At 63.2% G+C, this 43,576-nt stretch carries 31 protein-coding genes; 17 read left to right on the top strand and 14 right to left on the bottom strand.

Annotated features, from left to right (window positions below; all coding sequences use genetic code 11):
• A partial coding sequence (locus ACYVHT_RS21255) for a TonB-dependent receptor domain-containing protein (RefSeq protein WP_460557002.1) occupies window positions 1–2,593 on the bottom strand: 2,593 nt, incomplete at its 3' end.
• Window positions 2,594–2,908: 315 nt separating this feature from the next.
• Here ACYVHT_RS21255 and dxs point away from each other — a divergent pair.
• Both dxs and ACYVHT_RS21245 read left to right on the top strand, forming a co-directional pair.
• Window positions 2,909–4,858 (top strand): 1-deoxy-D-xylulose-5-phosphate synthase, encoded by a 1,950-nt coding sequence (dxs, locus tag ACYVHT_RS21250; protein ID WP_460556999.1) that lies wholly within the window; start codon window positions 2,909–2,911, stop codon window positions 4,856–4,858.
• Between the two features lie 495 nt (window positions 4,859–5,353).
• On the top strand, window positions 5,354–7,489 hold the full coding sequence (locus ACYVHT_RS21245; RefSeq protein ID WP_460556996.1) for an Ig-like domain-containing protein: 2,136 nt from the start codon (window positions 5,354–5,356) through the stop codon (window positions 7,487–7,489).
• Window positions 7,490–7,610: 121 nt separating this feature from the next.
• On the opposite strand, the gene ACYVHT_RS21240 is transcribed toward ACYVHT_RS21245, so the two are convergent.
• On the bottom strand, window positions 7,611–7,964 hold the full coding sequence (locus tag ACYVHT_RS21240; protein WP_460556994.1) for an ASCH/PUA domain-containing protein: 354 nt from the start codon (window positions 7,962–7,964) through the stop codon (window positions 7,611–7,613).
• A gap of 685 nt (window positions 7,965–8,649) precedes the next feature.
• Between ACYVHT_RS21240 and ACYVHT_RS21235 the strand changes: the two genes are divergently transcribed.
• From ACYVHT_RS21235 to ACYVHT_RS21215, 5 genes are all read left to right on the top strand, one after another.
• Entirely contained in the window at window positions 8,650–9,852 is a 1,203-nt protein-coding gene (locus tag ACYVHT_RS21235) for an aldose epimerase family protein (RefSeq protein ID WP_460556991.1), read from the top strand.
• Between the two features lie 109 nt (window positions 9,853–9,961).
• On the top strand, window positions 9,962–11,647 hold the full coding sequence (locus tag ACYVHT_RS21230) for a ribulokinase (RefSeq protein ID WP_460556988.1): 1,686 nt from the start codon (window positions 9,962–9,964) through the stop codon (window positions 11,645–11,647).
• Between the two features lie 93 nt (window positions 11,648–11,740).
• On the top strand, window positions 11,741–12,442 hold the full coding sequence (locus ACYVHT_RS21225; RefSeq protein WP_460556985.1) for an L-ribulose-5-phosphate 4-epimerase: 702 nt from the start codon (window positions 11,741–11,743) through the stop codon (window positions 12,440–12,442).
• A 99-nt stretch (window positions 12,443–12,541) separates the two neighbouring features.
• Complete coding sequence (gene araA / locus ACYVHT_RS21220) at window positions 12,542–14,032, top strand: L-arabinose isomerase (RefSeq protein WP_460556982.1); 1,491 nt, start codon at window positions 12,542–12,544, stop codon at window positions 14,030–14,032.
• 163 nt (window positions 14,033–14,195) lie between these two features.
• Window positions 14,196–16,226, top strand: coding sequence for an alpha-L-arabinofuranosidase C-terminal domain-containing protein (locus ACYVHT_RS21215; protein ID WP_460556979.1), 2,031 nt, complete (start codon window positions 14,196–14,198; stop codon window positions 16,224–16,226).
• A gap of 108 nt (window positions 16,227–16,334) precedes the next feature.
• Here ACYVHT_RS21215 and ACYVHT_RS21210 read toward each other — a convergent pair whose 3' ends face one another.
• Both ACYVHT_RS21210 and ACYVHT_RS21205 read right to left on the bottom strand, forming a co-directional pair.
• Window positions 16,335–17,585: an MFS transporter gene (locus ACYVHT_RS21210; protein WP_460556976.1), complete on the bottom strand. Its 1,251-nt coding sequence runs from the start codon at window positions 17,583–17,585 to the stop codon at window positions 16,335–16,337.
• Window positions 17,586–17,618: 33 nt separating this feature from the next.
• Complete coding sequence (locus tag ACYVHT_RS21205; RefSeq protein ID WP_460556973.1) at window positions 17,619–18,059, bottom strand: MarR family winged helix-turn-helix transcriptional regulator; 441 nt, start codon at window positions 18,057–18,059, stop codon at window positions 17,619–17,621.
• A gap of 145 nt (window positions 18,060–18,204) precedes the next feature.
• On the opposite strand from ACYVHT_RS21205, the gene ACYVHT_RS21200 reads away from it, so the two are divergent.
• Window positions 18,205–18,798, top strand: a complete 594-nt coding sequence (locus tag ACYVHT_RS21200) for a Crp/Fnr family transcriptional regulator (RefSeq protein ID WP_460556970.1) — start codon at window positions 18,205–18,207, stop codon at window positions 18,796–18,798.
• A gap of 88 nt (window positions 18,799–18,886) precedes the next feature.
• Window positions 18,887–19,639, top strand: coding sequence for an SDR family oxidoreductase (locus tag ACYVHT_RS21195; RefSeq protein ID WP_460556967.1), 753 nt, complete (start codon window positions 18,887–18,889; stop codon window positions 19,637–19,639).
• A gap of 70 nt (window positions 19,640–19,709) precedes the next feature.
• On the opposite strand, the gene ACYVHT_RS21190 is transcribed toward ACYVHT_RS21195, so the two are convergent.
• The 3 genes from ACYVHT_RS21190 to ACYVHT_RS21180 all read right to left on the bottom strand — a co-directional run bounded on the left by ACYVHT_RS21190 (window position 19,710) and on the right by ACYVHT_RS21180 (window position 24,592).
• Window positions 19,710–20,294, bottom strand: coding sequence for a hypothetical protein (locus ACYVHT_RS21190; protein WP_460556964.1), 585 nt, complete (start codon window positions 20,292–20,294; stop codon window positions 19,710–19,712).
• Window positions 20,291–21,502, bottom strand: coding sequence for an AAA family ATPase (locus ACYVHT_RS21185; protein ID WP_460556961.1), 1,212 nt, complete (start codon window positions 21,500–21,502; stop codon window positions 20,291–20,293). The genes ACYVHT_RS21190 and ACYVHT_RS21185 overlap by 4 nt, the downstream gene beginning before the upstream one ends.
• 264 nt (window positions 21,503–21,766) lie before the next feature.
• Window positions 21,767–24,592, bottom strand: a complete 2,826-nt coding sequence (locus tag ACYVHT_RS21180; protein WP_460556958.1) for a bifunctional transaldolase/phosoglucose isomerase — start codon at window positions 24,590–24,592, stop codon at window positions 21,767–21,769.
• Between the two features lie 187 nt (window positions 24,593–24,779).
• On the opposite strand from ACYVHT_RS21180, the gene ACYVHT_RS21175 reads away from it, so the two are divergent.
• On the top strand, window positions 24,780–25,841 hold the full coding sequence (locus tag ACYVHT_RS21175; protein ID WP_460556955.1) for a LacI family DNA-binding transcriptional regulator: 1,062 nt from the start codon (window positions 24,780–24,782) through the stop codon (window positions 25,839–25,841).
• Here the strand turns inward: ACYVHT_RS21175 and ACYVHT_RS21170 are convergent.
• Window positions 25,838–26,809: an SRPBCC family protein gene (locus ACYVHT_RS21170; protein ID WP_460556952.1), complete on the bottom strand. Its 972-nt coding sequence runs from the start codon at window positions 26,807–26,809 to the stop codon at window positions 25,838–25,840. The genes ACYVHT_RS21175 and ACYVHT_RS21170 overlap by 4 nt on opposite strands.
• A 96-nt stretch (window positions 26,810–26,905) precedes the next feature.
• Here ACYVHT_RS21170 and ACYVHT_RS21165 point away from each other — a divergent pair, with 96 nt between their 5' ends.
• Entirely contained in the window at window positions 26,906–27,673 is a 768-nt protein-coding gene (locus ACYVHT_RS21165) for an alpha/beta fold hydrolase (RefSeq protein ID WP_460556949.1), read from the top strand.
• A 9-nt stretch (window positions 27,674–27,682) separates the two neighbouring features.
• On the opposite strand, the gene ACYVHT_RS21160 is transcribed toward ACYVHT_RS21165, so the two are convergent.
• Window positions 27,683–28,492: an energy transducer TonB gene (locus ACYVHT_RS21160; RefSeq protein WP_460556946.1), complete on the bottom strand. Its 810-nt coding sequence runs from the start codon at window positions 28,490–28,492 to the stop codon at window positions 27,683–27,685.
• A gap of 204 nt (window positions 28,493–28,696) precedes the next feature.
• On the opposite strand from ACYVHT_RS21160, the gene ACYVHT_RS21155 reads away from it, so the two are divergent.
• Window positions 28,697–29,551: a hypothetical protein gene (locus ACYVHT_RS21155; RefSeq protein ID WP_460556943.1), complete on the top strand. Its 855-nt coding sequence runs from the start codon at window positions 28,697–28,699 to the stop codon at window positions 29,549–29,551.
• Between the two features lie 82 nt (window positions 29,552–29,633).
• On the opposite strand, the gene ACYVHT_RS21150 is transcribed toward ACYVHT_RS21155, so the two are convergent.
• The 3 genes from ACYVHT_RS21150 to ACYVHT_RS21140 form a co-directional block, all read right to left on the bottom strand.
• Window positions 29,634–30,851 carry a DUF1501 domain-containing protein gene (locus ACYVHT_RS21150; protein ID WP_460556940.1) on the bottom strand — a complete coding sequence of 406 codons (1,218 nt, stop codon included), beginning with the start codon at window positions 30,849–30,851 and terminating at the stop codon, window positions 29,634–29,636.
• A 110-nt stretch (window positions 30,852–30,961) separates the two neighbouring features.
• On the bottom strand, window positions 30,962–32,533 hold the full coding sequence (locus ACYVHT_RS21145; RefSeq protein ID WP_460556937.1) for a DUF1800 domain-containing protein: 1,572 nt from the start codon (window positions 32,531–32,533) through the stop codon (window positions 30,962–30,964).
• 180 nt (window positions 32,534–32,713) lie between these two features.
• Window positions 32,714–35,323: a lamin tail domain-containing protein gene (locus tag ACYVHT_RS21140; protein ID WP_460556934.1), complete on the bottom strand. Its 2,610-nt coding sequence runs from the start codon at window positions 35,321–35,323 to the stop codon at window positions 32,714–32,716.
• A 223-nt stretch (window positions 35,324–35,546) separates the two neighbouring features.
• Here ACYVHT_RS21140 and ACYVHT_RS21135 point away from each other — a divergent pair, with 223 nt between their 5' ends.
• The 4 genes from ACYVHT_RS21135 to ACYVHT_RS21120 all read left to right on the top strand — a co-directional run bounded on the left by ACYVHT_RS21135 (window position 35,547) and on the right by ACYVHT_RS21120 (window position 41,353).
• Window positions 35,547–36,548 (top strand): aspartate-semialdehyde dehydrogenase, encoded by a 1,002-nt coding sequence (locus ACYVHT_RS21135; protein ID WP_460556931.1) that lies wholly within the window; start codon window positions 35,547–35,549, stop codon window positions 36,546–36,548.
• A gap of 218 nt (window positions 36,549–36,766) precedes the next feature.
• Complete coding sequence (locus ACYVHT_RS21130) at window positions 36,767–38,743, top strand: carboxypeptidase-like regulatory domain-containing protein (RefSeq protein ID WP_460556928.1); 1,977 nt, start codon at window positions 36,767–36,769, stop codon at window positions 38,741–38,743.
• 33 nt (window positions 38,744–38,776) lie between these two features.
• On the top strand, window positions 38,777–40,738 hold the full coding sequence (locus tag ACYVHT_RS21125; RefSeq protein WP_460556925.1) for a carboxypeptidase-like regulatory domain-containing protein: 1,962 nt from the start codon (window positions 38,777–38,779) through the stop codon (window positions 40,736–40,738).
• A gap of 3 nt (window positions 40,739–40,741) precedes the next feature.
• On the top strand, window positions 40,742–41,353 hold the full coding sequence (locus ACYVHT_RS21120; protein WP_460556922.1) for a DNA-3-methyladenine glycosylase: 612 nt from the start codon (window positions 40,742–40,744) through the stop codon (window positions 41,351–41,353).
• 41 nt (window positions 41,354–41,394) lie between these two features.
• On the opposite strand, the gene ACYVHT_RS21115 is transcribed toward ACYVHT_RS21120, so the two are convergent.
• Complete coding sequence (locus tag ACYVHT_RS21115; RefSeq protein WP_460556919.1) at window positions 41,395–41,847, bottom strand: GNAT family N-acetyltransferase; 453 nt, start codon at window positions 41,845–41,847, stop codon at window positions 41,395–41,397.
• Between the two features lie 121 nt (window positions 41,848–41,968).
• Between ACYVHT_RS21115 and ACYVHT_RS21110 the strand changes: the two genes are divergently transcribed.
• Entirely contained in the window at window positions 41,969–43,372 is a 1,404-nt protein-coding gene (locus ACYVHT_RS21110; protein ID WP_460556916.1) for a PQQ-dependent sugar dehydrogenase, read from the top strand.
• 93 nt (window positions 43,373–43,465) lie between these two features.
• On the opposite strand, the gene ACYVHT_RS21105 is transcribed toward ACYVHT_RS21110, so the two are convergent.
• A partial coding sequence (locus ACYVHT_RS21105) for a T9SS type A sorting domain-containing protein (protein ID WP_460557005.1) occupies window positions 43,466–43,576 on the bottom strand: 111 nt, incomplete at its 5' end.

Raw genomic sequence — 43,576 nt, 5'->3', positions numbered from 1 at the left:
GGCGACCGCCGCCGCCGGCCGGTGCGCCACCGCCACCGCCCATCTGCCCGCCGCCGCCGCCAAGGTCGCCGCCGCCTTCGCCGCCGCCTTTCAGGTCGTCGTTGTTGATGCTCTTGCCGCGGCGCGTGGGCTGGGCCACCGAGAGCTTGCCGATGCGGTAGCTCACGTTCACCTTAAAGCTCATGTTGTGCAGCACGTTGCGGCTGGCCTGGTCGATGAGCGGCGACACCACGTTGTTGCGAATGGTGATGCTGGGCGTGAAGAAGTTCTCGGCCCCGAAGCCGATGCTGCCGCGCTTCTCGGCAAAGTCGCGCTTCACGCTCAGGCTATACACGCCGAAGCCGCTCTGGTCGCCCTGCAGCTGCACCTGCCGGCCGCGGTAGAAGGCAAAGGCCTGCAGGCCCCACACCGGCGTGAAGTTGTAGGAGCCAAACACCCGCCCGCTCATCACAAAGCCTTCGTTCGAGGCGTTGAAGTTGCGGTCGGGCACGTTGTTGGTGAGGGTGGCGTAGTAAAAATCCGTGCCCGCATTCAGGTTGAACTTGCCCGTATTCACGCTGGCAAAAATGCTGCCGCCGTAGGCGTTCTGCTGGCCGATGTTGCGGTAGGTGGTCGACACGGTATCAGCCCCCTGCACCGTGCGCAGGGCCTCAATGGAGCCCGTGGTGTTGCGGATGAAAGTGCTGAGGTTCAGGTTCACGCGCTTGTAGGCGGTGCTGTAGCCCAGCTCGTAGTTGTTGGTGTACTCAGGGGCCAGGTAGGGGTTGCCGTAGCTGATGTTCTTGGGGTTCTGCGCGTTCACGTTGGGGTTCAGGAACTGCAGCGAGGGGCGCTGAATGCGGCGGTTGTAGGCCAGCTTCAGCACGTTGCCGTTCGAGAGCTTGCGCGAGAGGTTCACGCTGGGCACCAGCACGCCGTAGTCGGGAATGTTGGCGGCCAGCGAGTTGGCAAAATCGGCGCTGATGGTGGTGTACTCGTAGCGCAGGCCCGGCTTCAGGGTGAAGCCTTTGGGCAGGCCCAGGGTGTAGGCCACGTAGCCCGCCGTCACGTTCTGGCGGTAGCTGAACACGTTGTTCGACGACAGCAGGCCCACCGAGGGCAGCACCTCGCCGCCGGCCCCGTAGTTGGTGGTGGTGTAGTCCGAATTCACCCGGCGCAGAATGTTCTTCGCGCCCATCTCCAGAATCTGGGTTTTGCTGATGGGGTTCTGATAATCAAGCTGAACGGTGTATTCCTCGTTGTAGCTCGGGTTGTCGTTCACGATGCTGACCGGGCTGCCGGGCAGCGTCGTTTTGTAGATGCTGTTGGTGTAGCTGTTGGTGCGGTCGTTGCGGCTGAACAGCGTCAGCAGGCTGATTTCGTGCTGCGGCTTCTCGAAGCTGTGCGTGTAGTTCAGGCTGGCATCCACGGTGCCCGAGAGGTCCTTGGAATAAGTGTCGCGCAGGTCGCTGCTGACCGGGGCGCCCGTGGCCGTGGTGCCCAGGTAGCTGGTGCGCAGCAGGCCGTCCTGGTAGTTGCGGCCGCTGCGGGTGCCGTAGGCCACCGAGGCCTGCAGCGAGTTAAACTTGTCGATGTCGTAGTCCCAGCCCAGCGTGTAGCGCCCGAAAATGTTCTGCATGCGCGTATCGGCGCTTTGCAGGGTGGTAACGGCCGAGCCGTCGGCAATGCTGCGCGTCACCTGCGTGTTCGAAAACTCGCCGGGCACGTTGTACATCGCCCGGCCAAAGCCGCCCAGCGAAAAGCCCATCTTGCCCGTGCGCAGGCTGCCGTTCAGGCTCAGGTTGCTGCTGCGGGTGCCGGCGCTGGCATCAATGCCCAGCGTGGCCCCGCGCAGGTTGTTGCTTTTGGTGATGATGTTGATAATGCCGCCCGAGCCCTCCGCATCGTACTTGGCCGAGGGCGAGGTGATGACTTCCACCGTCTTAATCTGGTCGGCCGGAATCTGCTTCAGCGCATCGGCAATGCTGTTGGCGGCAATGGTCGAGGGCTTGTTGTTGATGAGCACCTTGATATTGGAGGAGCCGCGCAGGCTCACGTTGCCGTCGAGGTCCACGCTCAGCAGCGGCACGCGCTTGAGCACGTCGGTGGCGTCGCCGCCGCGGGCCGTCTGGTCGTTTTCGGCGTTGTACACGGTGCGGTCCACCTTTTCCTCAATCAGCGGCTTCTGGGCCACCACCACCACTTCGCCCAGCTTCTGGGCCGAGGTGGCCAGGGCCACCGTGCCCAGGTTCACGGCGCCGCCGGCGGGCACCACCACGCCGGGCCGCTCCTCGTTCTTGTAGCCCAGGAAGCTGATTTCCACCTTATAAGTCCCGGCCGGAATGCCGGCCAGCACAAACTTGCCGTCGTCGCCGGCCACGCCGCCGTTCACGGGGTTGCCGGCCGCATCCAGCACGGCCACCGTGGCGTAAGACACCGGCTTGCCCGTGGTGGCATCCGTGATGGTGCCCGTCACGCGGCCCGTGGCGGCGCGTGGGGTCGCCGTAGCGGCCGGGCGCGCACCCGAGGGCGGGCCCTGCTGCGCACTAGCTAAAGTGTTGATGCCCAGAAGGGCGGAAAGCAATACGGCGCTGGCCGGTAGGGTTGGTTTCATACAATGCATAACGGCCAAAGTGCCGCAAAGGGGACCGGAGGTTGCATCCGGAGGTATATTTTCGCCGCGCTCTACATGAGGCGCTACTGCCACGCTCTATCGCTCAGGCGAGCGAATCCATTACGCAAAGCTCCCCCGGAAGGAGACTTTATCTAGTAAAAACTAGATTATCAAACGCCAAACCCCGACCAAGCCCCCGATTCTGCCGCTGCCAGCAACCGGACTTCGCCCGGCGTCGTACCTTTGCGGCGGCCCCGCAATCTTTTAGCGGGTCAGGCGGTTACCTTCCGTCACTTCTCCTCCTCGCTTGCCCTGATGATAGTTGAACCCGGCCCGCTGCTTGCGGCGATTGATTCGCCCGCTGACCTCAAAAAGCTCGCCCCCGAGCAGTTAGTCCAGCTCAGCACCGAGCTGCGCGATTTCATCATCGATTCGGTGAGCATCTACGGCGGGCACTTCGGCGCCTCGCTGGGCGTGGTCGAGCTGACCGTGGCGCTTCACTACGTCTTCAACACGCCCCACGACCAGCTCATCTGGGACGTGGGCCATCAGGCCTACGGCCACAAAATCCTCACCGGCCGCCGCGACAAGTTTCCGACCAACCGCCGCTACAAAGGCATGTCGGGCTTCCCCAAGCGCTCGGAGAGCGAGTACGACGCCTTCGGCGTGGGCCACAGCAGCACCAGCATCGGGGCGGCGCTGGGCATGGCCGTGGCCTCCGACTACAAAGGCGAATTCGACCGCCAGCACATCGCCGTCATCGGCGACGGGGCCATGACGGCGGGCATGAGCTTCGAAGCCCTGAACCAGGCCGGCGTGCTCAACAATAACATGATTGTCGTGCTGAACGACAACTGCATGAGCATCGACCCAAACGTGGGCGCGCTCAAGGAATACCTTACCGACATCACCACCTCGCGCACCTACAACAAGGTGCGCGACGAGCTCTGGAACGTGCTCGGCAAGCTCTCCAAGTTCGGGCCCAACCCCCAGCACATTGCCCGCAAAGTGGAGGCCGCCATGAAGGCGACCCTGATGAAGCAGAGCAACCTGTTCGAGGCCCTGAAATTCCGCTATTTTGGCCCCGTCGATGGGCACGACGTGCAGCATCTGGTGGCGGTGCTCAATGACCTGAAATCCATTCCCGGTCCCAAGCTGCTGCACTGCGTCACAGTGAAGGGCAAGGGCTACGCGCTGGCCGAGAAAGACCAGACGCTGTGGCACGCGCCGGGCTTGTTCGACAAAATCACGGGCGAGATTTACAAGAAAACGCCCTCCACGCCCCAGCCGCCCAAGTACCAGGACGTGTTCGGCCACACGCTGCTGGAGCTGGCCCGGGCCAACGACAAAATCATGGGCGTGACGCCGGCCATGCCCTCGGGCTCGTCGCTGAACATCATGATGGCCGCCATGCCCGACCGCGCCTTCGACGTGGGCATTGCCGAGCAGCACGCCGTCACGTTTTCGGCCGGCCTGGCCACGCAGGGGCTGGTGCCGTTCTGCAACATCTACTCCTCGTTCATGCAGCGGGGCTACGACCAGGTGGTGCACGACGTGGCCCTGCAAAACCTGCACGTGGTGTTCTGCCTCGACCGCGCCGGCTTTGCCGGGGCCGACGGCCCCACCCACCACGGCTGCTACGACCTGGCCTACATGCGCTGCATCCCCAACATCGTGGTATCCGCCCCGATGAACGAGCAGGAGCTGCGCAACCTGATGTACACCGCCACCCTGCCCGAAAATGCCGGCCCGCACAGCATCCGCTACCCGCGCGGCGAGGGCGTGATGCCCGAGTGGCGCACGCCGCTGCAGCGCGTGGCCATTGGCACGGGCCGCGTGGTGCGCGAGGGCGAAGAGGGCGGCGTGGCCATCCTCAGCATCGGCCACATCGGCAACTACGCCGTGAAGGCCACCGAAACCCTGGCCGCCGAAGGCTTCGACGTGGGCCACTACGACATGCGCTTCTGCAAGCCGCTGGACGAGGAAATGCTGCGCGACGTGGCCCGCCGCTACCGCGCCATCGTGACGGTGGAAGACGGCTGCCTGCCCGGCGGCTTCGGCTCGGCCGTGCTCGAATTCCTTACCGACCACGGCTTTCACCTGCCCGTGCGTCGCCTCGGCATCCCCGACCGCGTGGTGGAACACGGCTCGCAGGACGAGCTGTATAAGGAGTGCGGCTTCGATGCCGCCGGTATCGCCCAGGCTGTGCGCGAGCTGGGTGCCAACGTTTCGCAGTGGACCGAGGCTTCCAGCCATACGCTGTAGCACTCCAATTTAAACGCTGGTGCGCCCCACGCAAAAGCCCCGACAGAAACCTGTCGGGGCTTTTGCGTGGGGCGCACCCACTATTGTTTTCAAAGCCGATTGAGACGGGCCAAAAGGCTTGCCGACTTTCTGAAGCAGCTTCTCTGGGGCTGAGTAGAAACTACTGACATAAGCTTTTGGGCTCGCAATACTGCTGCGCTTTTATTGGCAGGCAATAGTTGGCTACGGATGAATATCAAGTCACGAGTATTTTTGATTTTATTAAATAAACCTGAATAATCAGTAATAGCGGGTGCACTATTAAAATAACGAATAATTGAAAAAGTCATAATAATAGAAGGGTTATAAGTTGTAAAAAATAAATAAGTCATATTTATAAGAGCTGTTTTCTATCTTTTTGCCTTGTGAAATAATTGTACTTATCTAAATCAAACGAACTTTAGCATGAAGAAAATAACTACGCTCTTATGGGGTATTGGCTTACTGTTATTGGTTATGCCTTTTTCTGCCTTCAGCCAGTGTGCTAACCAGATAACGGTTGATTATTATAACAATGGCACCTTCACTTCGCAAACCGTAAACAACGGCCAAAGCGGTTTTACTGCCGGTGTGTGCCCCGTGGCAGGTGCCCAGTACACCCTCAACGGAAGCTCCAGCTCCAATGCGGTGCTGACCTGGTCGCGGGTGATTACCATGGGGAATACGCCCGCCAACGATGTAGTACAGGATATCTCGTCGATATCGGCGGTGACGGGCACGGTGCTGAGTGTGTCACCGTCCTTTACCGTGTCGACCATTTACCGGCTGAAGTCTGATGCCAATGCCTATGGCGGCTGCAACAAGGTAGGCTATGTGTACCTGACCCTGACGCCCAGCCTCACGCTGTCGTCGCCGGGGGCAACGGGCGTGTGCGCCGGCACCAGCACTACCCTCACGGCTGCGGGCGCCAGCTCGGGCGGCTATACGTGGTCGGCCAACGGGACCAACATTCCCACCCAAACCGGCAGTACCCTCACCGTGAGCCCAACCGTGACCACGACCTATACGGTGACGGCCACCACTTCGTGCGGGGTTAGCTCACAGCAGATTACGATTCCGGTTTTTGCGGTAAGCATTGCGCCCAGTGCGCCGGTGGTGTGCGCAGGCCAGGCAACCACCCTTACGGCTACCTACACCGGCACCTTGAATAGCATTGGCTACTATTGGTACGTGAAAGACCAGCCCGCGCTGCTTTCAACGGCCCGAACGATAACCGTGGCACCTACTACTACCACCACCTATCAACTGAATGTGCTGACCAATGACTGCAACCTGCTCACGAAGGAAATAACCGTGACCGTAGGCGCACCCACGGTGGGCGTGGCCTCCAGCGCTGCTACCATTTGCTCGGGCGGCAGCACCACCCTCACGGCGGTTTCCAACAATCCCAATGCAACCTATAGCTGGTCGCCGGCTACGGGCCTGAGCGCTACCACGGGCGCAACGGTAACGGCCAGCCCCGCCGTGGCCACCACCTATACCGTAACGGCAACCACGCCTTGCGGCACGCCCAGCACACCGGTTACGGTATCGGTGGCCGGCACGGCAACCTATGCCGTAACCCCTTCAGCCGCTGCTTTGTGTGCCGGCAACAGCACCACGCTCGTGGCCAGCTCCAACATCAGCGAAGCAACTTACCGGTGGTTTAAATCGACGGATTTGGGTACGGTGATTTCGACGGCTGCGGCCCTGAATGTGGCTCCCGCAGCCAATACGACCTATCGGGTGCTTACCAATACCAGCTGCGGCAACAATTCGCAGGACGTGGCCGTGACGGTGAGCTCCAACCCCGTGGCGGTTACCCCGGCCTCCACCACGCAGAACTATGGAGGAACCACAACGCTGACGGCCAGCGGCGGCACTTCCTACGTGTGGAAGGCCACGCAGAACAACACGACCACTACGCTGCCTTACACCACGGCTTCCATTTCGGTTTCACCGTCATACACCACCATGTACACGGCTACCGCTACCAATATTCCGGCGGGCTGCAACACGGCCCAGGCCACCGTGGGCGTATCGCGGCCGCTGCCTGTTGAGCTTATTCGCTTTGAGGCTGCCTGGACTGAGGGCAGCCCGCTGCTGTCCTGGACCACGGCTTCGGAAAAGCACAGCGCCTATTTTGGCATTGAGCGCAGCCTCGACGGCCGCAACTTTGCCGAAATCGGCCAGCGCACCAGTGCCGGCAGCACTTCGGAACGCTCCGACTACTACTACAGCGACCTGAGCCTAAGCTCAACCAGCAGCATGGTGTACTACCGGCTGCGCCAGGTCGATGCCGACGGAACCACCAGCTATTCGCCGGTGCGGTCGGTGCTGGCCACCGCCGGGGCCAATGCCTTCAGTGCTTCCGTGTTCCCCAACCCGTTTGCGCACACGGCTACCGTTCTGCTGCGCGCGCCCGGCCCGGATGCCATTCGGCTGACCATAGTCAATGTGCTTGGCCAGACGGTGCTGACGAAGACCGTAGCCCCCACCGCCGGAGTTCAGGAAATTGTGCTGCCGCAGGCCGATGCACTACCGGTGGGACTGTACTACCTCACCATTGGCCAGGGCAGCCGGCAGCAGGTGCTGCGCCTAAGCCACCGCTAGCCGCTACTGGTAGCATTTGCTCAGATAGAGAGCCCAGGCGCATCAAGCGCCTGGGCTCTCTGATTTCCAGCGCTTTCCCTTTGTTTTGGGCAAGGGCAGCTTCGAGGGGCAGGCAAGCCGGCTACCAAAGCCGAATATCCGTCATGCCGGTGGGAATCGGCGGCAACTCGCTGAAGCCCAGTACGCACCAGTTGGGCTGAATGCCAAATACCCCGCCCTGAAGCACGTAGCTCACCCAGCGGGTAATGGTTTTGCCGGTGTACTGTTCGCTCTCAGGCTCGAATTCGCGCAGCAGCAGCTCGTCGCCAACCTGAAAATTCCGGTCGTTTTCGCGTACATCGAAGGGCTTGCTGCCGGCTTTAACGGCGGCAAAGCAGCCAGGCCATATTTTCAGCTCATGGGTTTGGTGCTGAGCCGGATTGGAGATGTGGAACTGAGGGCTGAGCTGCTCGGGGAGTATGATATTAGTCGTCATGACGAGTTTCTGTTAATGAGGGAGTTTTACTGCCAGCGCGGGCCTCGACAAGGCGGGCACCGGCAACTCGGGGCCAGCAGGAGGGCTGGCAGGGAAGGCGTAAACGCACCGTTTACTTCCTGAATATACTAAAAAATACCGAATGATAAGAGTTAAGAGTGTTTAACAGCAAGAATATCAGTGTAGTTCACGGCGAAGTGGATATTGCCCGGCCCGGGGCGGTCAATTGTCGGCGGAGGCATAATGGCTTACCGGCCGCCAGCGACGGCCCTGGATGCGCTGGTTGGCGGCCGGAGCCAGGGGGGCCTGCCCGGCAGAATGGGGCAGTGTGACGAAATAATAAACAATCGATTAATTGATATTCTGAGGGAATTTTCTTAACATTGCCTGGTTTTTAGGCAGGCATTGAAAGGGTGTACAATGGGCTTTTCTCGGTTTGGAAGGCTCTTCTGGCGCGATTCAAGGCAGCATATCCTCTTTTTCTACTTCGCTTGGGCACAGCTGCTACATACCAGATGGAAGGCAAATGCCGGGCTGAATGCACAATCGATTGTGTGTTGGCCCTGCGATTGCAGCGTTCTATGGCATTCATGCCTCGCCGCTTCGCCAGTCGGCTGAAAACAATACAAGACGAGCTTTAAGTCGCGCCTGATTTTAACCATTCATAAAACCCACCCACTCACCCATGAATTCCCATTACCGTTCGGGGCTGTTCGCCGTAACACTACCTGGTTTTTTACTGCTGGCGGCCTGCGGAGCCAACCAATCGGCTGATACCGCTGCCACGGCCAACCGCTCCGCCGCTGCCGATTCCACCCACACGACTTCCGCCACTATGCCTACTTCCGTCTCCTTTGGCAAAATGCCCGACGGCACCGAAACAACGCTCTTCACCCTCACCAACAAGCAGGGCGCCAAGGCGGCCATCACCAACTACGCCGGCACGCTCGTGAGCCTGCTTGTGCCCGACAAGGACGGCAAGATGGGCGACGTGGTGCTCGGCTTCGACGACGTAACGGGCTACACCAATGCGGCCTTTCGCAAGGCCAATCCTTACATCGGGGCCCTCATCGGCCGCTACGGCAACCGCATCGCCAAGGGTAAGTTCACCATCGACGGCAAAGCCTACCAGGTGGGCGTGAACAACGGCCCCAACTCGCTGCACGGCGGCAAAGTGGGCTACGACCAGCGCGTGTGGGAAGCCACCCCCGGCACCTCGGCCGAGGGTGAAACCCTGACCCTGAAGTACCTGAGCAAGGACGGCGAGGAAGGCTACCCCGGCAACCTGCAGGTAAAGGTGGTCTACACCCTGACCGACGCCAACGCCCTCAAAATCGACTACACGGCCACCACCGACAAGGCCACGCCCGTCAACCTCACCAACCATGCCTACTTCAACCTGAGCCACGGCGTGAGCAAGGACATCCTGAAGCACGAAGTGACCCTGCCCGCCGACCGCTACACCGTGGTGAACGCCGAGCTGATTCCGACCGGCGAGCTGAAGCCGGTGAAGGGCACGCCCTTCGATTTCCTCACGCCCCACGCCATCGGCGAGCGCATCGCGCAGGTGCCCGGCGGCTACGACCACAACTGGGTGCTGAACGCCAGCGGCCCCAACCACGCCGCCGCCACCGTGTACGACCCCGCCTCGGGCCGCACGATGGAGGTGACTACCGATGAGCCCGGCATCCAGTTCTACACCGGCAACTTCCTCGACGGCAGCCTCAAAGGCAAGGGCGGCACCGTGTACGGCCTGCACGGCGGCTTCTGCCTCGAAACCCAGCACTTCCCCGATTCGCCCAACCAGGCCAAGTTCCCCAGCACCATCCTGAAGCCGGGCGAAACCTACCACACCACCAGCGTCTACACCTTCGGCGTGCGGAAATAAAAATCAATGAAGAATGAGGAATGAAGAATGAGGAATTGCCGCTGGCGCACCCTCGCTTCATTTCTCACCTGACATTCTTCATTCCTCATTCTTCATTCCTCATTAAAAAATGGAACAAACCCCCGCCTACGTCATCGGCGTCGATTACGGTACCGACTCCGTGCGCGCCCTGCTCGTGGATGCCCGCACCGGCACCGAAGTAGCCCAGGCCGTGCACCACTACAGCCGCTGGAAAACGCTGCAGTACTGCAACCCCACCAAAAACCAGTTCCGCCAGCACCCGCTCGACTACATCGAGGGCCTGGAGGCCGTGGTGCGCCGCGTGGCCCAAAGCGTGCCCGCCGCCCAAATCGTGGGCCTGGCCGTGGACACCACCGGCAGCACGCCCGGCCCGGTGAACGCCGAGGGCGTGGCCCTGGGCCTGCTGCCCGAGTTCGCCGAGAACCCCAACGCCCAGTTCGTGCTCTGGAAAGACCACACCGCCCTGGGCGAAGCGGCCGAAATCAACCAGCTGGCCCGCACTTGGGGCGGCGAGGATTTCACCAAGTTCGAAGGCGGGATTTACTCGTCGGAATGGTTCTGGGCGAAGATTCTGCACGTGCTGCGCGAGGACGCCGCCGTGGCCGCCGCCGCGCACTCCTGGATGGAGCACTGCGACTGGATAACCCTGCTGCTCACGGGCGGCGACCTCGCCAGCTTTAAGCGCAGCCGCTGCGCCGCCGGCCACAAAGCCATGTGGCACGAGAGCTGGGGTGGCCTGCCCGCCGAGCAGTTTCTCACCCAGCTCGACCCTAAATTGGCCGGTTTACGCAATCGATTATTCACCGACACCTACACCGCCGACGAGGTGGCCGGCCATCTCTCCGAGGAGTGGGCCCAGCGCCTGGGCCTGACCACCAGCACCGTCGTAGCCGTGGGCTCGTTCGATGCCCACGCCGGCGCGGTGGCGGGCGAAATCGAAGCTTATTCGATGGTGAAAGTGATGGGCACCAGCACCTGCGACATCGTGGTGGCCCCGACCTCCGAAGTGGGCAGCCACCTGGTGGCCGGCATCTGCGGGCAGGTCGATGGCTCCGTGATTCCCGGCATGCTGGGCCTAGAAGCCGGGCAGTCGGCCTTCGGCGACTTGCTGGCCTGGTTCCGCAACATGGTGGAATGGCCGCTGCACCACGTGCTGCCGCATTCCAACGTCCTGACGCCGGAATTGCAGGCGGCATTGCGCGACGAGATGAGCGACGTGCTGCTGGTGAAGCTCAGCGAAGCCGCCGCCGCCGTGGACCCCGAAGAATCGCACGTGCTGGCCCTCGACTGGGTGAACGGCCGCCGCACCCCCGACGCCAACCAGGCCCTGAAAGGCGCCCTGATGAACCTGACGATGGGCACCAGCGCCCCCCAGATTTTCCGGGCGCTGGTGGAGGCCATCTGCTACGGCTCGAAGCAGATTGTGGAGCGGTTCGAGGCCGAAGGCATTGCCGTGAAGCAGGTTATCGGCATCGGCGGTGTGGCCAAGAAGTCGCAGTTCGTGATGCAGACCATGGCCGATGTGCTCGACCGGCCCATCAAAATTGCGGTATCGGAGCAGGCCCCGGCGCTGGGCGCGGCCATGTACGCCGCCGTGGCCGCCGGCATCCAGCCCGACGTAACCACGGCCCAAAAAGCCATGGGCTCCGGCTTCGCCGAAACCTACACGCCCAACCCCGCCCGCGTGGCCGACTACGCGGCCCGCTACGCGCAGTACCAGGCGTTCGGGCGCTTCGTGGAAAGCACGACGCTGGGCGAGCTCGTAGCAGCGTAGGGGCGGGGCTTGTCCCCGCCCGGCGTTAGCGCCGCTACAACGATTCCGTGCAACGATGGGCGGGGGCAGGCCCCGCCCCTACATCTTACGATAATGAGCCAATACCAGGACCTGAAACAGGCGTGCTACGACGCCAACATGCAGCTGCCCAAGCTCGGGCTGGTGCTTTTCACTTTTGGCAACGCCAGCGTGGTGGACCGCGAGAAAAGCGTGTTCGCCATCAAGCCCAGCGGCGTGCCGTATGAGCTGCTGAAGCCGGAGGATATTGTCATTCTCGACTTCGCCAACAACGTGCTGGAAGGGGAGAAGCGGCCCAGCTCCGACACCAAAACCCACGCCGTGCTCTACAGCCACTGGGAGCACATCGGTGGTATTGTGCACACGCACAGCACCTACGCCACCGCCTGGGCCCAGGCACAGCTCGACATTCCGATTCTCGGTACCACCCACGCCGACCACCTCACGGCCGACATCCCCTGCGCCCCGCCGATGAGCGACGACATGATTGCCGGCGACTACGAGCACCAGACCGGCTGGCAAATCCTCAACGAGTTCCAGCGCCGCGGCCTCTCGCCCAGCGAAGTAGAAATGGTGCTGCTGGCCAACCACGCCCCCTTCACCTGGGGCAAAACCGTGGACAAAGCCGTGTACAACAGCGCCGTGCTCGAAGAAGTGGCCCGCATGGCCTACCTCAGCTGCACCCTGCGGCCGGAGGTGCCGCGCCTGAAAGATGCCCTCATCCGCAAGCACTACGAGCGCAAGCACGGCGCTAATTCCTATTACGGACAACAGTAGCGCGGACTTTTAGTCCGCGACCCATCCGCATACCCCGGCGGCCCCGGCCGTTTTCTCAACTCCACCTCACTCGCGGACTAAAAGTCCGCGCTACTTCCCATGATTGACCTCACCCATTACGAAGCCTGGTTCATCACCGGCACCCAGCACCTCTACGGCCCCGAAACCCTGGAAGAAGTGGCCCGCCACTCGCAGGAAATTGCCGCGGCGCTGGGCACCAAGCTGCCCATTAAAGTCGTCTACAAGCCCATTCTGAAGTCGCCGCAGGAAATTTACAAGCTGGTGCAGGAAGCCAACACGGCCTCAACCTGCGTGGGCCTGATTGCCTGGATGCACACCTTCTCGCCGGCCAAAATGTGGATTAACGGCCTGAAAATCCTGCAGAAGCCGCTGGCGCACCTGCACACCCAGTTCAACCGCGACATTCCGTGGGCCGACATCGACATGGACTTCATGAACACCAACCAATCGGCGCACGGCGACCGGGAGTTTGGCTTCATCGGGGCGCGCATGGGCCTCAAGCGCAAGGTGGTGGTGGGCCACTGGCAGAGCGCGGCCGTGCACGAACGCCTGAGCATCTGGAGCCGCGTGGCCTGCGCCTGGGCCGACTGGCAGGGCGCCAAATTCATTCGCTTCGGCGACAACATGCGCTACGTGGCCGTGACCGATGGCGACAAGGTGGAGGCCGAAATCAAGTTTGGCTACGAGGTGAACACCTACGGCATCGGCGACCTGGTGGCCGTGGTGAACGAGGTGAGCGACAGCGAAGTAGACGAGCTGCTGGCCACTTACGAAAACGAATACGAGCTGGCCGCCGACCTGAAAGCCGGCGGCGCCCAGCGCGAGAGCCTGCGCGAGGCCGCCCGCATCGAGGCCGGCATGCGCAAGTTCCTGCAGGAAAAGGGCGCCAAGGGCTTCACCGACACCTTCGAGGACCTGCACGGCATGGCCCAGCTGCCCGGCATCGCCACCCAGCGGCTCATGGCCGAGGGCTACGGCTTCGGCGGCGAGGGCGACTGGAAAACGGCGGCCCTGGTGCGCGCCATGAAGGTGATGGGCGCCGGCCTGCCCGGCGGCAACTCCTTCATGGAGGATTACACCTACCATTTCGAACCCGGCAACGAGCAGGTTTTGGGTTCGCACATGCTGGAAATCTGCCCGAGCATTGCCGAAGGCAAGGTGAAAGTGGAAGTGCACCCGCTGGGCATCGGCGGCAAGGCTGACCCGGCCCGCCTCGTCTTCAACTGCCCCGCCGGCCCCGCCCTGAACGCCACCATCGTGGACCTCGGCCACCGCTTCCGCCTGATTGTGAATGAGGTAACGGCCATTGCTCCGGCCCAGGACCTGCCCAAGCTGCCCGTAGCCCGCGTGCTCTGGCAAATCAAGCCCGACATGGCCACCGGCGCGGCCGCCTGGATTCTGGCCGGCGGCGCCCACCACACCGGCTACAGCCAGAACCTGACCGCCGAATACCTCGAAGACTTTGCCGAAATGGCCGGCATCGAGTACGTCATCATCGACGCCGACACCAAGCTACGCACCTTCAAGAACGAGCTGCGCTACAACGACGTGGCGTTTGGCGGCCGGTAAGCTTTAGGCCCGACAAAACGATAAAAAGAGCGTCATGCTGAGCTTGTCGAAGCATCTCTACCGCATTAGTAACCAGACTACTTGTGCGGTAGAGATGCTTCGACAAGCTCAGCATGACGTTCTTTCTTTTCTTATTCTTACGGCAGCAAATCCCACCTAGCTCATGCGCACTTCCCGAATCCTGCTGGCCGCTGCTTATCTGCTGGCCGCGCGCCCGGCCGCCCACGCCCAGACGGCGGCCCCGGCCGCCCTCACCGTGCAGGTGAGCAAGCCGATTGCGCCGGTGCCGCAGCACCTGTTCGGTCTGTTTTTTGAGGACATCAACTTCGCGGCCGACGGCGGCTTGTATCCGGAGCTGGTGAAGAACAAGTCGTTTGAAATCGACAGCCACCTGCTGGGCTGGAAGGCGCTGAAGGGCGCGGCCGGGCTGGAAAGCTACGTGGTGTCGAGTGACCGGCCCATCAGCCCGGCCAACAGCCATTTCCTGCGCCTGAGCACCGGCCTGGCCGGTCCCGATGCCGGCTTTGTGAACGAGGGCTTTCGGGGAATGGGCGTGAAGGAAGGGGCGGACTACACGTTTTCGGTGTATGCCCGGCGCGGCCCCGGCAACATTGCGGCGCTGAACGTGCAGCTGGAAGGCGCAAAGGGCGAGCCCCTGGCCCAGGCCCGGATTGCGGGGCTGACCAGCGAGTGGAAGAAGTACACCGCCGTGCTCAGGCCCACGGCCACCGTGGCCAAAGGCCACCTCCGGCTGACGGTGGACGGGACCGGCACGGCCGACATCGACGTGGTTTCGCTCTTTCCGAAAGACACCTGGCTGCAGCGCGAAAACGGCCTGCGTCCCGACCTCGTGCAGCTGCTCAAGGACATGAAGCCGGGCTTTCTGCGCTTCCCCGGCGGCTGCATCGTGGAGGGCATGACGCTCGATAACCGCTACCAGTGGAAGGAAACCATTGGCGAAGTGGCCAGCCGCCAGCCCATGATAAACCGCTGGAACAAAGAGTTCAAGGCCCGCTACACGCCCGACTATTACCAGTCGTTCGGGCTGGGCTTTTTCGAGTATTTCCAGCTGGCCGAAGACATCGGGGCCGAGCCGCTGCCGATTCTGAACGTGGGCATGGCCTGCCAGTACAACTCGGCCGAGCTGGCGCCCCTCAGTGCCGCCAAAGGGCCGAACGCGGCCGCCGCCGCGGATGAGCCCACGCTGGAAACCTTCATTCAGGACGCGCTGGATTTGGTGGAGTTTGCCAACGGCCCTGCCACGTCGCCCTGGGGCGCTAAGCGGGCCGCGATGGGCCATCCCGCACCGTTCAACCTGAAGATGATTGGCATCGGCAACGAACAATGGGGGCCGCAGTATCTGGCGCGCTACGAGCCGTTTGCCAGGGCGCTGAAGGCGAAATACCCGGCCATGCAGCTGGTGAGCAGCGCCGGCCCGTCGCCCGACGGGGAGAACTTCGACAAAGCCACCGCCAGAATGCGCGAGCTGAAAGCCGAATACATCGACGAGCACTACTACGCCCGGCCGGAGTGGTTCCGGCAGCATGTGGACCGCTACGACAGCTACCCGCGCACCGGCTCCAAAATATTCGCCGGCGAATACGCTGCCCAGAGCGCCGGCATCGCCAGCCAGGAAAACAAGAACAGCTGGGACTGCGCCATCTCGGAGGCCGCTTTCATGACCGGCCTGGAGCGCAACGCCGACGTGGTGAGCATGGCCTCCTACGCGCCCATGCTGGCCCACGTTGATGCCTGGCAGTGGACGCCCAACCTGATTTGGTTTGATAACCTGCACGCCTACGGCACCGTGAACTACTACGTGCAGCAGCTTTTCAGCCAGAACAAAGGCACCACCATGCTGCCCGTGCAGCTGCCCGACAACGCCAAAAATGGCACCGACAACCTCTTCGCCAGCGCCGTGGCCGACGACCCGGCCGGCGACGTCGTGGTGAAGCTGGTGAACTACGCCGCCACGCCCCGCGCCGTAGCGATAACGCTGGCCGGCGCGAAGAAAATGGGCAAAACCGGCCGCGCCCAGACAATGGCCAGCGACGATTTGAACACCCAGAACTCGCTGGCGGAGCCCCGCCGGCTGGCCCCGCAAACGACTACGTTCCCGGTCACGGGGGCCGTCGTGCGCTACACGCTGGCCCCCAACTCGCTCACGGTGCTGCGCGTGCCGGCCCGGCGCTAAGCTGGCCTGGGCCGGGGCTGTGAAACGCGGCCCGGGGGTATGCGGTGACGCGGCTATCTTCTGGCCGGCCCGGCTATTTGGCGGGCAAGGCGGGGCGCGGGTAAACGACTACGCCGCCGCTACCTGCGCAGGCGGCGCTGCGGCCTGTGCAGCCGCTTTCACCTGGCGCAGATTCCGAACGTACAGCAGCGCAATGAGCAGGGCCAGCAGGCCCTCGGCCAGCACCGTAGGCTGCACCCCGATGCGCTCCGACACTGCCCCCACCAGCAGGCTGCCCAGCGGCACCGACGCGGTATAAACCAGCACGTAGATGCTGATAACCCGGCCGCGCATGGCCGGCGCCATCAGCGTCTGGAGCAGGGTGATGCTGATGGTGGTCTGCGACATCATGCCGAACGCGCCCACCACCAGAAAGGGCAGCGCCAGCCAGAACCACGGCGTGTAGGCAAACAGCACCAGCCCCGTGCCAAACACGAACATGTTCACCATGAGCACCCGGTTCAGGTCCTGGCTGGGTTTCAGCGCGGCCAGGTAGAGCGCCGCCACCAGGCCGCCCAGCCCAATGGCCCCATCGAGCAGGCCAAACGTAGTGGCCGTGCCGTGGAAAATGTCCTTGGCATACACCGGCATCAGGTTGGTGAAGGGCAGGACCAGCAGCCCGGTGATGCCCAGCATGGTGATGAGGAAGCGGATGGCCGGCGTATCCTTCACGTAATGAAAGCCTTCGGCCAGCTCGCCCATGATGTTTTTGGTGCGCACCCGGGCCACGTATTCCGGCAGCCGCAAGGCCAGCACCGACCCGATGACGGCCACGAAGCTGAGCGCATTCAGCCCGAAGCAGGCCACCGCGCCCAGGTGCTCGATGGCGAAGCCGGCCACGGCCGGGCCCAGCAGCTTGGTCAGGTTCAGCATGGTCGAGTTCATGGCCACGGCGTTGGGCAGGTCCTGCTTGTCGTCCACCAGGTCGTACACCAGCGCCTGCCGGGCGGGCACGTCGAAAGCATTGATGACGCCCAGCACGGCGCTCAGGGCAATGATTTCCCACACCGCGTCCTGCTTGAAGTACACGGCCAGCGTGAGCAGCAGCGCCTGCGCCATCGAGAGCACCTGCGTAAGCAGCAGCACCCGGTAGCGGTTGTAGCGGTCCGACACCACGCCGCCCAGCAGCGAGAACACCGCCGACGGAAACAGCGTGGCAAACACGCTCACGCCCAGCATAAACTTCGACTGCGTCTGGGCATACACCACCCAGCTCACGGCCGTTTTCTGCATCCAGGTACCCAGCAGCGACAAGCACTGCCCGGCGAAGAAGTAGCGGTAGTTGCGGCTGCGAAACGCGCGAAAGATTTCCAGAGTCATACGGGGTTCGAAGAGGAGTAGGGCGACGGCAGCCTAGTCGAAAGCAACCAGTCTGGCGAGGACCGGCAGTGCCTGGCCCAGGCTGGCCAGGTCTGCTGGCGAGCAGGTTTGCTGCAGGGCCTGGTGCAGCCACTCGCTCGTTTCCTGGTGCACGGTGGCCACAAAGTCCCGGCCGGCGTCCGAGAGGGCAATAAATACCTTGCGCTTGTCGGTGGCCGAGGGCTGGCGCGTGAGGTAGCCCAGCTCCGACAAGTGGCGCAGTATCTGCGACATGGACTGGGTGGTCACCTTCTCCTGCGCGGCCAGCTCGCTGGGCAGCAGCTGCCCGTGCTGGGCCAGCAGCTTCACCACCGCCCGCTCGGTGAGCGAGAGCGACGAATGCATGGAGGAATGGTTGCGCAGCTTTTTGACAAGCCGTGAAACCACGGTGCGCAACTCAGCAGCCAACTGCTGGGTATCGGTTTCGGAGAGCATATTGCTTAGTTAAACTTGTTAGTTTACTTAACAAATATACGATGCCTTGCCGGTCATGATTCTCAACCTGCCCAAATTCGGCCGGCCGCTGCCGGAGGCACTACTTTCGCATGGGCCCGCGGATGGGCGCCATTTAATTACCCCAATGACGGATTCTGACCAATTCCAGCAGCACGTTCTCAAGCGTGTGCCCGCCATGTCGGCCGAAGAGCTGGCCGAAATCCGGGCGGCTTTCGTCCTGCGGCATATCAAAAAGCGCCAGTTCATCATTCAGCCAAACTTCACGGCCGAGCACCGCACCTACGTGCTGCAGGGCGCGCTCCGCTCGTTCGTGATTGACCCCCAGGGCATCGAGCACACCGTGCAGTTTGCGCTGGAAGACTGGTGGATATCCGATGTCAATAGCTACATCTACCAGAAGCCCGCCACCATGTTTGTGGTGGCCGTGGAGGACAGTACCGTGCTGCAGATTGATTTCGCCACCGAGCAGCGCCTCAAACAGGCCAACCACAAGTTCGAAACCTTCTTCCGCATCGGGGCCGAGCGCACCGCCGCCTACCACCAGCGCCGCATCATCTCGGCCCTCACCCGCACGGCCGAGGAGCGCTACGCCGACTTCCTCGAAACCTACCCCACCGTGGCCCAGCGCATTCCGCAATACGCCATTGCGAGCTACCTGGGCATGACCACTGAGTTTCTGTCTCGCATTCGTAACCAGCGGGTTAAGAAGAAAGGTTGAACCAGTTCAACCGAATTTCTTAAGCTAGTTCTTCTTCGGGCCTTTGGCGGCGGCGGGACCTTTGTGCTGTACAAATCAACACAACAACATGACCCGCAAACTCGAAAATAAAGTAGCCGTCATCACCGGCGGCAACAGCGGCATCGGCCTGGGCACCGCCAAACTCTTCGCCCGGGAAGGTGCGAAAGTCACCATCACCGGCCGCAACGCCGACACCCTCAAAACGGCAGCCGCTGCAATCGGCCCCGACGCCCTGGGCGTGGTCGCCAACGTGGCCGACGTGAGCAGCTTCGAGCCGCTCTACACGCAGGTAGCCAGCGCCTTCGGTAAGATTGATGTGCTGGTGGTGAATGCCGGCATCGTGATGATGGGCCCGCTGGCCGACGTCACGGAGGAGATGTTCGACCAGGTGAGCGACATCAACTACAAAGGCGTGTTTTTCACCGTGCAGAAGGCCCTGCCGTACCTGAACGATGGCGCGAGCATCATCATCACGTCCTCGGCAGTGAACGAGAAAGGCCTGGCCGGCAGCGCCGTCTATACGTCGTCTAAAGCGGCCGAGCGTTCCCTGGTGCGGGTCTTTGCCGCCGACCTGGCCGACCGCAAAATTCGCGTTAACGCTCTTTCGCCGGGCTCCATCAACACGCCGATTTTTGCCAAGGCTGGCTACTCGCAGGAAATGACCGACGGCATGGACAGCTTCTTCGCCAACGCCACAGCCCTGAAACGCGGCGGCACCGTGGAGGAAATGGCCAAAGGCTACCTCTTCCTCGCCTCCGACGACTCGTCCTACATGACCGGCGCCGAGCTGCTGCTGGACGGCGGCTTCCGCGACATGTAAGGCGCAAAAACGGCCCTGCGTTGAGCCAACAGAAGCCCTCGTAGCGGTTGCTGCGGGGGCTTCTGTTGTTTTATTTGATATCTAACTCACTTTCGCTGCAGTAGCGCAGCCGAATCACTCGGTTGCCGCCCTGCTGAATCTTTTGCTGCAGAGAATTGAGTTGGTCCAAATGGTGTGCCCCGCTCTGCGGTCGGTGCCGGGGATAACCCACACTGGCGTACGCATACACCGTCTGGCCCGGGTTTATGATGCGACGGTCATAGAAATCACGGATGCTAGCTGCTAACTGGTTGAGGCAATCGCCTGGGTTAGTGTTAGCTTTCGGGATAGCAGCGTCAACTTGATTTTCAGAATTCTTGAACTCGATAAAGTAGATTTTATCGCCACTAACCAATGCACAATCACATTTACTCGGGTTAGAATCGCCGTACAGGCAATGGTCAATGGCAACGAAATGCACAGCACGTTGCGCAGCGTTGCGGACGTGTAAATCAGCTTTCGATATCATTCCGGTAGTCACCACATAGCACGGCCCAGCGCCTTCGCGCTCGGCGTGTGGGTCGTGAACATGAAACTCTCGATGGGCAAGCTCTTGCAGGCAGTTGGCGGTAGCACTTAACTGCGCGGCAAACGAGGTTCGAACGCGGTCAATCATTCGACTTCCAGCCCTGCGTTAATATCCAGCAGCTTTTCAAATTCGGACGTCTCTGCGGTGGCAGTAGCATCTAACCCATTGTAACTGATGAGGCCAGTTTCGGGATTGATGATGGAGCGCACCCCGTTTTCCTGCTGCCCTTCGACGTGGTAAGCCGCAAATTCCTTGGGATTAATCCAGCTTTCACGGGGCACAATTTTCGCCACGTCATCGGCCCGGTCCGGATGGTTTTCGGCCACCTGATAGGCATAAAGCAGCAAGTTGAAATGCGCCAGCAAATACGGGCTGTGCGTGGTAATCGTCAGGTCATTCTCGCCCTTCGTGCATTTCTCCACCAACCAGTTCAGCAGCCCTTGCTGGGCCGTGGGGTAAAGGTTCAGCTCCGGCTCTTCGATAATAAAGCTCTGCGCCTGCTCCGTATTGCGGCTCAGATGCTCCAGCAGCACCAGCAGCGGCGTGACAGATTGGATGCCGCTGGCGGTTTCGTTTATCGGGAGGCTGCGCTGATTTCCGAGATTTACATATCCACGGTCGTTTATATGCTCATACTCAACTTCTAAAAAGGGTATAGTAAGAGTATCAATAATTGGCCCTGCTTTTAAATAAGCTTTTACAAAATCAAGTAGCGGTTTAGGCAAGTCGACTTTGGCCTGTATTAAAGAGGGCCAAGAGTGGTTGAGTGTTGATACAATTAGCCTTTCGGCAGGTACATAATGCGTGTACAATGTTGACTCAAAAAGCCCCTTTAAATAAGCCTGCCTAAAATACTGTTTCAGTAAAGACCTTATTTTATCTACCGTATTTGTTGCATCAGATGTAGGAAGCGTATCCAAAAAACTTTGAATATCTGGCATCAAATCATCCTTTGAAATAACGCCTGCATCCGAATCATTATAATTTTCTATTGCCGCAACAGTGTCGTCATCATACGTAATAATATCTGCTAATATTTGAACATTTTTTCCCTTCTGGCTAGACAACTTGATAAAGTATTCGTTTTCTCTATAATTATCGATACCATATTTTTCAAGGATGCCACCTAGGTCAACATTATCGACAAAAGGCCCACCCTCACCAAAAATCGCCGCCAGCTTTGCCAGCGTGCTCTTCCCGCCACCCGTTGGCCCGATGAAAACGGTGACGCGCTTGAAGTCCACGGTAGCGTCTTTAATGGGGCCGAAATTCTTGACAACTAGCTGCTCGTTCATAATCTTCTCAACAAAGGGACGGGCCCAAAAGTAACACGCGGCGGCCCCCGTTGCCGAGGTCTGCTGGCGCGCGTCTGCGACGCGTGCCGACTGGCGCCGAGCCTCTAGCTCGGGTATTGAATACCGGTAGACGATGCCAGCCACGCCCCGAGCCAAAGGCTCGCAGCCAGCCGGCACGCGTCGCAGACGCGCGCCAGCAGTCGCCCATAAAAAAGCCCGCCGTGCTAACCAGCACGGCGGGCTTTTCTTGGGAAGCTACGGGGGTTACTTCAGCTCCGGCAGCGCGGCCAGCATGGTTTTCAGGCCGGCTTCGGCGTCGTTGCCGAGGTTCACGCGGAGGGTGCGGCGGCCGTTGTCGTGCAGGGCCTGCAGGTCGCCCAGGGCCTGGGCATTCTTGAAGGTGCCGAAGGTGTAGGAGCGGCCGGGCAGCTGCACATCCTGCGGGTTGTCGTCGGTGAACTGGATGAACAGGCCGGTGTTGGGGCCGCCCTTGTGGTACTGGCCAGTGCTGTGAAGGAAGCGCGGGCCGTAGCCCGAGGTGGTGGCCAGGTGCAGCGCCTGCTGCACGCGCTGGCGCAGCTCCAGCAGACTGGCGCTCACGGCGGGCGTTTCGGTGAGGTAGGCTTGCAGGCAGAGGAAGTCGCCGGGGCGGGCCTGGGCGAAGAAGGCTTTCAGCACGCCGCTGGCGCCTTCGCCGTGGGCGGCGGTGTAGTAATCCACGCCGTTTTCGGAGGCGGCGGGGGCTTCGCCTTCGGGCAGCTTGCCGTCGGCTTCCACAGCTTTCATCAGCTTGTCGGTGGCCGTTTTGGCGGCCTGCACGTTGGGCTGGTCGAAGGGGTTGATGCCGAACACGGCGCCGGCCACGGCCGTGGCCATCTCCCAGCGGAAGAACTCCTGGCCGAGGTCGAAGGCGTCCTTCATGAGCAGGGTGATGACGGGGTGGCCGGCCTGCTTCAGAGCGGCGAGCTTGCTGGCGTTGGCCTCGTCGGCCTGGTCCTTATAGCCCACGTACACGAAAATGCGGTCGGTGCCATAAATGCTCGGGTCGCCCAGCGGCTCGCCGGCCACGGGCAGCAGGCCCTTGCCTTCCTTGCCGGTGCTTTCGGCGATGAGCTGCTCCAGCCACAGGCCGAGGTCGTGCAGGGCATCGGGCACCACAATGGTCAGCTTGTCGTGGCCCTGCTGCGCCAGCACGCCCAGCGCCGCGCCGAATTCCAGGCCGGGGTTTTTGTCGGTGGGGCCGTAGGCGCCGCAGGCGCGCATCATCAGGATGGCGCGCTCCAGAATCTCGCCGATGGGCAGGCCGTAGAGGGCCGCCGGCACCAGACCGAAGTAGGTGAGGGCCGAGAAGCGCCCGCCCACTTCGGGGAAGTTCAGGAAGATGTGGCGGTAGTTGGCGGCCGTGGCGTCGGTCACGAATTTGGAGCCGGGGTCGGTGATGGCCACGAAGTTTTCGCCGGCCTTGTCGCCCTTGATTTCCTTCACTTTGGCGTAGAAATAGTCGCCGAAGGCCAGCGGCTCGGCCGTGGTCCCGGATTTGCTGGCCACGATGAACAGCGTCTCGGCCAGCGGCACGGAGGCTTCAATCTCGCGCACGGTGCCGGGGTCGGTGGTGTCGAGCACCGAGATGGGCAGGCCGTTTTCGCCCTGCGGGAACGAGGACTTGAACACAATCGGGGCCATCGTGCTGCCGCCCATGCCCATCACCACTACGTGTTTGAAACCAGCCGCCTTCACCGAGGCCACGAACTGCTCGATTTCGGTCACGCGGCCCACCATCGTTTCGGCCACGCGCAGCCAGCCCATGAAGCTGCGGATGCTGTCCTGCCCGGCGGCGTCCTGTACCCACAAATCGGCCTGCTTGTTCCAGAAGCCGGGCACGAAATCCTTGCCCTTCAGCTCCTGCACTTTGGCATCGACGGGCACCTGGAACTGACCCAGCTCGAATTTGGCATCGTCAATCTGCTCGCCCACGGCCAGCGCGCGCTTCTTCTCGATGGATTCCATCAGCTTGGCAAACGGCTCCTTGAATTTCTTGGCGCCGTCTTCCTCCAGGAACTGCGTGCGCTCGGCCAGGTCGATGCCCAGCTCGGGCAGCGCGGCGAGGGTTTTGCTGGCCTGCTCGAGGTCGTTTTCGATGGTCACGGCCACCTTGCCGCTCTGGCCGAACAGGTCGAGGGTTTCCACGGGCACCGTGTTCACGGTGTGCGGGCCGATGAGGCCGTCCACGTAGCGCAGGTTGTCGTATTTGGGGTTTTTGTTGCCGGTGCTGGCCCATAGCAGGCGCTGGGTTGCGGCCCCTTTGGCGGCCAGCGCCTCCCAGCGCGGACCCGCGAAAACCTCCTTGTAAATCTGGTAGGCCTGCTTGGCGCTGGCAATGGCCACTTCGCCCACGAGGCTTTCGGCCAGCTTGCCCTTCTCGCCGCCTTCAGCCGCGATTTTTTCCAGCACGGGGTCCAGCAGCACGTCGATGCGGCTCAGGAAGAAGCTGGCCACCGAGTCGATGCGGGCCAGCGGCTTGCCGGCTTTGGCGCGGTCTTCCAGGCCCTCGATGAAGGCCTCGGCCACCAGGCGGTAGCGCTCCAGGCCGAAAATCAGGGTCACGTTCACGTTCACGCCTTCCGAGATGAGGCGGCGAATGGCGGGCAGGCCCTCCAGCGTGGCCGGCACTTTTATCATCACGTTGGGGCGGTCCACGGCTTTCCACAGGGCCAGCGCCTCGGCAATGGTGCCCTCGGTGTCGTTCACCAGCTCGGGCGATACTTCGAGGCTCACGTAGCCATCGGAGCCGTGGTCGGGGCCGTCGTAGAGCGGGCGAAACAGGTCGGTGGCGGCCTGCACGTCGGCCACGGCCAGCTCGGTGTAGATTTCGTCGGTGGTTTTGCCCTGCAGAGCCAGCGCCTTGATGGCCGAGTCGTAGTCGGCCGTGTCGCCGATGGACTTGGCAAAAATGGCCGGGTTCGAGGTCACGCCGCGCAGGGCTTCGTGCTGAATGCGGTGCTGCAGCTTGCCGTCGATGATGATGGGGCGGCTGATGAAGTCAAGCCACAGGCTTTGGTCGAACTGGCGGATGCCGAGGAGAGGGTTCATAGAAAGAATGGTTTTGTAAGTGCGTCAAAGGTCCGCAAAGAACTACGTTGTTTTCAACCGCGCAGCAGGGGAATTGTGCGCGGCCGATTAAAAAATTAAGTTCTTTGCCTATGCAAACGGTTTCGGGTCGGTTCTGAAAGCTGCCGGGTAGCAGTAGCTTTACCGTCGTACCGTTCCCGCTCGTTCAATGGCCGCCCGCCGCACTCCTCCCAAGAAAGCCGATGCCACCAGCAGCCCCGTTTCCATGGCCGATTTGGCCCGGGAGCTGGGCGTGTCGATGACCACGATTTCGCGGGCCCTGAGCGACCACCACAGCATCGGGCCGGCCACCAAGCAGGCCGTGCTCAAGCTGGCCAAAAAGCTCAACTACCAGCCCAACCGCCTGGCCGCCGCCCTGCGCAAGGGCAAGAGCAAGATGCTGGGCGTGGTGGTGCCCTACATCGAAGGCCGGTTTTTTGCCTCGGTGGTGCACGGCATCGAAACGGCGGCCAGCCGGGCGGGCTACAGCGTCATCATCTGCCAGTCGAACGAAAGCGTGGTGCAGGAGCGCAAAAACCTCGAAACCCTGCTCAGCGCGCAGGTGGCCGGCATTCTGGTGTCGGTGTCGCGCACCACGCTCGACTTTCATCACTTCGACAAGGCCCGGAAGTACGGCGTGCCGCTGGTGTTTTTCGACCGCATTCCGGACGGCGACGACGTGAACGCCGTGGTGCTCAACGACCAGGCCGGCGGCTACCAGGCCACCCGCCACCTGCTGGAGCAGGGCTGCCGCCGCATTGCCCACCTGGCCGGCGCGCAGCACCTCAACATCTACAAAAACCGCCGCCAGGGCTACCTCGACGCCCTGCAGAGCTACGGCCTCGCGCCCGACGAGTCGCTGATAGTTGACTGCGATATGACCGTGGAAGGTGGCCAGGCCAGCATGGCCCAGCTCTTAGCGTTGCCCAACCCGCCCGATGCCGTGTTCTCGGCCGGCGACTCGGCCATTCTGGGGGCCCTGCAGCTGCTGAAAAGCCGGGGCCTGCGCGTGCCCCAGGACGTGGCCCTGGCCGGCTACAGCAACGAGGCCCTGACGATGGTGGCCGAGCCCCACCTCACCTCCGTGGACCAGCGCTGCGAGGAGATGGGCCAGGCCGCTTTCCGGCTGTTCACGGAGCTGGTCGAGGCCGGGGGCGGCGCGTTTGCGCAGCGGCAGGTGCTGCTGCAGCCGCAGCTGTTCGTGCGGGAGTCGTCGCTGCGCGAGGGTTAGATTGCCGCCTCGCAGCGCCGCTTGAGCACCGTCAGAATGCGGCCCTGAATTTCGCTCATCACGTAGCCCGTCCACAGGCCGGCGTACCAGTTGAGATGGGTGCTGAGGCGCTGCTGGCTGTGCAGCACCAGCAGCGTGCGGCCGGGGCCGACGGGCCGCAGCTCGTAGGTGCCGCGCAGCACGTCGAAAAACCGACCGCCCACGATGACGTGCTCATCAAATGTGGTGGGCGGAATGGTGGCGGTGTTGGGCACGATGCTGAACGAGAGGCGCTGTTGCGGCACCCATTCATCTACCGTTTCGATGAATTCGACGCCGCGCTCGAAGGTGGCGTGGCGCACGCCGCCCACGCCCTCGTACGTGAGCGTGGCCTCCACGGGGCGCGGAAAGCCGATGTCGTCAATCAGGCTGTGGCCCAAATCCTGCGCCTGAATGGGGGCCACGCGAATGATGTGCTGCCAGACCACGGCGGCCGGCGCGTGAATCTCAACCGTGTTTTCGACGCGCCGGAAATCGTTGGGGTTATTGAACTGGTTTTCGAGGGGGGCGGCGATGAAAGGGAGGAGGGCGAAGGCCGCGACGGCGAGGGTTTTGTTGGGTTTCTTATTCGGAAGGTCGTTAATGACAGAGTAGATAAAAGCGCCGAAAAAAGCCAGAACAAGGTACATCGGGCCAATGATGGCAAGACAAATAAGACCTTCCAGATGAAATAAAAGCGCAGAAAACAGGAAAAGCATCACCGCGAAGAAGGGCGCAACTACCAGCCGTCGCCATTTGCCTTCAGCCGGGGCCAGGCAGTGTGCAGTGATGGCCCCAATTGCCATAGGGGTAATCAGCAGAAACGACCCGGTGAGCAGGCCGTTGGCACTGATAAATTCTTCGCCCAGAATAAAGCGTGCTACCAACGCGTAGAAAAGCCCTATGCTAATGGCCAGGAAATACGGGTAGTGTTGCCGTGCAATCTTCATGAGTAGTTTTGGTGAAATCAGAAACACCGTTGCCGCGCCGCCGGAGGTTGCTCCCGAAACTGCCGCGCCCAATCGTTTCGCAAGGTACCTGCCCGTATGACTCCTGCCTCCACGCCGCCCACCATCGTTTTCCTCCACGGCTTTGCCGAAAGCCGCGAGGTCTGGACCGATTTCACCCGCCCGTTTCCCGACGACTACCGGCTGCTGACGCCCAACCTGCCCGGCCACGGCACCAACCTGGCGCCCGTGCCCGACTTCTCGATGGAGGCCCAGGCCCGCTACGTCATCGACTACCTCAACCAGAAGGGCTGCCCCGACCCGGTGCTGCTGGTGTGCCACAGCATGGGCGGCTACGTGGCCCTGGCCCTGGCCGAGCGCTGGCCCCAGCGCGTGGCCGGCCTGGCCCTCATCAACTCCACGGCCCTGCCCGACAGCGACGAGAAGCGCCAGAACCGCGAGAAGAACATCGGCTTCGTGGAGAAGTACGGCGTGGGCAAGTTCATGGAATCCTTTGTGCGCCCGCTGTTCGCGCCCACCAACCGCGACCGGCTGACCGACGCGCGCGGCCTGCTCGAAGAAATCGGCAAAGCCACCCCGGCCAGCACCATCACGGGCGCTTTACGAGGGATGGCCGCCCGCCCCGAGCGCACCCAGGTACTGCGCAAAGCCGCCTTCCCGGTCCTGATGGTGGCCGGCAAGCACGACGTGGCCGTGCATTTCGAAGATGCCGTGCGCCAGGCGGCCATGCCGCCCATCGGCTCGGCGCTGTTTCTGGAAGGCAGCGGGCACCTCTCGTACCTGGAGCAGCCCGAGGCCACGCGCCGCGCCGTGCTGGCGCTGGCCGAGGCGGTGTTTGGGCGCTAAAGGACGGGTTTACTGTATTTTGAAGGTGACGGGCAGCACGTAGCTCACCCGCACCGGGCGGCCCTGAAACTGCGCCGGGCTGGTGGCGGCGGGAAACTTCTTCAGCACCCTCAGCACCTCCGCATCGAGCGCACGGCCGGCCGTGCCCAGAATAGCGGACTGCTCGATGGCACCGTTCTCGGCTACTTCAAAATAGGCGTACACGATGCCTTGCTGACCGAAACGCAGGGCTTCGGGCGGATACAATACCTGCATCTGGACAACGGTTGACATTCCCTGGGGCGACGACTTATAAGCCGCCAGCTTGGCGGGGTCGGCCAGAATAGCGTCGAGATAAGGCTGGCGGCGGGCTCTCAGCAGCGCCGGTATGGCGTCGAATACCGGGTTTTGGTCAGCATAATAGTAGGGCTGGGCCGCTGGCGGCGCGGTGAAGTCAATCGGCAGCGTGATTTTGGCCGATTTATTCGGAAAATCGGGGTCGGGTGGGGCCGGCTGCCAGGCGAGCATGTGCGCTTCCAGGTAGTCGAGCGCCGCCGCCGTCGCGTTGACCAGCGGCTTATTGAGCGGCTCAGGCGGGCGCACCAGGGTGTAGTGGTACGCTTTGCCATCCGGCTTCAGCTCAAACTGAACGAGCATGCGGCCGGCCGGGGCCGGCGTAGCGGCGCGCGTGCTGCGGGCCACCAGCGCCCGCAGCGAATCGGGGCCGCCGGGGTAGCGCGGGCCGCTGTAGGCGGTTGGGGCGGTGGTTTGAGCGAAAACGGCGGCGGGCATCGACAGCAGGCACGCTGCCAGCGCAACGCTGGTAAGTAACTTTTTCATATGGGCAGCCAAGTGGAAAGGGCCACGCAAGCTACGCCAAACCCGGCAAGTGTGCCCGCCTAAAGTATTTGTGCCCTTGCTGCGTCCTGAAAGACTGACCGAACGGAATTGGTCGGTTCTTCAAAACAATTGCCGGACTTACGGCTTACCTTCGCGCACTTTATTATGGCCGCGCTTTGCCGCCGCGTTTTTTATTCAATTTCAATGAGGTTTTTCTTCTTACTGTCGGGCCTTTTGATGGGCCTTGCCGGGCCGGTTATGGCCCAGCCGCTGACTTCTGTTATCGACCCAACCCCTACTGCATCAGTTGTTTCGCCCACGGCCGTTACGCCCGAGCTCAAGCCCCACGGCAGCCTCTATTTCAGCTGGGGCTACAACCGCGACTGGTACACGCGCAGCGACATCCGCTTCAAAAACACCAAGACCGATAACTACGACTTCACCTTCCTCAACGCCCACGCCAGCGACAAGCCCGATTTCAAGGATTTCTGGCGGTTCAACTCCTGGACCATCCCGCAGTACGACATGACGCTGGGCTACCTGTTTCACGACAAGCACAACCTGGGCATCGAAGTGAGCTGGAACCACCTCAAGTACGTGGTCGACGACAACCAGATAATCCACGTGCGCGGCCAGATTCGGGGCCGCTACATCGACAAGGACACCCTCGTGACGCCCGATTTCGTGCACCTGCAGCACACCAACGGCAATAACTACCTCATGGTGAACCTCGTGAAGCACAAGGTGCTCTGGGACCGCCGCCTGTTCAAAGTCAGTGCCGTGGGCAAAGTCGGGGCCGGCCCCATGATTTCCTACACCATTTCCACCGTGCTGGGCAACCACCAGGAAGGCCCGTTTCACTACCACGGCTTCGTGCTGGGCAGCAGCGTGGGTTTGAAGGCCGATATTCTACGCTACTTCTTCCTGCAGACCGACATTCAGGGCGCTTTTGCCGACTACACGAACACCTTTCTGGGCGACGACCGGCAGGGCCGCGCCACCCACGTTTTCGGCTCGCTGCAAGCCATCTGGGCCTTCGGGTTCAACGTGCCGCTGTAATCTAATTATGCATTAAAAATTATGAGTTATGAATTGTCGTTCTGGTAATTCATAACTCATAATTTTTAATGCATAATTCCCTCTACACCAGCCCGCTCATCCGCTCGAAGCCGGTGCCGAGGATGGCGGTGTCGTCGGCCCCGAGCCAGTCCTTGAGCACGCTGGCGTAGATGCTGCGGAAATCGACCTGGTGGCGCAGGTCGCCCTGGTCGAGGTTCACGAGGTCGGGGGCGTCGTTTAGCACGCCTTTTTTCTGGAGGGCGCCGCCGGCCAGAAACACGTTGTTGGCCGTGCCGTGGTCGGTGCCGTTGCTGGCATTCTGGCCTACGCGCCGGCCAAACTCGCTGAACACCAGCACCAGCGTGTTGTTCCACTGGTCGTGCTGGCGCAGGTCGTCGGCCAGGGCGGCGAGGCCGTCGCCGAGGTCGGTGAAGAGGCGCTGCTGCTGCTCGTGCTGCCGGACGTGGGTATCGAAACCGCTCAGGGCCAGGTAGTACACCCGCGACTCCACGCCGGAGTTAATCAGCTCGGCGGTGGTTTTCAGGTTCTTGCCGAAGTCAGAATTCGGGTAGGCCACCGTCGATTTGTAGATTTTCGACTTGTCGTAGAGGTAGTCGGCCGAGGACGCCGTTTCGGCCAGGGTCTTGTAGAGGTAATCGACCTGGTCCTGATGCTCAGGCGTGGTTTCCTTGCTGACTTTCGACAGGAAGCGGTTCTGCGTAATCTGGTGAAATTTATCCGGATTCTTGAGGGCCAGGCCCTTGCGCCGACTGCCCTTCATGGCCAAGCTCAGCGTGTCGTCGATTTCCAGCGCGTTGTAGGGCCGCTGGCAGTCGGGGCAATTGGAGTCTAAATAGCGGCCCAGCCAGCCGGTGCTCACCACCTGGTCGGAGCCCGAGCCCGACTGCCAGATGTCCATCGAGCGGAAGTGCGAGCGGTCGGGGTTGGGGTAGCCCACCGAATTCAGCACGGCCAGCTGGCCCTGGTCGTAGAGTCCTTTCAGGCCCTTCAGGGCCGGGTGCAGGCCCAGGTCCTTGTCCAAAGCCAGAATGCCCTCCGCCTCCTTGATGCCGAGCGTAGGCCGGGCCTTGTAATACAGGTCGTTGCGGTAGGGAATAACCGTGTTCAAGCCGTCGTTGCCCCCGCTCAGCTGCACCACAATGAGGCGTTTGGCGCCGGTGGCATCGCGCAGCCGGGCCAGGCCGGGGCCCCGGTCCAGGGCGTGCAGAAACTTGGGTACCAGCAGCAGCGTGCTGGCCAGGGCGGAGGTGCGAAGAAACTCGCGGCGGGTGGAAGCCATGTTTGAATTCAGAAAGGGTGGAAAGAAGTAGGGGCGGGGCTTGCCCCCGCCCGGCGTATGCGCCGTTTTATTGATGCCCTTCAACGACCGGGCGGGGGCAAGCCCCGCCCCTACGCCAGCTGGTATTCGGGCAGGCTCAGCAGGCTGACCAGCGTGGAGCGCAGCGCCTCGGCCGGCTCTTTTTGCTGGGCGGCCTGCTGCACCAGCTGCAGGTTTTCGGGCCGGATGTTGGCCTGGAGCAGAAACGCGCTGAGCTTTTCGGGCTGCTGCGGAGCAGGCGTGGCGCCGAGCAGCTGTTGGAGCGGGGCCAGCGGCAGGTGGGCGCCCGCGCCGGGCCGCACGGTGCGCTCGGCCTTGGTTTGGTTGGGGGCGATGTCGTTTTCGTCCTGCTTGAGGGCCACGGCGAACTCGGCGTTTTTGAACAGGATGGCGGGCAGCTGCAGGCGCAGCAGCAGCGACGACGAATCTATCCAGTTGCGGCCGCCGGGCCAGCCGGCCACGTTCGGCGGCTGAAACAGGTTCTGGCCCAGCGCGCGCTGGTAGCCCAGCAGCGGCTGCGCGTTGTCCACCTTCACGTTGAGCGTGCGGCGGATGCCGGCCAGCAGCTCCACCGGGCTCTTGATGTGCGTGCCCACATTGGCCGGGTCGTAAAACCAATCGGCCGAGAACATGCGCTCCAGCAGGTCGGCAATGTCGTAGCCGCTCTTGCGGAAGGCGGCGGCCAGCGGCTCGATGTGCGCCGGATTGGGCACGTCGTTCACGAAGAAGCGGTAGATTTTCGTGGTCAGGAACGTGGCGGCGGCCGGCTGCTCCAGAATGATGCTCAGCACGTCCTCGCCCGTGAAGTTGCCGGTGCGGCCCAGGAAGGTTTTGGGGCCGGCATCGTGCTCGCGCTCCCGAAACTTGAAGTTGCTCTGATAATCGTAGCCCCAGCCGGTGAAAGCGCGGGCGCCCTCTTTCACGTCGTTTTCGGTGTAGTTGCCGCGCCCCAGGGTGAAGAGCTCCATCACCTCGCGGGCGAAGTTTTCGTTGGGGTGCTCCTTGCGGTTCTGCTGGTTGTTGAGGAACTGCAGCATGGCCGGCTCCTTGCTCACGGCCAGCAGCAGGTCGGGGAATTTGCCCAGCGCATACTGCCGGGTGGTGTTGTGCAGGCTAAGGGCGGCATCGGGCTGGCGCACGCGGCAGGCAAAGTGCCCGTGCCAGAACAGCGTCATTTTCTCCCGCAATTGTGCCGACGAAGTGGCCATGCGCTCCATCCAGGCCGTGCTCATGTTGTTGAAGGCGTCGCGGATGCCTTCGTTCTGCATCTTGCGCTGCGCGGGCGTGAGGTCGGCGCGGCGAAGGCGGGGCACGCTGGCCGCCACCGTACCGCCCCTGAAGGCGGCGCGGGGCCGCATGGGGGCCACCGGCGCGGCGGGGGCGCCGGGCGGCGCAGGCTGGTCGGGCGTGGTCACCATGCCGTTGGGCACGGGGTTGTTTCTGGTCGAGGCGGGGTCGGTCATCACCATGCCCTGCGGGTCGGCATAGCTCAGATTCGGCCCGACCAGCGGCTCGTATTTCTCCGAATCGTGAAGCAGCTGGCGCAGGGCTTTGCGCGGGCTGAGGCCGGCGGCCACGTCCTGCGGGCGCGGGCCAAAGCCGGCGCGCCAGTACAGGTGTTGCAGTTGCTGGGTGCTGTTCATGCCCCTTAAGACGCGGACAAGAGGCCGGGGTTTAATAGTTGCTGTGTTTGCGCATCATTGTCATCCTGAGCGCAGCGAAGGACCTTATCACGCCTGCTCCGATTGAATCACGACAAATCGTTCAGGTGTGGTAGGGTCCTTCGCTGCGCTCAGGATGACAATTTGATGCCCGGCAGTCTCCTAAAACCGCGCCCCGAGCACCACCGTCTTCTTGTACTCGCGCTTCTCGCCGCCGCTGGGGCGAAACAGCTCGACCAGCAGAATGTAGTAGCCCACGGCCGCCTTGTGGCCTTTGTCATCGATGCCATCCCACTGGATGAAGCCGTTGGTGGGCAGGGTTTCGTTGCGGGTGAGGCGGCGGGTGAGGCGGCCCAGGGCGTCGTACACCGTCACGGAGGCAGCGTAGCCGGGCGCGTCGAGGTGGTAGTTGAGGAGGGCGAAATCCTGCTGGCCGTCGTCGTCGGGGGTGAAAACTTCGGGCGTCACAGTCCACTCCTGGTTGCCGCCGGCCTCGTCCTGGGCCTGCGAGTTGGGGCGGCCGGGCGTGGCGTAGCCCACCGCGCTGGCCGCCGAGTGGAAGTTGCTGCCATTGGTAGGCCCGTTGGTCCGGATGCGCTCCAGCGACACGCCGTCCTGCGTGCTCAGCAGGCTCAGGTGCAGGTCTTTGCTGTACACAAAGCGGTCAATCTCAATGCCCCGGCTATCGAACAGCAGCGCCGTGCTGGCATCCGGAAACGTGGGGAAGCCGCTCAGCTGCACCAGGTTGGCGGCGTCGCTGCTGGTGGGGTATTGCGAGGTGATGATGGCCGTGCTGGTGCTGAAGGCCAGAATCTGGCCCGGTGCCAGCACCAGCGGCCCGTTGCTGAGCACGTCGGCATCCACGCTGCCATCGGGCCGGAGGTTGCCCAGCTGCCAGCCCTGCAGGTCGATGAACTTGGTGCTGCGGTTGATGAGCTCGGCGAAGCGCACGGCGCTGGTGCGCGGGTTGAACAGCAGCTCGTTGAACACCACGTCGCCGGCCACGCCCGGCTCGGGCAGGGCAAACGCGGCCGACTGCAGGGGCCCGCTGGCGTTGCCGGCGCAGTCGGTGGCCGTTTGCACGGTGAGCGAGGTGGCCCGGCTGGGCAGCAGCGCCGTGCCCAGCGTGAGGTCGACCTGGCGGAAATCGGGCCCCACCGGCGCGGCCCGGGTGATGGCGGCAGCCGGCGAAAGCGTGTAGCGGCCAATAGCGGCTGCCGCCGTGCTGTCCAGCTTTTCGGAGAAATACGCCCGCACCGTGAGGGCATCGAGGGCCACGGCGCGGAGCAAGGTGGGGGCCAGGGCATCGGCATTGGCGGCGCGCACCGAGTTGGCCCGGCCGGGCGTGCCGCCGCTGGCGTCGGTGCTGGCCGTCCAGTTTTCGGCCCCGCCGCAGTAGCTGTTGGCGTCAATCATTTCGAGGCTCCAGCCGCCATCTTTCTTGCGGGCGTCGCGGTACCAGGCATCGGAGTAAGTCACTTCAAACAGCGTGCGGCCGTCGCGTCCGCGCAGGATGAGCTGGTCGCCGCCGTTGCTGAGCGAGGGGAAATTGGTGGGGCCATACACCTTGGTGCCGGCCGCCACGATGGGCGGCACAAACTGAATGGTGCGCGTGCTGCCGCATACCACGGCATATTGGCCGGGCAGCAGCCTGGCCGTATCGGCAAAAGCGGCGAAGGTGCTGCTGCCGCCCTTGCCCAGGCGCACGCCGCGCAGGCTGAGGGTTTTGGTGGCGCTGCGGTTGTAAATCTCCACGTACTCGGACAGCGGCAGGCCCACCTGTGGGGTTTCATCGGCAAAAATCTCGCTGATAATCAGGTCGCCCACGGCGGGCGGCACGGGCAGCGCGGTAAACGCGGCCGTGAGCGGCCCGGTGGCCACGTTGCCGTAGAGGTCGGCCACGCTGCGGACTTCCAGCACGCTCTGGGCCGGGAAGTCGGCGGCGAAAGCCAGGCGCACCACGGCCGGATTGGTGGCCGAGAGCGTGGCCGAAACCGGCACCGCGCCGCTTTGCAGGCGGTAGTTGGCGGCCAGCGTGGCGCTGGGCGCGGCCACGCCTTCGTTGAACACCACATCGACCTGCCGGGCATCGACGGGCACGGCGCGGGTGAGCAGCGGCGCCGTGGCATCGGTCACGGCAAAGTCGTCGAAGTAGAAGCTGCGGCCGTTGGCCGAGGAGTAGAGCAGCGACACGCCCATGGCCACGCTGCGCTGGTAGGTGGCATCCACGGGCTGGGCGGCTTCGGCCACGAAGGTGCGGGTGCCGGCCAGGTCGCGCTCCAGCGTCCAGCGGTTGGCGGTGGTGCGGGTCACGCGCACGCGCACCAGGTTGTTGGTGGCGCTGGCCAGGGTGCCGTCGAGGCCGTCGATGACCAGCACGGCGGTGCGGGTCGAGTCTTTGCGGAACAGGCTCACCTCGTCGGCAGTGCCGCCGAGGCGCACGAAGTAGCCCGAGTTGTTAGTGGCCTTGAGGTCGGTTTGCGAGGCCATCAGCCACACGTCGGCCAGGTTGCCGGAGCTGGTGGCCAGCCGCAGGTTGGCCCAGAATTCCCACACAGTGCCGGTGCTGGCCTGGCAGGGCGTGCTGAGGGCGAGCTGGGTGCCGGTCACGGCCGGGCCGTTGCTTTGCAGCACCTGCGTATTTACCTGAAAGCTGGCCGCGTCGCCGGTCCAGGCGGGGTTGGCGGTGAAGTTGCCGTCGGTGAAGTCGTCGCGCAGCTGAGCGCAGGCAATGCCGGGCAGAAGCAGGAGGAGCAGTAGAAAGTGTTTCAATGGAAGCCAATGAGGGGAGAATATTGTCATCCTGAGCACAGCGAAGGACCTTGTCACGGCTGAACAACTCGTTCTAACCTGAAAAGGTCCTTCGCTGCGCTCAGGATGACAGACGATTCAAAAGCGCAGCATGAGCCTACGCCGCGTCTAAAGTAACCCATTTCTGGCGACATTTGCAGTGCTGCGCCCGTTGGCGCGGCCAATTCATTTTCTGTTTTTTACCATGAAAATTGCCGTTGTGGGTGCCACCGGGCTGGTGGGCACCGAGATGCTGAAAGTGCTGGCCGAGCGCCGGTTTCCCCTCACCGAGCTGCTGCCCGTGGCTTCGGCCAAATCGGTGGGCCAGTTCATTGAATTTCAGGGCAAACAGTATCCGGTGGTGAGCATGGACGACGCCATTGCGGCCCGGCCCGACATTGCCATCTTCTCGGCCGGCGGCTCCGTGAGCAAAGAGCACGCGCCGCGCTTTGCCGCCGTGGGCACCACCGTTATCGACAACTCCTCGGCTTGGCGCATGGACCCCACCAAGAAGCTGGTGGTGCCCGAGCTGAACGCCGATACCCTCACGCCGGAAGATAAAATCATTGCCAATCCGAACTGCTCCACCATTCAGATGGTGGTGGCCCTGAACGAGCTGCACAAGAAATACCAGGTGCGCCGCATTGTGGTGAGCACCTACCAGAGCGTGACCGGCACCGGCAAGAAAGCCGTGGACCAGCTGCAGGAAGAGCGCGCCGGCCAAACGGCCAGCAACCCCGCCTACCCGCACCCCATCGACCTGAACGTGCTGCCGCACATCGACGTGTTCGAGCCCAACGGCTACACCAAGGAGGAGCTGAAGATGGTGAACGAAACCAAGAAAATCATGGGCGACGACAGCATCCGCGTGACGGCTACCTGCGTGCGGATTCCGGTGATGGGCGGCCACTCGGAGTCAATCAACGTGGAGTTTGCCGAGGAGTTTGAGCTGGCCGACGTGCGCGAAATCCTGGCCCACACGCCCGGCGTGGAGCTGGTGGACGACCCCGCCACCAACCGCTACCCCATGCCCAAAGACAGCCACGGCAAAGATGCCGTGCTGGTGGGCCGCCTGCGCCGCGACGAAACCCAGCCCAAAACCCTCAACCTGTGGGTGGTGGCCGACAACCTGCGCAAAGGCGCCGCCACCAATGCCGTGCAGATTGCCGAATACCTGGTGAGCCAGCAGGTGCCGGCCGTTGGCTGACCAAGCTGAATGAGCCAAAACGTGAAAGGCCCCGGCCGCGCAGCAGTGCGCCGCCGGGGCTTTTTACGTTTTGGCTGGTGCCTCGGCAGTACAGAATATATTGCCAAGGCAATCAATTGCGTTGACGAAGCGCGGGCAGCGCCGGGCAACCACCGCGCCCGGCGCTGCATCTGCCTGCTTACCTGGCCGCACGCGGCCAGCAGCTTTTCAGAACGGCTATGATGACGACAATACGCAGGGTTTTTCTGGGGTGGATAGTGTTGCTGGCTAATCAGTTGTGGGCCCAGGCGCCGGCCATCCTGCGCGGGCGGGTGCTGGATGCCGAAACGCACCAGCCCATTCCGAATGCGCAGGTGGGCGTGGCCAACAACCGCATCGGCACGAGCACCAACGACGAGGGCCGCTTTGCCCTCCCCATTCCGCCGGCCTACGCGCAGGAAAAGCTCACAGTGGCGCTGCTGGGCTACAAAAACTACGCGCAGGCGCTGCCGCCGCTGCCCGGGCCGGAGCTGCTGGTTGAGTTAACGATTGCGCCGGCCGCGCTGGGCGAGGTGCGGGTGTCGGGCTCGGTGCTGGGCATTGTGAAGGAGGCCGTGGCGCGCATTCCGCAGAACTACCCGGTGCGGCCCACGCGGCTCACGGGCTTCTTTCGGGAGTCGGACGAAGAGCTGGACAAAAAGCAGTACCGCTACCTGGGCGAAGCCGTGCTGAAGGTGCTGAAAGCACCCTACACGCGGCCGAGCGAGGATGGCGACATCGTGATTGAGCAGTCGCGCAAGGTCGATTTGCAGTTTCAGAACAAGACCAGCCTGCTGCAGGAGGGCTGGTACGCGGGGCCATTTATTCCGCACCGGTTCGATTTTGTGCACAACCGGCTGGAGTTCATCAACGAAGACGACTTCAAACATTACGACTACAAGCTGGCCGACCTCACCACCTACAACGACCGGCCGGTGTACGTCATCGAGTTTGGCCCGAAGCCCAAAAACAACGCCGCCAACTTTCAGGGCCGGCTCTACATCGACCAGCAGAGCTACGCCTTTCTGGCCGCCGAGTGGCACCGCACGCCGGCCGGCATCCGGCACGAGCTCATCAATTTCGACTCGGAGGAGCGGGCCTACCGCACCGATTACCAGCTCTATGCCGGGCGCTGGCACGTGAAAAGCGTGTGGTACAACACCGTGGGCAAAACCATGACCGGCGTGCACCTGCACCACCTGAGCGAGTTCCTCACCACGGCCATCGACACGGCCCAGGGCCCCGCGCCGGGCTACACCGAAAAGGCGCAGTTCCGCGACGTGTTCCGGCAGAATGCCGTGCGCTACGACTCGGCGTTCTGGAAAAACTACACCACCCTGCTGCCGCCCGAGCAGCTGCGCCACGTGCTGCGCGACCAGGACCGCCAGCGCCAGGCCGAGCAGCTCTTTGCCGCTCCGGCCGCGCCGGCCGGCAAGCCGCAGTCGAAGAGCCTGCTCTGGACGGTGCTGGGGCGGATGCGCATCGGGCCTGCGGGCGGCCTGCTGGCGCTGAATGCCACGGCGGCCGACCTCAGCCTGAGCTTCGCGCCGCCGGGCTCCACGTTTCAGGCGCAGGCGCAGCGGCACACGCCATCCAGGGACGTTGCGTTCCACACCAGCAGCTGGTTCAACGGCAATCTGCAGATTGATGTCACCAAAAACCTGTCGGCCTACTACAGCATCCGCAACGTGCGGGGCGATTTTCAGGGGCGGGGCATGGAAATAGGCGCTACTTACGAGCACAACTTCAACCCGCGCCACCGGCCTATTCTGGGGCGCATCGGGGTGGCGTATTTCAACCAGCGGGTGGGCTACGACTTTGGCACCTTTGCCAATGCCGACGAAGGCCTGCGCGTAGATGGCGTGAAGCTCAAGGCCGACGAAATCAGCGTGGCCGTGCAGCAGTTCACCGAGGGCTGGATGCCCCGCCTGGGCCTGGGCGTGGAGGTGACGCACCACCTCGAAGTGGTGGCCGATGCCGGCCTGCTGCTGCCCTGGCGCACCCGCAGCGAGCTGCACCTGGCCGAGAAAAGCGGGTTTTTCCTCTTCCGCAATGAAGTGGACCTGGCCTTGCCCGCCGCCGGGGCAGCGGTGCTCGTAAACAACGCGCCCGCCGCCGCCCCGTGGTCGCTGGGCCGGCCGGTGCTCACCGTCGGCATCCTGTACCGGGTATTGTAGGGGCCGATACACCGCCTTAAAACCAGCACTGCCATGCGCCTGCTCCGATTCCTGCTGCTGCTCTGGATGCCGTGGCCGGTGCTGGCGCAACCGGCCCGGGTACTGCGCGGGCGGGTGCTGGATGCCGAAACGCACCAGCCCATTCCGAACGCGCAGGTGGGCGTGGCCAACAACCGCATCGGCACGAGCACCAACGACGAGGGCCGCTTTGCCCTCCCCATTCCGCCGGCCTATGCGCAGGAAAAGCTCACGGTGGCCCTGCTGGGCTACAAGAACTACGCACAGGCGCTGCCGCCGCTGCCGGGGCCGGAGCTGCTGGTTGAGTTAACGATTGCGCCGGCCGCGCTGGGCGAGGTGCGGGTGTCGGGCTCGGTGCTGGGCATTGTGAAGGAGGCCGTGGCGCGCATTCCGCGCAACTACCCGGTGCGGCCCACGCAGCTCACGGGCTTTTACCGCGAGTCGGACAACGACGAGGCGGGGCGGCCGCGCTACCTGGTGGAGGGCCTGCTGACGGTGTTCAAGCCCGGCTACCAGCAGGTGCGCGACGATGGCGAGGTGCAGATTCGGCAGGCGCGCCGGGTGGATTTGCGCCCGGCCGGCGAGGCGGTTCGCATCGACTGGGCGGGCGGGCCGTTCATTGCGCAGCTGGGCGACTTTGTGCACCGCCGGGCGCAGTTTATCGATGCCCGGCACTTCCGCGACTACGACTACCGCCTGGCCCCCGGCAGCAGCTACGCCGGCCGGCCGGTGTATGTCATTGATTTCGGCCCGAAGCCCGGCAACCGCCGCGCCGACTTCGCGGGCCGCCTGTACATCGACCAGGACGGCTACGCCTTCCTTGGGGCCGAGTGGCACTACACGTCGGCCGGCCTGCGGCACTCGCCCAACGCAGCCGACTCGCGCATTTTGCGCGTGGCCTACCAGCCCTACGCCGGCCGCTGGCACCTGAAAACCGTGTGGTGGCAAACCAAGGCCCGCCTGCCCATTGGCCCGCCGCTGAACTACTTCGGCGAGTTTCTGACCACGGCCCTCGACACGGCGCAGGCCGCCCGGCCCGGCTACGTGGCGCGGGCGCAGTACCACGACGTGTTTCTGCACAATGCGGTGGCCTACGACTCGGCTTTCTGGCAGGGCCAGACCACGCTGCTGCCCGCCGAATCCCTGCGCAACGCCCTGCTCGACCAGCCACGCCAGCACCGGGCCGACTCGCTGTTTCGGGCGGCCGGGCCCGCCGCTGGTTCGGCCCCCGCCGCCCCGGCTGCTCCGCCGGCCGGGGCGGCGCTGCTGAAGTTTTTCGACCGGTTTCGCTACGGGGCCTCGGTGGGGGCGTGGCCGCTGGCCGTGGCCGATGCCCGCGTGGCGCTGGCCTATGCGCCCGGCGGCTACCAGTTTGGGATGCAGGGCACCACCGACGTGGAGGCCCGGTGGCCCACGCTCAGCACCCGGTTCGAGTACCAGTTTATGCTCACGCGGGCGCTGGCCGTGCGCGTGGCCACGCAGCAGCTGTACCGGCAGTTTCGGGGGGCGGGCTGGGAAGCCGGGCTGAGCTACGAGCACAACCTGAACCCGCGCCACCGGCCGCTGTTTGGGCGCGTGGGCCTGGCCTACCAGCGGCAGGCCGTGGCCCGCACCCTGGGCACCTTCGCCAACCCCGATGCCGGGCTGCGGGTGGCCGGCACCCACCTCAGCGCCGACGAGCTGGGCGTGCGGGTGCAGGCCATTTCCGACGCGCTGCTGCCCACCCTGGGCCTGGGCCTGGAGCTGAGCCACCGGCTGGAGCTGGTGGCCGACCTGGGCTACCGGCTACCCCTGCGCACCCGCACGCAGGTGGAAGTGGCCGAAGAAAGCGGCTTCTTCCTCGGCCGCAGCACCGCCACGTTCGATTTGCCAAACCCCGATGCCCGCCTGCGCGTGAACGACCAGCCCACCACGGCGCTGCCCTGGCAGTCGGAGCGCTGGCTTTTCGGCTTCGGATTGCTGTACCGCGTACGGTAGACTATGCCTCATTCCACCCTGCCCGCCGCCTTCTTCCAGCGCCCCGACCCTCTGCAGATTGCCCGCGACCTGCTTGGCAAGCACCTTTACACCAGCATCGACGGCTTCGTCACGGCCGGCCGCATCGTCGAAACCGAAGCCTACCGGCACGAGGGCGACCATTCGCTCACGCTGCATCTGCAGCGCAAGCGCCACCAGGCGCGGGGCCTGCACGTGCCCGGCGGCCACACCTACATCTACACCGTGTACAACCGCTACGCGCTGTTCAACATCACCACCCACGATGCCGCCCACCCCGATGCCGTGCTCATCCGGGCCATCGAGCCCACGGTTGGCATCGACGAAATGCTGCGCCGCCGGGGCTTGGCCGAAGCCAAACGCAACCTCACCGCCGGTCCCGGCCTGCTGAGCCAGGCGCTGGGCATCACGCCGGCACTTACCGGCCTGCTGGTAACGGGCGATAAAATCTGGTTCGAGGACCACGGCGAAGCCATTCCGCCCGCCGCCATCGTGGCCAGCGCCCGCGTAGGACTGGAATATGCCGGCGAGGAAGCATCCGGGCTGCCGTGGCGGTTTCGGCTGAAAGACAGCAAATGGACGAGCCCGGCGAAGTAGCATTCGGGATTCGGGCTGACGCCATTTGCACTGCGTGCTTCTCAGCCGTACGGAATCTCCTGATGAATTTCCAGCCAGCGGTCGGGCCGGCCCAGCGGCTTGTAGCCGAAGCGCTGGTAGAGGGTGTGGGCATCGACGGTGGCCAGCAAGTGGCGGCGCAGGTTTTGCAGGTCGGGGTGGGCGAGCATCTGCTGCACCAGCCACTTCGAGAGGCCGTGGCCCCGGTGCCCGGGCAGCACAAACACGTCGCAGAGCAGCGCAAAGGTGGCCCGGTCCGTCACCACGCGGCAAAAGCCGGCCTGGCGGCCATCGGGTGCGTACAGGCCGAAGTTGAGGGAGTTGGCAATGGCCCGCTCCACGGTGGCCAGCGGAATATTCGGGGCCCAGTACGATTCCTCGCTCAGCCAGCGATGGATGACGGACACATCGAGCAAGCTGGGGTCGGTGCTGATGGTGTAGCCGCTGGGGTGGGCGGCGGTGAAAATTGCAGACATGGGGCGGCGGGTTTCGGAAGCGGCTGCAAGCTACTATAGCGGCGGTTCGGCATCCATTGCCGGCAGGCTTTCGTTAGGTCAACGGAAGTGTCTTCATCGTTTTTTCATTCTAACCCTTCTCATGATGAAATCCTTACGCATTGCGGCCCTGACGTTGGTGCTGGGAGCCGGTGGCCAGCCGGCCGCGCAGGCTCAGGGCCCGGCCCTGACCACTTTCCCGGTGGGCAGCACCACGGTCACCGTGTCGGCGCTGGCCGGCAACCTCAACACCGTGTGGGAGCTGGTGTGGGGCCCCGACAATTTCCTGTGGATGACCGAGCGCTACGGCCGCATCAGCCGCGTCGACCCCGCCACCGGGCAGGTGCAGCCGCTGCTCACCCTGCCCGACGTGACCCAGACCGGCGAAAGCGGCCTGCTGGGCCTGGCCGTGATGGCCGCGCCCAACGCCCCCGCCACGTACTGGGTTTTTGTGGTGTATAACTACACCAGCCAGGGCGCCCTCAAGGAAAAGCTGGTGCGCTACGCTCTCACCAACGGCGTGCTGGCGGCCCCGCAGGTGCTGCTCAGCAACATCGACGCCACCACCACGCACAGCGGCTCGCGCCTGCTGCTGCTGGCCGACGGCACCCTGCTCATGACCACCGGCGACGCCCAGCAGCAGCCCCAGGCCCAGAACACGGCCTCGCTCAACGGCAAGATTCTGCGCCTGAACCTCGACGGCACCATCCCGGTCAATAATCCCATTGCGGGCAGTCCGGTGTACACCTTCGGCCACCGCAACCCGCAGGGCCTGCTGCAGCTGGCCGATGGCCGCATCTACAGCTCGGAGCACGGCCCCAGCAACGACGACGAAATCAACAAGATTGAAATTGGCCGCAACTACGGCTGGCCCAACGTGGAAGGCTACTGCAACCTGCCCGCCGAAGCCACCTTCTGTGCCGCCAACAACGTGCGCGAGCCCCTCACCACCTGGACGCCCACCGTGGCTCCGGCCGGCCTGGCCTATTACAATCACCCGGCCATTCCCGACTGGCGGGGCAGCCTGCTGCTGGGCACGCTGGGCGGCAGCCGCCTCATCCAGCTCACCCTCGATGCCAGCGGCCTCACCATCCCCACGCGCACCAATTTTCTTTCCACCTTTGGCCGGCTGCGGGCCGTGTGCGTGTCGCCGCAGGGCAAGGTGTACCTCGGCACCAGCAACCGCGACGGCCGGGGCGTGCCCGCCACCACCGACGACCGCATTCTGGTGCTCGAAAACCGGGCTTACGTGCCCACGGCCACCACGGCGGCCAGCAAAACGGCATTCGAGCTTTTTCCCAACCCGGCCCGGCAGCAGGCCACCGTCCGGCTGGCGGCCCCGGCCCGCACCCTCACCGTGCACGACCTGCTGGGCCGCACACTGCTCACCCTGCAGCCCACCGGCCTCACCGCCACGCTGGATTTGGCCGGGCTGCGGGCAGGCATCTATCTGGTACAAGCCGACGGGCCGGCCGGCCGCAACACCCAGAAGCTGACGGTAGAATAAGTGCGTTGCCTACCGCGCAGCAGGGCCATTGCGCACAAAAAAAAGAGCCGGCAGTTTTGCCGGCTCTTTTCGTTTGCGAAGCTTCCTGGGCTACTATTCGAGGACGACTTTGCGGGTGAGGATTTGGCCGTTGGCTTCCACGCGCAGGGTGTAGAGGCCGGAGGCCAGGCCGCGGGTGCTCAGGGTCTGCTCGGCGGCGGCGGT

This window comes from Hymenobacter daeguensis, assembly GCF_054780555.1.
The sequence above is the reverse complement of the archived record's forward strand: the minus strand, read 5'-3'. Positions and strand labels throughout refer to the sequence as shown.

What these genes read in the sequence shown, in the direction of transcription:
- ACYVHT_RS21200 (WP_460556970.1), top strand. Translation starts at nt 18,205, where the DNA reads ATGACGGATTCTGACCAATTCCAGCAGCACGTTCTCAAGCGTGTGCCC.
- ACYVHT_RS21165 (WP_460556949.1), top strand. Translation starts at nt 26,906, where the DNA reads ATGACTCCTGCCTCCACGCCGCCCACCATCGTTTTCCTCCACGGCTTT.
- ACYVHT_RS21120 (WP_460556922.1), top strand. Translation starts at nt 40,742, where the DNA reads ATGCCTCATTCCACCCTGCCCGCCGCCTTCTTCCAGCGCCCCGACCCT.
- dxs (WP_460556999.1), top strand. Translation starts at nt 2,909, where the DNA reads ATGATAGTTGAACCCGGCCCGCTGCTTGCGGCGATTGATTCGCCCGCT.
- ACYVHT_RS21230 (WP_460556988.1), top strand. Translation starts at nt 9,962, where the DNA reads ATGGAACAAACCCCCGCCTACGTCATCGGCGTCGATTACGGTACCGAC.
- ACYVHT_RS21150 (WP_460556940.1), bottom strand. Translation starts at nt 30,851, where the DNA reads ATGGCTTCCACCCGCCGCGAGTTTCTTCGCACCTCCGCCCTGGCCAGC.
- ACYVHT_RS21135 (WP_460556931.1), top strand. Translation starts at nt 35,547, where the DNA reads ATGAAAATTGCCGTTGTGGGTGCCACCGGGCTGGTGGGCACCGAGATG.
- araA (WP_460556982.1), top strand. Translation starts at nt 12,542, where the DNA reads ATGATTGACCTCACCCATTACGAAGCCTGGTTCATCACCGGCACCCAG.
- ACYVHT_RS21155 (WP_460556943.1), top strand. Translation starts at nt 28,697, where the DNA reads ATGAGGTTTTTCTTCTTACTGTCGGGCCTTTTGATGGGCCTTGCCGGG.
- ACYVHT_RS21115 (WP_460556919.1), bottom strand. Translation starts at nt 41,847, where the DNA reads ATGTCTGCAATTTTCACCGCCGCCCACCCCAGCGGCTACACCATCAGC.
- ACYVHT_RS21205 (WP_460556973.1), bottom strand. Translation starts at nt 18,059, where the DNA reads ATGCTCTCCGAAACCGATACCCAGCAGTTGGCTGCTGAGTTGCGCACC.
- ACYVHT_RS21145 (WP_460556937.1), bottom strand. Translation starts at nt 32,533, where the DNA reads ATGAACAGCACCCAGCAACTGCAACACCTGTACTGGCGCGCCGGCTTT.
- ACYVHT_RS21160 (WP_460556946.1), bottom strand. Translation starts at nt 28,492, where the DNA reads ATGAAAAAGTTACTTACCAGCGTTGCGCTGGCAGCGTGCCTGCTGTCG.
- ACYVHT_RS21240 (WP_460556994.1), bottom strand. Translation starts at nt 7,964, where the DNA reads ATGACGACTAATATCATACTCCCCGAGCAGCTCAGCCCTCAGTTCCAC.
- ACYVHT_RS21180 (WP_460556958.1), bottom strand. Translation starts at nt 24,592, where the DNA reads ATGAACCCTCTCCTCGGCATCCGCCAGTTCGACCAAAGCCTGTGGCTT.
- ACYVHT_RS21215 (WP_460556979.1), top strand. Translation starts at nt 14,196, where the DNA reads ATGCGCACTTCCCGAATCCTGCTGGCCGCTGCTTATCTGCTGGCCGCG.
- ACYVHT_RS21125 (WP_460556925.1), top strand. Translation starts at nt 38,777, where the DNA reads ATGCGCCTGCTCCGATTCCTGCTGCTGCTCTGGATGCCGTGGCCGGTG.
- ACYVHT_RS21130 (WP_460556928.1), top strand. Translation starts at nt 36,767, where the DNA reads ATGATGACGACAATACGCAGGGTTTTTCTGGGGTGGATAGTGTTGCTG.
- ACYVHT_RS21235 (WP_460556991.1), top strand. Translation starts at nt 8,650, where the DNA reads ATGAATTCCCATTACCGTTCGGGGCTGTTCGCCGTAACACTACCTGGT.
- ACYVHT_RS21245 (WP_460556996.1), top strand. Translation starts at nt 5,354, where the DNA reads ATGCCTTTTTCTGCCTTCAGCCAGTGTGCTAACCAGATAACGGTTGAT.
- ACYVHT_RS21170 (WP_460556952.1), bottom strand. Translation starts at nt 26,809, where the DNA reads ATGAAGATTGCACGGCAACACTACCCGTATTTCCTGGCCATTAGCATA.
- ACYVHT_RS21190 (WP_460556964.1), bottom strand. Translation starts at nt 20,294, where the DNA reads ATGATTGACCGCGTTCGAACCTCGTTTGCCGCGCAGTTAAGTGCTACC.
- ACYVHT_RS21175 (WP_460556955.1), top strand. Translation starts at nt 24,780, where the DNA reads ATGGCCGCCCGCCGCACTCCTCCCAAGAAAGCCGATGCCACCAGCAGC.
- ACYVHT_RS21225 (WP_460556985.1), top strand. Translation starts at nt 11,741, where the DNA reads ATGAGCCAATACCAGGACCTGAAACAGGCGTGCTACGACGCCAACATG.
- ACYVHT_RS21210 (WP_460556976.1), bottom strand. Translation starts at nt 17,585, where the DNA reads ATGACTCTGGAAATCTTTCGCGCGTTTCGCAGCCGCAACTACCGCTAC.
- ACYVHT_RS21110 (WP_460556916.1), top strand. Translation starts at nt 41,969, where the DNA reads ATGATGAAATCCTTACGCATTGCGGCCCTGACGTTGGTGCTGGGAGCC.
- ACYVHT_RS21195 (WP_460556967.1), top strand. Translation starts at nt 18,887, where the DNA reads ATGACCCGCAAACTCGAAAATAAAGTAGCCGTCATCACCGGCGGCAAC.
- ACYVHT_RS21185 (WP_460556961.1), bottom strand. Translation starts at nt 21,502, where the DNA reads ATGAACGAGCAGCTAGTTGTCAAGAATTTCGGCCCCATTAAAGACGCT.